Source organism: Acinetobacter sp. YH12068_T (assembly GCF_024606005.1).
In the GTDB taxonomy this organism is placed as follows: domain Bacteria; phylum Pseudomonadota; class Gammaproteobacteria; order Pseudomonadales; family Moraxellaceae; genus Acinetobacter; species Acinetobacter amyesii.
On sequence record NZ_CP094555.1, the window covers coordinates 115,344 to 173,014 of the forward strand.

The following is a 57,671-nucleotide window of genomic DNA, read 5'->3' on the forward strand; positions in this document are numbered from 1 at the left end:
GGTTTAGGGTGATATTGGGGGTATTCCAGTCTGAAAATTCCACCAATTTAACATTCAGCCCTTGCTGCTTGGCTTCATCTGCAGCGACTTGTAAGGGTTTAGCAAAAGATGGGCTAATCCCAATCACCAATTCACTTTGATGACTTTTCTTTTGTTGATTCCAAATAACTAAGCTAATCACCAAGATGGCTACGATCACACCAATCAGTGTGAATTTAGATTTTGCTGTTTGTGCCATGGCACACCTCTATATTTCGAAATAATTAAATTTTTTGTCTAACATGTTGTTTTATAAATGCAGCTTATGCTGTTTCAACGTTTTTAAGGGTTGCCTGAGAAGATGTTTCGGAAGTGGGACATCGGTAGCGATGAGCAGGATGTGTCATTGCTAAATGGTCACCTTGTTGAAACAATTTTTGCCGTAGACTACCGGTGTCATATGCAGTTTTATAGCGACCACGTTGCTGTAATTCAGGAATGACCAAACGGATAAAATCTTGATGTGACTCAGGTGCAACGGTGCGAGTCAGATTAAATCCATCGATGCCAGTTTCATCCAAATAATCAATCAACTGCTTTGCAACGTTGGCGCCACTCCCGACAAAGAGCGGATAACGCCCACCTAGAACGTGCTGAGCATGCAAATCTTGGCGAGTAATTTTTTGCTCTTTAAATTTTTGATTGACCGATGCGATGCTATTGGTCTGCTGATATGGAATGGCTTCATCTTCTGCAAAGTTGGCGAGGTTCATCCCAATCGAGCTGGAAAAGTGTGCCAGTCCCGCTTCAGGGTTGGCATAGCGAATGTATTCAGCCAATTTCTCTTGGGCGAGCTCATCGGTCTCTGCGGTCACTACCGTAATGCCAACAAAGAGTTTCACGGCTTGTGGGTCACGACCTTGCGCTGCGGTTTGGCTGCGAATTTTTTGTACCTGATTTTTGACTTTTTCAGCGCTGTCCGCACCGATAAACATGCCTTCCGCATGTTGTGTGGCAAAAGCTAAGCCACGTGGTGAAGCACCGGCCTGATACAACACAGGGGTGCGCTGAATCGATGGAGAAACTTGAAATACCCCTTGGCTTTGATAGAACTTGCCTTGGTGTTGAATGGCATGTACTTTTTTGGGGTCGCTAAAGATGCGATTTGCTTTATCTTTTTGAACCGCATCATTTTCCCAAGAGCCTTCCCAAAACTTATAGCAAAGCCGCAAAAACTCTTCAGCTTGTTCATAGCGTAGGTCATGATCTTTCAAGCCTTTTTGCCCAATGAGGCGTTCTGCACTGTCTAGATATCCAGTCACGATATTCCAACCGATTCGACCTTGGGTCAGGTGGTCTAGGCTGGCAAATCGACGTGCAAATTGATAAGGCGTTTCATAGCTCAAATTGACTGTTACACCAAAACCTAAGTTTTCAGTGACCGCAGCCATTGCAGAAATCAGGGTGCTGGGGTCATGGCTCGGCAGTTGGATCGACTCTTTAAGTGTGAGATCAATATTGCCTTCATAAACATCATAGACCCCAGTGATATCCGCAATAAATAGCCCGTCAAACAGCCCTTGCTCCAAGGTTTTGGCAAGATCGGTCCAATAGCTCAGTTCATTAAAGCGGTGTGACTCATCGCGCGGATGGGTCCATAAGCCATGATTGATATGGCCGACACAGTTCATGTCGAAGGCATTCAGTAAAATTTTCTTGGCTGTATGTGATTGGGTATCTGCTGTGGTGATTTCGCTCATTACAAGGTCCCTCGACGTGGGGGCAATACGCCATTTAGGAGGTAATTGGCAATGAAGAAATATTTCCAACGCCCTGCATCATGCAAGGTGTGGACACGTGCATTACGCCAAAATCGATCTAGGCCATCTTCACGCTGACTGCCACGGCTGCCTGCAAGCTCAATCAATTTTGAAGCCGTTTTCAGTGCAGTTTCAGTACTATGCGCACGCACTTTCGCTACATCTAATGAGGCTTTTGCGATGTTTTCGGCATTGGGCTGTGGGCGAGCAGTATCGATGGAGCGAGCAGCTTGTTTCAGCAAGACCTCACTGGCGCGGACATCTGCGGCAATACGACCGAGTTCGTATTTGGTTAAAGGATCTTCGCTTGCAAGATCAAGACCTGAATCAATCCATGGTCGAGCTTGGTGTACGCGGCTTAAACTTTCTTCAAAGGCTGCGCGGGCTATACCGACTTCAATCGCAGCATGCATAATTTGCGCAAATGGCCCAACCAATGTCGGCTCCGTAAATGCCCGATCAAAGGGAATGACATCTATGGCAGGAACTGCAACTTGGTGAAATTTTACAGAGCCGCTACCCGTGGTGCGCTGTCCAAACCCTGTCCAATCATCGATCAGCTCTAAACCTGTACTTTCACGTGCAATAAAGGCTAAATATTCACGACCATCTTGGTCTTTGACCAATGTGGGAATACGATGTGCAAATAAACTGCCGGTGCAATAAAACTTTTCACCATTCACCACAAAACCATCGTCATGAGGGCGAATCGACGTTTGTTTTTGCGCAGCGGTTTTGGTTTTAAACTCGGCTAAGGCATTGCCAAAACGAGCGCCAGCAAGCACTTCGGCATAAAGCTTTTGCTTTTGTTCAGTTGTGCCGGTGTTTCGTAATACTTCCAATGCATAAAAATGGTTTTGTGGAATTTGCCCAATTGAGCCATCTACACCACTCATAAGCGCAATCACTTGCGCCACGGTATAACTTGAAACTTCGGCACCGCCAAATGCCTTGGGAACTGTGATTGCCCAGAGACCAGATTGACTATAGGCCTCGATTTCATCAAACGGCAGTATGCGTTCGGCATCACGTTGCACGGCATTTTTTCTAAATTGTTCAGCTAATTGTTTTGCAATTTCAAGTGCTTCTGCATCGGACTGAATAATATGCGCAGGTGTTGTTGATGCGGCCTGTAGCGAATTAATATTTGGAAATGAGGTCATCAGAATTCTCCTTAAATCCACGCATGGCGTGCAGGTAATTTATGATTTAAGTAATAGTCGCCTAAGGTATGCAGCTTCCAGCGCACAGGATCATGTAAGGTGTGTACTCGGGCATTGCGCCAGTGTTGATCAAGGTTATGGGCACTCAAACTTGCACGGCTGCCGCCTAATTCAAGGAGTTTTTCAGAGATCTGTAAGGCTGCATCATTGGCATAGATTTTAGCTTCAGCGACACGAATCGAAGCTAGAGCGGCTTGTTGTTCACTCACCTGATCAAGCTGATCTAATTCATCGAGGTAATCTGCGGCTTCATCTAAAAGTAAAATCGCAGCATCCAATAAAACTGCAGATTTCCCCACTTCTTGTAGGGTGTAGGGCTCAAAACTGGCTTTCTCAACTTGTGCATCCACAATCGGACGGGCTTTTTGTACCGCAGAAAGGGTGTCTGCAAAGGCAGCTTCCGCAATCCCGACATCAATCGCGACTTGCATCAATTGTGAAAAGGCACCTCGATACGTTGGCCCTGCAGAAAGCTTACGTTCATCAAAAATTAATAGGGGGTCTACTGCCACATGGTTTAGTTTGACGGTGCCACTAGACGTTGTACGCTGACCAAAACCATTCCAGTTATCAATCACTTCTACGCCTGTAGCGTGTCGATCAATGATGGTCAGGACAACATGACCTTCAGGGTGAACGGCTTTAATCGCCAACCAATCTGCAAAACTACTGCCGGTTGAATAGAACTTTTCACCATTAACAACATACTTTCCATTTTCAATGCGCAGCGTTGTGTTTAAGGTTTTAGTGTCTTTAGTGTTGCGCTCTGGCCCACCATTAGCTAAACGTTTTCCCTGTAAAATTTCATTAAAAATAAAGGCTTTTTGTTCATCCGTTCCCATGAGGTCAATCATAGATAGCAAGGCAATTTGGTTTTGTGGAATTTGGCCCACGCTAGAATCTGCTTTGTTGATAATGCGAAAAACCTGCGCCAGCGTCTTGTTTGATACGTAGGCACCGCCAAATTTTTTGGGAATACGAATGCCGCCTAAACCTTTCTGACTGAATAAGTCGATTTCTGCAAAAGGCAGTAGGCGGTTCTGATCACGTTCATTTCGACCTTCCAAAGCAAAATCGGCAACGTGATACGCTGCATGAATTGCTTCTAAATCATTTTCAATAACATGAATATTTTCAGAGATTAAATGAGACATAATGACACCTTTAATAGATATCAAAACGCTACTCGTAAATGCGTGATTCTTTAAATGATGGATTATTCTTAACTTAGCAAAATGTCTTTTTAGCATTTAATCTGCATAAAAATTCTGCAAATTAGATAAAATAAGTGTTTGATTTAAAACAATAGATGTAGGGAAAACAACAAGAGGATTGATGATGAAAATCTGGTGTTAGCAACTTTGTAGATATTCAACTTTAAAAATAATATATCTAAGACAGGGGCTTAGCTGTTTTTTTTAATACTTTTTATTAATGGTGATCAATCAGCTTGAACTCCAATAGATGCTCAATATCATAGAGCTATGCAAAGATTAAAAAAGGGCTATAAATTGATTCAGATGTTTTTCAATCTGCAATAAAAAAGCCCCCATCTTTCGATGAGGGCTTTTTGAATTTGGAGCGGGAAAGGAGACTCGAACTCCCGACCCCAACCTTGGCAAGGTTATGCTCTACCAACTGAGCTATTCCCGCGGAGTCTATCCTGTTTTTTTACTAAAAAACTGAATCGAAAAAAATTTGGAGCGGGAAAGGAGACTCGAACTCCCGACCCCAACCTTGGCAAGGTTATGCTCTACCAACTGAGCTATTCCCGCGGAGTCTATCCAATTTTTTAAATAAAAAACCGAATGAAAAAATTTTGAGCGGGAAAGGAGACTCGAACTCCCGACCCCAACCTTGGCAAGGTTATGCTCTACCAACTGAGCTATTCCCGCATAGCCACGTATAATACATTAAGGATTTTTCAGGTCAATAACTTTATGAAAAACTGTGCATCGTTTGCATAAAATAAAAACAATTTGTTTGAAAATTGGAAGATTTTTGCAGGTCGAAGGCTTCCATTTTGATGAAATCATGCAATTCAGATGGTTTCAGCAACTTTGCGACACAAGAACTTGAACAAATACAGGCTATACTAAGACCAGTTGAACCTTTTTTTGAATTTGGGAGAGCCGTTTTGAGTTTAGAACAGCAATTAATTGAGCGTCTACAGACATTAGCGCCTACACATCTTGAAGTGGTGAATGAGTCCGCAGGTCATGGAGGTTATTTCCCAGGTAAAGAGTCGCATTTTAAAGCAGTGATCGTGAGTGAGGCATTTGCAGGTTTGCGTTTGGTGCAACGTCATCAAAAAGTCTATGCCGCAGCCGGTGATTTACTTAGTCCGGGGCAAATTCATGCCTTGGCCATTCATGCGTTTTTACCCGAAGAATGGAAAGGTCAAGACACCACTAGCCCTGAATGTGCGCATGCACCTAAGTCATCTTAAGGTGAGCCATGGAAACGCAATTAATCATTAAAATCATTCATATGTGTGGTGTGGCTTTAGGCTGTGCTGCCATTTTCATTCGTGCTTTTACGTTGTTTAAAGGGACGCAGGGCAATTTACCCAATCCGGCAGGGCGGAAGTTTTTTGTTGCTTTGCAACATGGCTCAATGACATTAATTGCCGTGACTGGAATTATCTTATTGTTTATGAAGAACTTTGATGTGCAGCCATGGTTCTATGCCAAAGTTGTGCTGTTTTTGGTGCTGCTGTCTTCTTTATCTAAAGCGTATAAAAAAGATGACAGTGTATTATTGGTTCAGCGCCGTGCGGGCTTATTTATTGCAGCTGTTGCACTTATTTTCATCATTACATTGGTTATAATCAAACCAGTTTTTGGATAAATGGCTTATCCACATGGCCGATTTCAAGGCTTGAGTAGAAAAACAAAGATTAGAGGGTTTTGAATGTGTACGCGTGTGGTATTTAACCAAAAAGGTGGTGTGGGGAAATCGAGTATTACGGTCAATTTAGCTGCGATAAGCGCGCACCAAGGTTTAAAAACTTTGGTGATTGACCTCGACCCTCAAGCCAATTCAAGTCAATATTTGTTGGGGGATGATGCGACGTACTCAGCAGATAAGCCCGCACTTGAACCCAATATTGAAAATTATTTTGAAGAAGTCTTGGGGACGCAACAAAGTAAAGGTTTGTTGGGAAATGCCATTGGTTCGATTTTAAAAAATCGTACTAAAGGTCTAGAAAGCTATGTACATCAATCACCGTTTAAAAATTTAGATGTGATTCCTGCCAGTCCAAATTTAGGCGCGTTGGCACATGCCTTAGAATCTAAGCATAAAATTTACAAACTGCGTGATGCTTTGCAGCAGATGAGCGGTCAATATGATCGAGTGTTTATTGATACACCGCCTGCCTTTAACTTTTTTACTTTATCTGCGTTGATTGCGGCAGATCGCGTGCTGATTCCATTTGACTGTGACGTGTTTTCAAAACGTGCCTTACAGACCCTGATCGAAAATGTGTTGGAAACGCAGGATGATCATAATGATCGTTTGGAAATTGAAGGCATTGTGGTCAATCAATTTCAAGCACAGGCGAAGTTACCACGTGAAGTTGTACAACAACTCAAAGATGAAGGTCTTCCTGTCTTGGAGAGCATGTTACCGCCTTCGGTGCTGATGAAAGAATCTCATCATAAAAATCAACCTTTAATCCATTTGGCTGCAGATCATAAATTGACGCAAGCCTATCAATCATTGTTCAATGAAATTGAGCAAAAGTAGTATCGAGAAAAGTATGAATGCACTTAAATGTGGTCTAGTTGCTTTCACTGCTGTTGTATTGGGTGCATGTGCAAGTACGCCTAAACCAAGCTATGTTTCACCTACACAGTATCAGTCTTTGAGTTGCCAACAATTGCAAAGTGAATACAACCGAATCCACGACTATATTCAAAATGGTGTAGAAACACCGAAGCGCACAGGCGTTGGTGTGGGTGTTGGCCTCGGTGGTGGCTGGGGCAGCCGTGGAGGTTGGGGAATTGGTCCGAGTATTTCGGTCAATATGGGACAATCTTCAAATACCAAACGTACCGAACTTTCACGCGTTCTAGGTGAGCAAGAAGCGATTGTACAGGCAGCAAAATTTAAGGGTTGTCCGATTATCGTTCGCACAAATTCGGCTACTGCAGCAAAATCATAAACGGATCATGAGCAGAGGCTTAGGCCTGTGCTATGAGAAAAGTGTAATAAAATTTGTCAGTAGGCGAGGCGTCTACTGGCATTTTTTTTGAGTCAAATAAACTGCACTATTTAGAGCCAATAAAATATTTAAATATATGAAAAAATTAAATTAAATATTATTCGTAAATTTTAATACCTCCTACTGGTCTTGAACATTCAGCGTGAGTGCATTGACTTGTACAAGGATAAAACTGACCTAGCGCGTACTTGTTTTTTTAAATTCATTTCGGCTAAGGTGTGCGCTTTGAAAAATTGTCTGGGTATTTATGATTGAGAGTTGGCTTTTTGTATTTGCAATGATTGCGGTGATGATGACGCCGGGACCTAGCAATGCACTAATGGCAAGCTCTGCACATCAACAAGGTATTGCAAAGACGTGCATGCTGATTCCTGCAGAATTATTGGGCTATTTCTATGCCATTAATTTGTGGGCGTTGATTATTCATTTAAGCGCTCCAGTGTGGCCGAATTTAATTCACTTACTGCATTTTCTCAGTATTGCCTATGTTTTATGGTTGGCTTTTCATTTGTGGAAATCGACGCATTTACATCAGTACAATCAAAAACATCCTTCAATTCAACCACGTGAATTATTCATTTCCTCGTTAAAAAATCCGAAAGCCTTGCTTTTTGCTGCAGGTATTTTCCCGATTGAAACTTGGGTAAGCCCATTAAATTTTATTTTGGTTTTCGCTGTATTTAGTGTGGTTTTGCTGCCTGTTGCGTTGTTTTGGATGTCATTTGGACGGACGATTTTGGCGGGTAAGACTCAAAAAATTAAGGCCGATCTTCTGTATAAAGGATCGGCCCTGATGCTGATTTTATGTATGTTCCCTGTGGTTTTGCGCTTTTTTGCTTAAAGGTGTTCACCACATCGGTTTATTTCTTTAATTTTGCTCGAATAAAACCAATCACACCCGGTAAAACACTAATAATAATGATGCCAAAGATCAGATGGGTGAAGTTATCTTTCACGATTGGCATATTGCCAAATAAATAACCTAAAGTGATAAATGAGCCAACCCAGCAAATCGCACCAATCATGTTAAAAGTCAGGAAGTACTTGTAGTTCATGCTGCCTGCACCTGCGACAAAAGGCGCGAAGGTTCGTGCAAAAGGAATAAAGCGGGCAAAAATAATGGTTTTACCACCATGTTTTTCAAAGAATTTTTGCGTATTCACCAAATGTTGACGGTTAATGAAGCGTGATTCAATTTCAAAGACACGTGGGCCAATATATTTACCAATATGGTAGTTCAGCGTGTCGCCCAAGACTGCCGCTATAAATAGCAAAATCACCAAAACCCACGGATCCATGGCACCTGTTGACGCAGCGAGCGCGCCTGCTGCAAACAGAAGACTGTCACCCGGTAAAAAGGGCATGACCACTAAACCGGTTTCAACAAAAATAATCAGGAACAGAATTGCATAAATCCATACGCCATAATTGGTAATGAACTCGAGTAAATGGTCATCAACATGTAGTATAAAATCAATCAGTTCCATGGGGCGTATATACGTAAAATAGTGGTCTGATGCTATCAGTCTGGGGCAGCAAAGTCAGTATTAAAACGTAATTAATTATCAATAAAATCGTTCTATATATGAAATGATGAGTATTATAAAAGCATATTTAAAGAGAATAAGAAACGACCTAATCTAAGCACATCTTTTGAACAGTATTAAAAATAGGTTTCAGTATGTTTAATCCAAATCTAGTGGTGAAAAATCTAAGTCAACAGCCTCAAATCAATGCAGTGATCAGTCTCGTTGCACGTATTTTGATGGCTTATATTTTTATTGTGGCAGGTTGGGGCAAAATTACGGCTTACACTGCAACCGCAGGTTATATGGAGTCAATGGGTGTACCGGCAGGGCTACTTCCAATCACCATTTTAGTTGAGTTGGGTGGTGGCTTAGCTTTATTGTTTGGTTTTCAAGCACGTTTTGCGGCATTAGGTCTAACCGTATTTAGTTTAATCACTGCATTTTTATTTCATGGCGGTGCAGAAGATGGCATTAACTTTATGAAAAACTTGGCGATGTCTGGCGGCTTATTATTTCTCATGCTGCATGGTGCTGGTCAATTTAGTTTTGATCATTGGATTGAAAAATCAAAATAAAGTTGTCATGAGTCCGAGCATCCATCAAAGCGGCCTTCTGCCGCTTTTTTCATGTCTACCGCTGATTGAAAGCGGATGGGTAAAGTCCTGAAATGTGTTGTAAAAAACACCGTTTGGCTTGGGATTTTTGCCCCTGTCCGAATAGTGTGCGAAAGTCCAAGAAAAATGTTAGAATACGGCGCTTATATTCGTTGCCTGCATAGTTGTTTGCCATGACTACCAATACCCAAATTACTGAAGACCGTATCCTGATTTTGGATTTCGGTTCTCAATATAGTCAGCTTATTGCACGTCGTGTACGTGAAGCTGGTGTTTATTCAGAAATGTACGCATTTGATATGTCTGAAGAAGACATTCGTGCATTTAACCCAAACGGGATCATTCTTTCAGGTGGTCCAGAAAGTGTTCATGAAGAAGGTAGTCCGCGCGCACCACAAGTTGTATTTGAACTTGGTGTACCTGTTTTAGGTATTTGCTATGGTCTACAAACCATGTCAGAACAGCTTGGCGGTAAAGTTGAGCCAGGTACTGTACATGAATTCGGTTATGCAGAAGTTGATATTAAAGTCCGTGATGCTTTAATTGGTGATCTTGAAGATACCAAAGACCAATTAAAAGTATGGATGAGTCATGGCGATAAAGTGACTCAAATTCCTGAAGGTTTCCAAATCACTGCCAGCACACCAAGCTGCCCAGTAGCGATGGTTTCTGATGAAAAACGTCGTTTCTACGGTATCCAATTCCACCCAGAAGTAACACACACTGCAAAAGGTGCTGAGTTATTGTCTAACTTCGTACATGGCGTATGTGGTTGCCGTAACTTGTGGAACTCAGAAAACATCATCGATCTTCGCGTAGAACAACTTCGTGAGCAAATTGGTGATCAAAAAGTTCTATTGGGTCTTTCAGGCGGTGTCGATTCATCGGTTGTAGCTGCACTTTTACACCGTGCGATTGGCGACCAATTGACTTGCGTATTTGTAGATAACGGTTTACTTCGTTTGAACGAAGGCGAGCAAGTGATGGATATGTTTGCGAAAAACATGGGTATCCGCGTGATTCGTGCCGACGCTGAAAATCGCTTCTTAACAGCACTTGCTGGTGAAGTTGATCCAGAGAAAAAACGTAAAATCATCGGTCGTGAATTCATTGAAGTGTTTGCTGAAGAAGCACGTAAGCTTGACGGTGTGAACTTCCTTGCTCAAGGTACCATTTACCCAGACGTAATTGAATCTGCGGCAAGCAAACAAGGTAAAGCGCACGTGATTAAATCACACCACAACGTGGGTGGTTTACCAGAAGATTTAGCATTCGAATTGGTTGAGCCAATCCGTGATTTGTTCAAAGATGAAGTTCGCCGTTTAGGTACAACACTTGGTCTTCCATTTGAAATGCTTTACCGTCATCCATTCCCAGGCCCAGGTCTAGGTGTACGTATCCTTGGTGAAGTGAAAAAAGAATATGCTGACATCCTTCGTCTAGCAGATGACATCTTCATGCAAGAACTTCGCGCAAGCGGCTGGTATGACAAAACTGCGCAAGCATTTGCTGTATTCCAACCTGTGAAATCTGTGGGTGTCGTAGGTGATGGCCGTCGTTATGCATGGGTGATCGCGCTTCGTGCTGTAGAAACGGTGGACTTTATGACTGCACGTTTTGCACACCTTCCTTATGATCTTGTAGACAAGATTTCTACACGTATCATGAACGAGATTGCAGAAGTTTCTCGTGTTGTTTATGACGTATCGTCTAAACCACCTGCTACGATTGAATGGGAGTAATTTAGGGATTTCAAGAAGCGAAGCTTCTTGCCTAAATTACGCCAAGAGCTACGCTCGCGGCAGTTTTGGATTTCAGGAAACAACGTTTCTTGCCTAAATTACACCGAGAGCTATGCTTGAGGTTATTTAGGGAAACCTAAATATTTCTAATAAAAAAAGGACGCTTCAGCGTCCTTTTTTTTGTTTATAATTATGAAAAATACTATTTTAAAAAGAGCAAGTTAAATGTCATTGCCTACATACGATCAGTTGATGCTTCCATTAATGAAACTTTTAGCAGAACAAAAAGAGGCAATAAAATTAAGTTCTGCCACAAAAATTTTAGCTGAAAGATCTGGGTTATCTGAAGCTGATTTAAATTTAAGGCTATCTAGTGGTACAAAAACAGTATTTTATGATCGTGTTGGCTGGGCGAAAACATATTTGGTTAAAGCAGGTTTGATACAACAACCATCACGTGGTCTTTGTGAATTAAGTACTTTAGGTTGGTCTATTGATTTGTCCAGCTTATCCAATATAACTAATCAGTATTTGATGCAGTTTGAAGGGTTTTCTGATTATAAAATTGGTTCTAACCATAATAAAAATATTCAAAATCTAGTTCTAATAGAAGAGCATGCTACATCTATTCAAACAGAACATTTGACGCCTGCAGAAATAATCGAACAATCATCAAAGGAGCTTAATCAAACAATTAAAGATGAGCTATTAAATAAAATTAAAAGTAATTCACCCAAATTCTTTGAGCAATTAGTTGTCGATTTGTTGGTAATAATGGGGTATGGCGGTTCACATCAAGACGCAGCCCAAGCAATAGGTAAAACCAGTGATGGCGGCATTGACGGTATTATCAGTGAAGATCGTTTAGGTTTAGATAAAATATATATTCAAGCTAAACGTTGGGAAAATACGGTGGGGCGCCCTGACATTCAACAGTTTAAGGGAGCTTTGGCTGATCAAGTGGCGAAAAAGGGCGTATTTATTACTACTTCTTGTTTTAGTAAAGAAGCAATTGAGTCAGCAAAGAAATCAGGCATTGTTTTAATTGATGGAGACAAGCTTACATCTCTCATGATTGAATTTGGCTTGGGTATTCAAATTGAAAGAAGTTTCCATATTTATAAAATAGATCAAGACCGTTTTGATGAAGATAGTTTTTAAATAAACTTAAAGGACGCCTCGGCGTCCTTTTTTATATCTCAACATTCTATTTATAAACAATTGACCAACTACTATCGCTTTTATTATTCGGTTCAGCTTTAGGCTTTGCTTTATGGGTAAAGCTTTGCCAAGACTTCGTTGATTTACGTTCGGGTTTCATGCTTGAATCATAGCGCTCTACACGGTTACGGCCATTTTCTTTTGCCTGATACAGGGCAATATCCGCTTGCTTAATCAGTTCAGTTAAATTTTGCTTATGTGATTTAAGCTGTGAAACACCAATGGAAACGGTAAATTGGATCGAGTGATTTGCGACATTCAGCAAAGATTGATTTTGAAGCGTTAAACGAATACGTTCCGCGATCAACATTGCATCTTGTATTTGCGTTTCAGACAGAAGCACAATAAATTCTTCACCACCAAAACGAGCCAAGACATCTTTTTGGCGCATTTCTTTTCGGGTGGTTTCAGCGATACATTGCAGTACTTGGTCACCAACATCATGCCCGTAATTATCATTAATATGTTTAAAATGATCGACATCAAACATCAATAAGCAAGTACTTGCAGGCGTTGGCCATTCATGAATACGGTGCTCAGCCAACTGAACAAACTGACGACGGTTGTATAACTGGGTGAGCTCATCTGTATGCGCTAAATTTTTCAGTGTATGCATATTCCAGTCATCAAGCAGGGTACGTAAAAAATGACGACGTGCATTGAGTGTATTGTTCCAACTCATATGCAGGCTGATCATCCAAACAGGAATAGACACCACCACAAAAATCAGTGCTTCTTGCCATGATAAAAGCTGACTCACCGCAAAAAATACCAATAGCGAAATGAGACCCGAACAATACAAGGCTGGCTTAAATTGTGTTTGTACGCAGACATTGGCAATTAAGATAAAGATCGCTGCACCATAGATATAGGACGAGACCATTGGGCTATCTGAAGCCAATAATAAGCCAATCCAAATCGCGGTGCTACAGACCGTCCCAATCGGTAAGATCATGTCGAGCACACGAATATCTTTTTTGTATTTAAACAGATAGAAGCTGACCAATAGGGCAGCAATAATCATGGCCACTCGAGAAAGACCTGACCAAAAGAACATGTCAGGGATAATAAAAATGTCAGCAAAGAAATAAAGAAGAAACGTAATCTGCGCCATGTAATTCACTTGACGTAAATAAGGTAACTGATGGGCATACTGATGTTGTAGAAAATAGTTTCTAAACTGCGTAGGAATACGTGCAAAAGGATCTGCAATGGCTTGTTCAATCTCGGCACGATTGGCAAGATCACACTCAGAAAGTTTCAAAGTATGATTATGATTTTTACGAACTTCCTGAGCAGACGAATTAGTCCGAGAACTCATTCGTACATCAACAGACATGTCCCTTCTCCATAAATGGCTTAGGAAAATTATGAATAAAAAATATACAAAAATATCTACCTGAAACTAGGGATTTTTCGAATGAATGATAAAAAATCGTCTGATGAATGTTACAAAATATATTATTAACTTGCTGTTTTATAAGTTGAAATTTGATTTCTTCCTGCAGATTTTGCTTGGTAAAGTGCCTGATCGGCCATGCGAATTACACTTTGTAAATCTCGGTTTTTTTGACCAAATTCGGCAACACCAATTGAAACGGTAAATTTAAGTTTTTGTAGTGTATCAAGTTCTAAATAATCATCGGCTATTGCCCGTCGTAGACGTTCCGCAATATCTTGAGCCTGACGCAAGTGTGTCTGCGGTAAAAGAATAATAAATTCTTCACCACCGAAGCGGGCAATGATGTCTTGGCTACGTAAAGTATGTCGGCACGTTTCGGCAATTTGTTGTAAAACATGATCACCAATATAGTGCCCAAACTGATCATTAATATTTTTAAATTTGTCGACATCAAAAATCAGTAATGAAAGCGGCTGTAACGGTTTGGACTGATGATGAATATGATAATTGGCAAGTTGAATAAATTGACGGCGATTGTTTAAGCCGGTCAGCACGTCGGTATGCGCCATAATATTGAGCGCTTCACGGTTCAACTGATCGAGTTTACTGTGTAAAAATACAATTCTGGATTTTTGCGTTGAATTCCAACTGATATACAAACTAAATAACAACACGGGCGAATAGATCAAGATAAACAGTTGCAGTTGATGGATATTGCCAGAAATGGCGAAATATACCCAATCAGTAAAATTAGACTGATACACAGAGAAATGAGCACAGCAGCCTTAAAGCGGATTTGCACACATAAATTGGCTAACACAATAAAAACCAAAGATGCATATAAATAGATCGGCACATCGGGGCTATTGGATAAATTGAGTAGGCTAAACCACAGCGCAGAAGCACCAACGATCGATAGGGGAAGCATCAAGTCAAAGAGTAAAATGCTCTTACTATATGTATAAATGCCCCATGTGATGCCCATCATCAGTAAGGTATAGGCCGTTTTTAAGCCTATCGCGAGCAAACCCACATCGGGCAACATAAACCAATCCGCTATGGCATAAGAGAGATAGGCCAATTGTGCAACAATGTTGACTTGCAAAAAGAATTTAAAAAGTTGATGACGATGATAGTGGAAAAATTCTTGACGAAATTGAGCAGGAACGCGAACAACGGTTCCTTTCAAGGCATTTTGGATCAGTGCACGTGATTCTTTCTTATACTCTTTGATCATGCAAGATTACCGACGGGTGAGCATGGTTTGTATGTAAGTTTGTGTAACTCAAATAATCTATATTATTTTTATTTAAAATTAAACACGTTATTTCAATGATTTGTGAATTATTTGGTATTGTTCGGTCAAAAGTGAGTGTTAATTTGTGTTACTTAAATTTACATTTCACGTGATCTGAACAAGTAATTTTGCATTGGGTATTGTCTAAATAAGCATCAATAACTGTTATGCTGTATGTCATATTAGGCAACAAAAAAACGATTGTCCTATCTCTGTGATTCAGCGTATTAATGACAGCTGAAGAAGATTGAGTTAATGCAGATATAATGGAAAAAATGCATAGCTCTAGCCGATAGTCCTTGCATCGGCTTAGCCAAATTTAGGGTAAGAATATGACCAATACCAATTACACAGAAATATCTCATTCCGACGATTGTGAAAAATACGTCAATCAGTTCATTCAAGAATTTCCACTGCGCCGTGCTGAAATTGGTCAAGGCACAGTGATAAAACGTGCTTTACCGAGTCGTCATAAACGAATGATTGGTGCATGGTGTTTCCTTGACCATGCCGGTCCAGTGCATTTTCCGCAAGGTGATGGCTTAGATGTTGGGCCGCATCCACATATTGGTTTGCAAACGTTTACCTGGATGATTGATGGCACCATGATGCATACCGACAGTTTGGGCACACATCAGTTAATTCAGCCCAAACAAGTCAATCTCATGACGGCGGGTTATGGTATTTCGCATACTGAGGTTGCTCCAGAATCTGAAACGCAAATGCATGCTGCGCAACTTTGGATTGCATTGCCAGATGACAAAATCAATATGGCGCCCCAGTTTGACCATTACCCAGAGTTGCCTGTGGTGACACAAGACGGGATTGAATTGACGGTATTGGTGGGTGAATTTTTACAGACTAAATCGCCGGTAAAAGTACATAGTGAATTATTGGGTGTCGATCTGCGTAGTTCGGAAAGTCAAAGTACCGTCCTGCCGCTCAATCCAAAATTTGAATATGGCTTTATGGCCCTCGAAGGGACTGCCAGTATCAATGGTCACGAGCTAAATGAAGACAATATGGTGGTACTTGAGCCGGGCTTAACCCAAGTCAAAATTGACCTACATGCAGGTGGCCGTGTTTTATTATTAGGAGGTGAACCTTTTGAATCACCGATTTTGCTGTGGTGGAATTTTGTGGGGCGCACACAAGAAGAATTGAATATTGCCCGTGAGCAGTGGATTAATCAGGACGAACGCTTTGGCTCTATTCCAGACTATGATGGTCCACGACTAGAAGCACCGGCTTTCCCTGATAAAATGCGTCCATCACGTTAACTTAAAAATAAAAATGAACAGCCGTACCTGTGGTGAAAATGGTGCGGCATAACCATGAGGGAGTCATTATGGGTATCGTCGCAACGGCAACAGTAAACACCTTACAAGCACCGTGGTCAGGTGAAATTCAGAGTGGAAAACATCAACTTATTACCGATAAGCCCGAATCATTTGGCGGCGGGGACTTAGGTTTAGCACCGTATGATTTACTGTGCGCATCTTTAATCTCATGCACCATGATTACCTTGCGCATGTATGCAGCACATAAACAAATCCAATTGGGTGAGTTTCGTGTCGAGGCAGACTTTTGTGCGAACCGTGAAGGAGCTGAATGGGTTGAGCGACGCCTGCATTTTCAAACGTCCTTGGATGCAGAATTAGAGCAAAAAATCTTGTCCATTTGTGAAAAAACCCCAGTGACAAAAACTTTATTGCGCAGTGTAGACATTAAAACTACTCTAGTTTAATTTAAAAGCAGGTCGCTGCTGTACTGTGCAAAATTTAGTTTTGATATAGCCCTAAGCAGTGATCTGACACTTTTTATGATTTAAGTACTTCAAAATAATAATGGCTTGCCAGAAATAAGAAAATTTTAGACTTCATATAGGAGATGAACCCATGCGGGTGCTACATCATCTAGAAAAATCTCGTTCATTTCGTATTTTATGGGCAATGCAGGAATTAGGACTGGATTATCAGGTTCAGTTTTATCTGCGCCAGCCAAATTTGTCTGCTCCCCCTGAGCTTAAAGCCATCCATCCTTTAGGGAAGTCGCCCATATTGCAGGATGATGGACTGGTCTTGGTAGAATCTGCAGCGATCTTGGAGTATTTACAAGAGAAGTATGATCGGCATGATTTTTTTGCAGCCAAGGCGGAACATTCAAAACAACAATATCGCTTTTGGATGCATTATGCCGAAGGTTCTCTAATGCCGTTGTTGGTGATGCAGTTGGTCATGAGCAATGTGCCACGCCATGTACCTTGGGTCATCAAACCCGTAGCTAATCGCATTTGTGATGGGGTCAAAAAAGGTTTTGTACGACCTCGCTTAAAAGAACATATCGAGTTTTTAGAAAAACATTTAGCGGAAAATGAATATTTTGCGGGACCGTTTAGCTTTGCGGATATTCAGATGACGTTTCCATTAGAAGCCGTCATGACCAGAACTCAAGGGCGATATCCACAAATTCAGGCTTTCTTACAACGGATGCAACAGCGTCCTGCATATCGCCGTGCCAAACAACAAGAACAACAGTTGGAAGCACAGCAAGACCGGCAGGATAATTCCGCTTAGCTCACATGATACAAGCGTTCTTTAGGGAAGACTACTTTAAACAGCGAACCACGGTTTTCTTTGGACTCAATTTCAAGGTGTGCCTGATGTTGCATCAAAACGTGTTTCACGATGGCAAGACCTAAACCTGTTCCTCCCGTTTGGCGACTACGTGCGCTATCCACACGGTAAAACCGTTCCGTTAAACGGGGTAAGTGTTTCGGGTCAATCCCGATACCCGTATCTTCAACGGTAAAATAACCATGCGTACCATCATCATGCCACCCAATGGTCACAGTACCGCCTTTGGGGGTGTATTTAATTGCATTGGTGATGAGGTTACTAAAGGCACTTGCCAATTCCATATCTGATCCGATCAGGTCACAGTGACTATCAATCTCGAGATTCAGTGTATGTCCATAATCCACATTGTAAGCATGTGCATCGTCATATAGTTGGTTCATTAGGCTGGGCATTTCAATGATTTGATTTTTAGCAACTTTTTTATCATTTTCCAGACGAGATAATAATAACAAGTCATTAACCAAAGCATTCATACGGCGGGTTTGAGACTGCATTTGATCGAATGCGCGTTTCCAGCGTGGATTTAAATCTTCCTGATCGGTAAAGGTTTCGATATAGCCACTTAAAACCGTAAGTGGTGTGCGTAGCTCATGTGAAATATTATCGACAAAGTCTTTACGCATTTGCTCAAGGTTATGCATGCGCGTGACGTCATAAGCCACCAATAAACGACTTTCGCGACCAAAACGGGTTAATTTGACTTGTACATAATGGTCTTCAAGTACCGATGATTTCATTTTTAAACCATCGGGGGCTAAATCGATATTGGTAAAGTATTCGATAAAACTAGGCTGTCTTAAAATACTTAAAATATTGCGCCCTTGATCAAGCTGTTGAATCCCTAAAAGCTTTTCTGCGGCAGGGTTCCACCATTCGATTTGGTGTAATTCATCAATCAATACCACAGCTTCAGCAAGCGCCACCAAGGAAGATTGAGCGCGGTCAATTAGGCCGACCATTTCAGCTTGTACGATGCGTTCTTGACGCTGCGCACGGTATACATTAAAGAGTAAAGCCCCCCAAATACCGTCTAAATTTGGCGGGACATCATAGGGACGATTTGAAATCCATTCGTTAACCAAGTACAGCGAACGCATTTGCAATGCAAAGAACACTGCAAAGGCAACTAAGATGCAGATCCATAAGTACCCTATACCAAAGCCGATGAGTGCAGCAATGAGCAGGAAAAATGCCAGCAGTCTTAAATCCTGCTTGGCAAAAGTCCATAAACTGCTGTAACGGAATTTTTTATGTTCACTGGCAAGTTCAGGGACGGGATACGGTTCGTACATAGAAAATTAAAGACCTAAAATGACTAACCCATCACAGCGTCTGCACGGGTAGAGAAACGGTAACCTGTACCACGAACAGTTTGCACATAACGATCGGCTTGGAAAGGTTCAAGAACTTTACGCAAACGACGAATATGCACGTCAATGGTACGGTCCTCAATATACACGTTTCCACCCCAAACCTGATCTAATAATTGAGCACGGGTATAGGCACGTTCAGGATGAGTCATGAAGAAGGCCAGTAGACGATATTCAGTCGGTCCCATATCTAAAATGGTGTTGCCAAAGCTGACACGTTGGCTGACTGGATCGAGGATTAAACCATTGGCATCAATGGTTTTTTCACCACCCAATGCATTTGAGCGACGCAGCACAGCTTTAATGCGTGACACTAACTCACGGGTGGAAAAGGGTTTGGTCATATAGTCATCTGCACCCGCGTCCAGACCTTGGACTTTATGGTCTTCTTCGCCGCGCGCAGTGAGCATGATGACTGGAATTTCTGACAAATTTTCATCGCGTTTTAAACGACGACATAGGTCTACACCACTCACGCCGCCAGGCATCATCCAATCTAATAAAATCAGTGCAGGACGCTGATCCACAATCATTTGGTGCGCTTGTTTGGCATCTTCAGCTTGCTGACATTGAAAACCAGCCATATCCAGTGAAGTATGGATCATTTCCCGAATCGGGAGTTCGTCGTCGACGATTAAAATATAGTCATCTTTCACAGCGCAATACCCTATTTTATGTAAACGGTAGACCGTTTTATATTTATGACAGGCTTATTACAAAGATTAATTATGACAGTATCATTGCAAAAATGATCTTTCATTGGGGTTTAGAAAGAAATTGTGACAATTTAAATCCTGAAATATTCAACAACATGGGCTTTGCATCATGTTGTTGTCATAAAAAAATCATTCAAAAAATTGTAAAGATCAGTGTTGAGCTCAGAATTTATTTCCTGGGTTTTTCAGAAAAAGCATCCAACAAGGCCAAAAAGACCACGCTACATGACGATAAAACTTCATCAATCGGCTGTTTATAACCACTCATGACCCAGCGAATCGCGATTTGGGTGACATAACCATTGAGACCGGTTGCGACCATTGAAATTTCGCGTTCTGAACGATCAATATTCGGCATCATGAGCATGACAAAGGCATGAATCATACGGTCAAAGCGCATCATGGTTTCATGAATTGTGGCTTGGTTATGTAGCTCTTGTACCAACATGGCATCGATGTAAATGATGCGCGCCATACGGGGATTATTTTTTAAAGTTAACAATAGGGCGGTTAAACCCGCTTCAATCATTTTTTTAGAATCGGTAGATGCTTGCATGATGGCTTGCATCACATTTTGTTGCAGTTCATCGATTAATTTTAAAAAGATGGTCTGGAACAGTTGCTCACTTTTCTTAAATGATTCATAAAAATAGCGTTCGGTCAGCTTGGCTTCCAAACAAATATCTTTCACAGTCACTGAAAAAAAGCCATGTGTTCCATAGGCTTCTATACCGGCTTCAATCAGTTTTTCACGTCGCGCTTGCTTACGTTCACTGAGAGAAAGCCCTTTAAATTGACGTTCCTTCACATTTTTTGCCTGTTGTTGTTCTGTGTGATTTGTTGCATCTGTCATGAAAATATACGCTGAACTAAAGCAGAATTTTGTCTTATTTTAGCAATAATTTCAGTTTAAACCTATGTTTAAGCATTGGCGATTTCAACAGCTTAGCACGTCCCAAGATGACATTGACAATATGTATTGTCAAAACTATATTAAGTCGACAAACTGCACACATTGGCAAATGAGATCACTCTGTGATAAAGCCAAGCGGCAGCATAAAGGAATAAGGAATCACAATGAAAAACTTCAAAAATAAAGTGGCTGCCATTACAGGTGCAGGTTCAGGTATTGGTCAGCAATTGGCAGTGCTTTTGGCGAAACAAGGGTGTCATCTGTCTTTAAGTGATGTGAATGAACAGGGGCTTGCGGCAACCGTTGAATTGGTTAAAGCCAGCAATGTACGTGTAACGACGCAAAAACTCGATGTGTCAGACCTTGCAGCAATGAAAGCATGGGCAGCACAGACTGTTAAAGATCATGGTTCGGTGAATATGATTTTTAACAATGCGGGTGTGGCATTGGGTACGACCGTTGAAGGGGCAAGCTACGAAGAGCTGGAGTGGATTGTCAATATTAACTTCTGGGGTGTGGTTTATGGCACCAAAGAATTTTTACCGTATATCAAGCAAAGTGGTGAAGGTCATATCATCAATATTTCCAGCTTGTTTGGCTTAACAGCACAGCCAACACAGTCGGCATATAATGCCACTAAATTTGCAGTACGTGGTTTTACCGAATCTTTACGCCAAGAATTGGATATTGAAAACTGTGGCGTGAGTGCGCTATGTGTACATCCGGGCGGGATTCGTACCAATATTGCCAATGCCGCAAAAATGAATGACAGCTTGAAAAGTTTAGGCATGAACCCACAAAAATCGGCACAATCGTTTAATAAATTCTTGCGTTGTCCACCTGAAGAAGCGGCTCGTCAAATCATTGAAGCAGTACAAAAAGATAAGCGCCGTTTATTGATTGGTAATGATGCAAAAGCGATTGATTTAATTCAACGTTTGCTACCGACGGGTTATCAAAAATTAACTGCCATGGCGACTAAATTTGGTCAATAAGCGGTAATTAAAATCAATTGAAAAGAGCCCACGTCAGTGGGTTTTTTTATGCTCTAGTAATATCAGAAGCACAATTTGATCCAAATAAAAGAACGATACGAGGTAGTGTCATCCGCAATTGTTTGAGACAAGACGACTTTTAATCAAAAATGTTTTTGCGATCCTTTGAATCATTTGATGGTATTGAACGAGTTTTGTCGGTGAGGTGTATTGCACCGCAAGATGGTTTCCTTGCGAAGCACGCTTCTCATTTTGTCGAATGAGAAACAACGTTTCGTAAGAGTACCTCCAGCCGAAGGCTAATCCCGTTATTCAATCCCTAGATGTAAGACTGCATCGAATAGATTTAAAAATCATTTTAAAAATCCAAAATTACTTTTACAGGCGTAACATCAGTTATTAAAAGCCCAAAGCGTATTTCTTATTTCATAAAATGAGATATAAAAATGGAAATAACTGATGATTTGAAATAATCAACTGTTGAATAACCAACAGTTTTTTGGTGTTAAAACCAACAGAATTTATCAGATTTAAATAATAAAACTTTAAAAAATAATTACTTAAAATGTTGGCACAGTTGTTGCCATATTAGAGTGAACAAAACTCACCACTGTATGGAACATTTATGAGTACTTTTACGCATCGATATCTTTCTGCTTTTCGTGTCCTACAACAGGCATGTTGTTGTGCTATGACACTCGCGATGATGCGCGCTTAAATTCTAAAAGCTGTCTTCGAGTTTTGGTCGTGCATAAGTTGAATAAAACCTACGACCACTCAGATTAATTTTTAAAAAACCCACGCAGTACATTCACTTCATGCACCTTGCATGGGGTTGGGGGATTTTGCGCTTTGGGAAAAATGTTAGTGAAACCAAATCATGAAAAAAACCACATTAACCGTTGCGGTCGGACTGATTTTATCCGCAACCAGTCAGCTGAGTTTTGCATCGGATGAAGCACTTCAGCAAGAACTGAGCAGCTTAAAACAACAAATTGAGAGTTTGCAAAAACGCTTAAATGCAGTGGAATCTGGTGCGACGAAAAGTAAAGTCGTCGAAACGGCCGCGGTGACGATAGACGATACGACCAACGTCGCTGATGTTGAAGGTGAAACGCAGGTTTCAGAAGTAACCACAGCAACATCCGAAGATATCGACGGCTTACGTGCAGATATTGAAAACTATAAGTACGATCAGTCACGTCAATATGAACGTCAAACCACCAAATCGACCCGTGACACAACCCTGTATGGCACGGTTCAACTACGTGCCAGTGCGCTCGATGAAACGGGTGTGTTGGGTGCAACCAAATCAACATTTGATATTGGGACTGCGCTGATCGGTGTGCGCGGGAATTTATTTCGTGATTATAACGAAGGCAAAAACCTCGATTATCAATTGTCCTTTGGTTATGGCAAACGCAATGATGGCACTAATAACAGTAACTTTAATTTACTGGATGCCTTTGTTCGCTATAACGCTTTTGCCACCAATGCGGGCCCCGAAACAGCCAAACTCAACTTTACGCTCGGTCAGCAGTTATTGCCCTTTGGTCTAGATGTGCAGTCTCCTGAAGATTTGCGTCCAACCATTAGTACCGCTGCAGCTTCGACCTTTTTAGGACTGTTTAATCGTCAAAATGGATTTATCGTCCGTGGAGATGCCAAACCTTTTGTCGACTTTGCATCGAACTACCGTGCGCCGCTGTTTGAGTATGCCTTAGGGGTAACCAATGGGAATGCCAGTAATAAGGCGGATGACAACAACGGCAAAGATTATATCGGTCGTGTGGCTTTTACCTTGCCAGTGGACTACGCCAGCATTTTCCGTGAGTTGAAGTTTGGGGCCTCTTATATCAAAGGCGAATCGAAAATTTCAGCCGGCGGAATCACTGATAATGCTGCAAAACGCGATCGTTTGGGTTTCGATATTTATTATAACCACGCCCCATTTGGCGTGACCTATGAATATCTGCAAGGCAAGACCGATTATGTCGACACCGTAGCCCAAGACATCAAAGAAGCCAAAGCGGAAGGGCATACTTTTACCGCTTTTTACACCTTGGGCGATCAGTTCTACAACAGTATTAAATCCAATGCCAAATTTGATGATTTCTGGCCAAAGTCAGTCCAAGGCTATTACCGTTTTGACCGCTATAACCCGAATAGAAACAACGCAAGCTATCTCGATACCGCGAGCGGTCGTATTGGTGAATATGACATTCACTCTTTGGGTTTAAACCTATTTTTTGCGCAAACCACAAAATTCCAATTACAGCTGAATCACTACCTGTTTGATGTCGAAACGGCAAATCAAAAAGACACCAATGAGCTGCAAGCTCAAGTTCAGTACACCTTTTAATTCAAAAATTTAAATCATTAAGGACATTCGATATGAATAACTTTTCTAAAAAAATCGCAGCCACATTCTTGGCACTTTCAGCACTTGGTTTAAGTGTTCAATTGCATGCTGCCAATCCCAAAGAAATTCGTATTTCTGTATCAGGCGCGGGTGAGGGGGGTAAACCCAAAGTGGGCGGTAGTTTTGTAGCTACAGCACATTTACGAGGTGTGCTCGAACAAGAATTTAAAAAAGATGGCATTAAGGTGAATTGGCTGTTCTTCCCCGGGGCTGGACCTGCAACTAACGAAGCTTTAGCTAATGGCAAAGTTGACTTTGCATTGCATGGCGATTTGCCCTCATTGGTTGGACGTTCGACGGGATTAAAAACAAAAGTGTTGTTTTCAACAGGGCGTTTTGGCCCAACTTATGTGGTGGTGCCTGCCGGCTCTAATGCCAAATCCTTTGCAGATCTCAAAGGCAAAAAATTCTCCGTCTTTAAAGGCACCAATGGTCAGATCGTCTTTAACCGTGTGTTAGCGAAATACAATTTAACAGAGCGTGATTTACGAGTGATTTCGCAAGATGCATATTCGGCACGTACGGCCTTAGCGACAGGTGATATTGATGCCACGATTACTTCACCATTTAGTTTGCAAGCGCGTGGAGTGGCGAAAACTTTAGTTGAAATTAAAGATCCCAAAGTTGCACCGATTGCGCACTTTTGGGTGACAGAAAGTTTTGAAAAACAATATCCAGAGGTAGTGCAACGTGTCGTGACGACACTGATTAAACAGGCGCAGTGGAGTTCTCAAGAAGCCAACCGTAGTGCGCAATATAAACTCTGGGCTCAAAGTGGCATTCCGTTGGTGGATTATCAAAAAACGTGGGATGGCTGGAATTTAAAAGACCGTACTACACCATTACTCGATGAATTCCATCGTTCACAAATTGACAGTGCTTTAAAAATTGCCAAAGACGCTCGTTTAATCCGTCGTGATGTGGATACCAAAACATGGTATGAGCCGAAGTATCTAAATAATGCCTTGAAAGAGCTGAAGTTAGAGGGTTACTGGCGCCAATTTAATGCTCAAGGTCAACCGAAGTAAGTCGCAGCCATGAGTCGTCCGATTGAAAGCAATGTAATTGCCAGTCCATTAACCACCAAATTTATGAGCAGTTTTGTGCTGCTCACGATTTTGGCTGGACTGGGTGTGGGTGTCGCACGGGTATTAATTTCCTTGTATGCCGTGCATTTAGAAGCCACCGAATTGCAATTGGGGTTAATTTCAGCAGCGCAAAATTTTGGCATTTTGATCATGGCATTGCCGATTGGCGTGTTGGTACAGCGCTTTGGGTCTTTGAAAATATTCTGCATCGGCAGTGTGTTGGGCGCTGTGGTCTATAGCTTAACGCCACTCAAAGCTGGTGCATGGTACCTCTTTGCGGTGACAGCCTTGGTGAGTTTTGTCTTACCTATGCGTTTTGTTTCGATCAATACCGTTTTTCTGAGCAATTTAAAGCGTTTAGGTCCAGCCCGTGCGGGTTGGTTTCGCGGTTCGCACATGATGGGATATTTCCTGATTGCACCTGCATTGAGCGTGTTGTTGATCGAGCATTTCGGCTATGGCGGAAGTTTTTATGTGGTGTCTTTGCTTTTTTTAGGCACCTTGCTGTTGGCTCCGTGGTGCTTTCAACGTAGTACTCCGCAAGCGACGAATCGCCCGCATTTTCAATGGCGGGATATTGTGGCGCCTTTGGCACTCATCAAAACCCATGCCTCATTACGGATTGTTTGCATATTGGAATTTTTGAGCAGCGTGGCAAATAACTACTTTGGCTTTTTCATTGTGGTGATTGCTATCCAAAGTTTTGCACTTTCGGAGCCAATGGCAGTGATGCTGCTGACAGTACAAGGCATTGTCTTTGTGGGATCGCTATTTAGCATGGGCGGTTTGGCTGAGCTGATGGGATATCAAAAATTTTATTTGATTGGCCTAAGCCTGATGGCAACGGCATTACTGATCTTAGCCCTAACCAAGATCACGCTGTTGATGTGGCCTGCTTCGGTCATGTTTGGACTTGGACTCGGTATGTTGCATATCGCCAATTTTATGTCTTTCGCCCGAGTGGGTGAGCAAACCGCGATGGCTAAGATTTCTCCAATTTTAGCCCTCGTCGGACCTTCGGGTGGACTGTTGGGTGGCTTGATAGGCGCCGTATTTGGCGCACAGGTTGGACTACAAAACTTATTTTTACCAATCGGGCTGGTGTTTATTGGTCTGATTATTTTGATCAGCAAAGATCAGGAATTTATTCAATTTTTAAAACCTGATGTCTCAGAACAGAGCGTAAAAGGACAAGAATTATGAGCCTTACGGATGTATCTGCACATTCGGTTCCCTTGCAAAGTGACCGAAGTGCGTTGGATTTTTTTAAGACCTATTTAAAACTAACTTTGCAAGTGGCGTGTGGACTCCTGATGCCAGTTTTGTTGTTCGGTCTATGGTATGTGGCAACACTTAAACAGTGGTTGCCTGAGCAGATTTTACCTGCACCGAGTCTGGTGTGGCAAAGCACAGTCGAATTATGGCAAAGCGGTGAATTGAGTTTTCATTTTGCCATCAGTGCCAAACGTATTTTATGGAGTGTCTTGCTTGGTGCCAGTGTCGGGATTTTGCTTGGTACTGTGTTGGGATTAGCAAAGCGTAGTCGGGACTTTATTTTTCCAACGGTGAATCTTGTTGCGCAATTTCCCATAGTTGGCTGGATTCCATTATTGACGATTTTCTTAGGCATCGATGAGGCTTTGAAGATTGCCGCTATTTCATTGGCTGTTTTACCACCGGTGTTGATTGCAACCTATAAGGGCATTACTCATGTGCCGAATAGTTTGATGGAAGTGGCAGAGGTTTACCAATACAGCAATTGGCAGAAACTCAAAGAGGTGATTTTCCCAGCTGCACTACCTAGTGTGATCAGTGGTTTACGTCAAGGCATTATGCAGGCGTGGTTGGCATTGGTTTTTGTCGAGTTATTAGCAAGTAGTGAAGGGATTGGTTATCTCATGGTGTGGGGACGTCAGCTGATGCAGATGGATTTGATCTTCATGGCGATCATTTTGATTGGTATTACGGGCTATGTCTTAGATACCTTGCTGGCTTGGTTAGAAAAAACGGCGCGCTTTCACGCAACCCGAGTAGGAGGGAACTCATGAGCATTCTTTCATTACACGGGGCAGCGCGCCAAGTCTTAGTTAAAGCAGCAAAGGCACTCGTTCTACCTGTGGCATTTATCGCACTGTGGGCAGTAGCCTCACAGCAAAATTGGGTTGATCCAAAGTTGATTCCTAGTCCATGGCTCGTGCTGCAAAAAGCAGTAACCGTGCTCCAACAACCGAGCTTTTTGACAGGCTTTGGCGAAAGTTTGGCGCGAAATTTTATCGGCTATGGCATAGGTGCGATAGCAGGTGTGTTATTTGGCATCTTAATCGCGAGTTCACGCCTTTCGAATTGGTTATTTGCACCGAGCTTTCATATATTGCGTCAAATTTCACTGTTTGCATGGTTGCCACTAATTTCGACTTTTTTAGGTGAGGGACATGGCGCCAAAGTGCTGTTTATTACTTTGTCGGTGTTTTACCCCGTGGCGCTACATACCTTTGAAGGTGTGAGCAGTATTTCGCATAAATATCGTGAAGTGGCCGAAGCCTACCAATTTCCCAAGACATACGCGTTTCGTAAATTGATATTACCCGGTGCTTCTGCGCAGATTTTTGTCGGTTTACAACTTGGGCTGATTTTCGCATGGCTTGCCACCATCGGCTCTGAATTTTTATTGGCGAACTATGGCAATGGTCTAGGCAATATCGTGATTCAAGGGCGTCAGGCTTTTGATGTCGAACTGATTATTTTTGGCATGTTGCTGATAGGCATTGTGGGCGTGTTACTCAATACGGTACTGACTTGGGTTGAGCGTAAAGTTTTAGCTTGGCAGCAGGTTGGATAGGAGAACATAACAATGAAAAAAATGACAATCCATAACATTCCTCAACTCTGGCGCAATATGTTCCTTGCAGCATTGGTCGGTGGCACAGCCTTGGTTGGTTGCAGCACACAGCGAGTGGATGAACCTCAGCAAGTGGCTTTAAAAGAACTACGCTATCAAAGCTATCCGGGACTGGTGTCATTACCTGAATTGGCACAAGACTTGGGCTATTTAGGCGACGTTAAACTCAGTTATGTCGGCACGGTACAAGGTGGGCCACAAGATTTACTCACTTTGGTGGCCGGTGATGTTGATTTTGCTGGCGCCTTTAATGGTGCTGTGGTGAAAGTCATCGCTGCGGGTCTAGATGTCGTTCCCGTAGTGGCTTCTTATGGCAGTGATGCTGAACAAAACGTGGGTTTTTATGTGCTAGAAAATAGTCCTATTCGTAGCCCACGAGACTTTATTGGCAAGAAAGTCGCAGTGAATGCCTACGGGGCGCATTATGATTTTGTGGTGAAAGATTATTTGGCTCGCCATGGATTAACCGATGATGAAATCCGTCAAGTTGAGCTGATTATGTTGCCACCGGTGAGCTCAGAACAAGCCTTAAGGAATGGGCAAATTGATATTGCAGTGTTCTCTGGCATTTTGGAAAAACGGGCCTTAAAAAATGGTGGTGTACGCAGCATCTTTAAAGATATTGATTTATACGGCCCCTTTACCGCAGGTAGTTTTTCGATGCGAGGAGAGTTTATTCAAGCGCATCCCGAGTTGGCTCGTACTTTTGTCAGTGGCGTAGCTAAAGCACAGGAATGGTTACACAACACGCCGAAAGAGCAAATCATTGCTCGTATGGAAAGTATTATCGAAAAACGTCAACGCAATGAAAATACAGCACTGATTCCATATTACACAGGCACAGGTGTCCACGAAGTGGGTGGTGTGCAAAAAGATCAGGATTTTGCCCCATGGGTGAGTGCCTTAGAAAAAGAACACAAATTAAAACCAAATCAAATTGAGGTCAGTCGCATCTATAGCAATGAATTTAATCCCTATGCGCAAGACCAAAAATCAAAAGGAATATAACAATGACCAGTGCATTACATTTAGATCACGTGCGTAAGGTATTTCCTGCACAAAACCATGTCGGCAGTAAAAATTATAAGCCTGAATTTGTTGCCGTAGAAAATGTCACTTTGGATATTCAGCCGGGTGAATTTGTTTCAATCGTGGGGCCAAGTGGCTGCGGAAAATCTACATTATTAGACTTAATTGCGGGTTTAACCAAACCGTCGGCAGGGCAGATTTTACTGAGTGGCAAGCAGATTACTCAACCGGGTTTAGACCGTGGCATTGTGTTTCAGCAATATGCGCTCTATCCATGGTTAACCGCACTGGAAAATATCGAATTTGGTCTAGAAGCCAAAGGCGTAGCAAAAAAAGAACGCCGTGAAAAAGCCGAATACTATTTACAGCTTGTGGGTCTCAGTGGCTTTGAAAAGCATTATCCGAATGAGCTTTCCGGCGGGATGAAACAGCGGGTTGCGATTGCCCGAAGTTTGGCTTATGAACCAGAAATTTTATTAATGGATGAGCCCTTTGCTGCCCTAGATGCGCAAACCCGAGAAACCTTACAAGCCGAGCTGATCAATATCTGGAAAAGCTCGAAAAAAACCATTGTTTTTATTACTCACAGTATTGATGAAGCAATTTATCTGAGTCAGCGAGTGGCGATTATGACCTCAAGACCGGGGCGAATTAAGGAAGTGATTGAAATTCCTCAAAGCTTGCGCAGCTCCAGTGAAGATGTCCGTTCATTGCCTGAATATGGCCGAATTCGCCATAAAATTTGGTCATTGCTCAGTGAAGAAGTGATTAAAGCGCAAGCCCTTGAAAAACATAAACAGCTTGCACATAACTAAAATATTCAGAGGATTTATTTATGTCATCGACTAAACAAGCCATCAGTTATACGCAATCGTATAACGACATTAAACCCAGACTACAATTCACTTGGTTAAACACGGTCTTTAAACGCACCATTGCCATTGTGGCTTTTTTCTTGCTGTGGGAGATTCTGCCGCGGAGTGGTGTGGTCAATCCGGCTTTTTTACCGCCGTTATCTGTGGTATTGGAAACTACATGGCAGCTATATCAAAGCGGTCAATTAGGCATCCATTTCTTGGCCAGTATAAAGCGTTCCATTATTGGTTTCATTTTGGCCCTAGCGATCGCCATTCCTTTAGGTCTCATCATTGGTTGGTACAAGCTCGTGGCTGAAACCTTAAATCCCTTGTTAGAATTGTTTCGAAATACCACAGCATTGGCGTTGATGCCGCTGTTTATCTTATTTTTAGGCATTGGTGAAACCTCAAAAATCAGTCTGTTGGTCTACGCGTGCACATGGCCGATTTTATTGAACACTATTACAGGCGTACAAACGGTCGATCCTTTACTGATTAAATCGGCACGAACCATGGGCCTAAAACCCTATCAATTGTTCCGAAAAGTGATTCTGCCTGCGTCGGTTCCGACGATTTTTGTCGGTATCCGTCTAGCAGGGGCAATTTCTATTTTGGCCTTAGTTGCAGTAGAAATGTTTGGTGCCAAAGCAGGTCTGGGATATCTGATTATTTATTCGCAATTTAGCTTTGAAATTCCACAAATGTTTGTAGGCATATTAGTCATTACCCTCGTAGGCTTATCCTTTAACTATTTCTTGATTGGACTAGAAAAATACTTTACAGCGTGGAAACGAAACCCCGTGGAATAATCTAGAAAAAATGTAAAAATAAATAACAACCTCGGGATATGCTGAGGTTTTTTATTACTGATTTTTTATATTTAAAATAATGCAATGAATAAAGAATAATGTAGATGAATATTTATGTATCAGTTTTTGGGATTATTATTTTAATGTGGAGTAAATAAAAATATGACTTATTTATAATAAGCCATATTTAATTAGGCGAGTGCGAATCACGTTCCTTGTCACTCCAAGCAAACGAGCCGTATGCACTTGATTGTATTGACAGTGCTGATACGCACTTCGGATAAATTTTTCTTCAATCAGCTCATTAATATTGTCATGCTTAAGTTGATTTTCGGCTTGAAAAATTTGTAAAAAGGTCTGCTCAAGTAACTGTCCAGCATCTTGAATATCCTTGATATAGGCTACAGCCGAGGTGGAATTTTGTAAGTTAAAAGGTTCTGCACGCAAAAACGACGATGCACTTTGAATACTCGAAAAACTAATATCTTCTGGTTCAATCACACCTTTTTTACTGACTAAAATCGCATGTTGAATGGTATTTTCTAATTCGCGAATATTTCCCGGCCAGCTATGTAAATGGAGTTTCTTGAGCGCCAATGGGCTGAGGCGTAATGGTGTGTCATGTGGGTTGGTTTGATAGACCTGAATGAAGTGTTTAACCAAAGGCAAAATGTCACCACGACGCTCTGAGAGACGTGGAATGCGTAGCAACGCCACATGTAAGCGGTAGAATAAATCTTCCCTGAAACGCCCGTCCTGTACGGCATGCTCTAAATCGACATTGGTTGCGGCTATGATTCGGACATTAATTGGAATGGATTTGAGTGAGCCGACTCGAACGATCTCTCTTTCTTGTAAAACACGGAGTAATTTGACTTGCATAGGCAAGGACAGGTCACCAATTTCATCTAAAAATAAGGTGCCATTATGGGCTGCTTCAAACCAACCGACACGGCTATTAATTGCCCCTGTAAAGGCTCCTTTTTCATGTCCAAATAATTCGCTTTCGACCAAGGATTCGGTAAAGGCACCACAGTTCACTGCGATAAATGGACCTTTGGCACGATGGCTTAATTGGTGGATTTGGCGTGCAACCAACTCTTTACCTGTGCCCGTATCACCAATGATGAGTGCATTGGCCTCACTTGGTGCAATTTGTTCAATTCGAGACAACAACGCTTGCGATAAAGGGTCTGCAAAGACCGTCGCTGTTGCCCGTTTATGTTTCAGTGCAGAGGGCACTGCAGGGTGGGTCAAAATAGACATATCGTTTCTTATAGTTGTTGAAAATGCAGATCATGATGAAAGATTTAAAAATAAAAGATAAATAATAATTCGATATTTAAATATCAGTTTCACCGATAAATTCATGCGTGGATTATTTATCTGATTTTAAGATAAATAAAATCGGGATAACTAAAGGATAAATCAAGATATAGCAAGTGATTGAACTGTTTTATAGTAAAGCTCTCTTAATAACAAAAGGCATAATTAAAATGGCGATTACTTCAGTAAATGTGCGAAACCAATTCAAAGGCGTGATTAATGAAATCGTAGAAGGTCCTGTGGTTTCAGAAATTGATGTGGAAACCAAAGCGGGCTTTTTTACGTCCGTGATCACGACACGTTCGGTGAAGGATTTAGGCTTAAAAGTAGGTTCAGAGGTGGTGGTGTTAATTAAATCGACGGAAGTGTCACTGGCTAAACTCTAAGGTTTAGTCCAGCAAAGTTTGTCAGCACAAATAGAGAATAATGATATGAGCGTAGAACAAGCTGGTTCGGTTTCTATTCAGCAGCTAACGAAACATTATCCCACACAAAAGCAAGAAGACTTAACCGTACTTAAGGACATTAACTTGAATATTCAGCCGGGTGAGTTCATTAGTATTGTGGGAAGTAGTGGCTGCGGAAAATCCACATTATTACGGTTGTTGGTTGGTCTAGAGCGTCAGTTTCAGGGCCAGATTTTGGTTGATGGTCAGCCTATACAGGGCACGAGTTTGGAACGTGGTATCGTGTTTCAAGATCATCGCCTGTTTCCATGGTTGACGGTACGGGAAAATGTACGGATTGCATTGCATAAAAGCCAGTTTAGCCGTGCAGAAGAAGATGTATTGATTGATGAACATTTAGAGTTGGTCAAATTAACCCAATTTAAAGATGCTTATCCTTCGCAGTTGTCTGGTGGGATGAATCAACGTGTGGCGATTGCCCGTAGTTTGGTGAATCGACCACAGATTTTACTGCTCGATGAACCCTTTGGCGCACTTGATGCGTTGACGCGTCAAAATTTACAGGATGAATTACAGCGAATCTGGCAAAGTGAAAAAATCACCATGATCATTGTCACCCATGATGTCGAAGAGGCTGTCTTTTTGGGCGATCGAGTGGTGGTCATGCAGCCGCATCCGGGACGAATTAAACGTATTGTAGATATTCATTTAGCCCATCCGCGTAAACGCGAAGATGTCCGTCTGACCAATATTAAAAATGACATTTTGACTGACTTTAGTGATCCAGTAAAAGATCAGTTGCTTGAACCTTTATCTCACCGATTTGCCGATTATAAATTTGCATGGTAAGTCTGAATTGACCATCACCTAGACAATGTCAAAGCCCTGAATTCAGGGCTTTTTTTAGGCTTATCAAATATAGGTCAGTATGATCATCGCTTAAGTTGGATTAATATCAGTCCATAAAAATGCCCCAGTTGGGGCATTTGTTTTTCAGTTTTATTAAACGTTGGTTTATGAGGCTTGGGAGGTATGTCTTTTTTCTAAAACATATTGGTTTTCAGGTCGTTTTAAACCTAAGTTTTCTCGTAAGGTCTTGCCTTCGTATGCCGTTCGGAATAGACCGCGACGTTGTAGTTCAGGAACGATGAGATCGACAAAGTCATTTAACCCTGCAGGTGTTGTTGGCGGCAGTACATTAAAACCATCGGCAGCGTCATTCTCAAACCATTCTTGCAGTTGGTCTACGACTTGTTCAGGCGTGCCGATCAAGGTCCAATGTCCACGGGCTGAAGCGATATATTGATAGAGCTGACGAATACTAAAATTGTGCTTCCGGGCAATATCAATCATCATCTGCTGACGACTGGAGAAATTAATGTCTGCATCTTCTATTTTCGGGAAAGGGGCATCTAGATCAAATTTGGCCAGATTAATGCCACCTGCCAAAGCAGACAATAAACTTAAACCCACTTCTGGGTGAATTAAACTATTTAAAAAGTCATATTTTTCTTGGGCTTCTTGCTCTGTCTTGGCAACAAAAATCGAAACCCCCGGCATAATTTTCAGGTCATCTGCATGGCGGCCATATTTCACTAAGCGGTTTTTGACATCACGATAAAAGGCTTGCGCATCTGCTAAGTTCTGCTGTGCTGTAAAAATCACTTCGGCATATTTACCGGCTAGTTCACGACCATCTTCAGATTGCCCAGCTTGAACAATCACCGGATAGCCTTGCGGTGGGCGAGAGACGTTGAGAGCACCCAGTACCTGATAGTATTGGCCCTGATGATTGGGCTGATGTTGTTTTCGGGCATCAAAAAATTGCCCAGTTTCTTTGTTGTAATGGAAGGTATCATCCTCCCATGAGTCCCAAAGTTTTTGAGTCACCTCAATAAATTCATCGGCACGTTCGTAACGCTCTTTGGGTTCAGGGTGCTGCTGAATGTTAAAGTTTTTTGCGGCATCGGCAGAGGCTGTCGTTACCACATTCCACGCAGCACGACCTTTAGAAATATGATCTAAAGAAGCAAATTTACGCGCCAAAATGTAAGGGTCTTCATAAGTCGTGGATGCTGTGGCAATAAAGCCTATATTTTGCGTCACAGCCGACAGTGCAGCAAACAATGTAACAGGTTCAAAGCCGACGCCTTTATCGCCCAAACCTTTCTCACCTTCGACAGCAGAACTCCAACGGACAGACAGACCATCGGCAAGAAAGTAGGCATCGAATAGACCGCGTTCTGCGGTTTTTGCCAGTTCAATTGCATAATCAATATTGAGATGATCTTGTGGGCGAGATTCAGGATGACGCCAACCCGCGACATGCTGTGAGGTGGTTGGAATAAAAGCCCCAAGCTTTATTTGACGTTTAGACATAAAAAATTTCTCATCCCAATTATTCTTAAAAGATAAAAGGGATAAGAACAAAATCTATGCCAAACCGTAATTGTTTGAAAATATGCAATTTTTAATTTTAATTGGTTCTAGGTGTAGATAAATCAACAGGATATAAAACCAAATGTTGAAAAATAAACAGCAGTTTAACAGCAAACTTTATGCATGAATCTGTACAAAATTCCCCATATTGAGATGCAAAGCTGCGGATTGGATTGAACGCTATTAGCAAACTTTATAGCAATACTTTGATGGCTTTTCGTCTCCATACCAGTTGGTAATACAGCCCTTGTAAAATACATAAGCTGACAAAAGCCAAAGCATAGGCATACCAAATGCCTTTTAAGCCCCACCATTCACTGAATAGGTAGGCACACGGCACTTCAATGCAAATAATCGCCATAATATTAATAATCATCGGCACGGTCACCGTTCCGCTAGCCCGCATAATGGAAGCAAAAATAGCACTGGCACCAAAAAATAAAATCGACCAAAGCACAATGAACAGCAATTCTTGACCGAGAACCACAACTTCAGGATCTGTAATAAATAGCGCCATTAAATATTTAGAGAATAAATAGCCCAATGCCACCAAGATGCCAGTAATAATGAAATTCATCCCGATGGCCGTACGTTTCACGCGATTAATTAGTTCAGATTGACCCGAACCGATGGCTTGCGCGGCAAAAATAGAAGCTGCAATCGCGATGGACAAGGCCGGGAATTGGATATAGTTCAAAACCTGATTGACCGCGCCATATGCAGCAGTGGCATCAGCACCATGGCGGTTAACTAAACCGACAATCACGAGACCGGCCACAGAGGTCGTGACCATCTGTATACCCGTAGGAATGCCTAGTTTTAAGATAATTTTGCTGAGATCATGTTGATGGCGAATATGACGAATCAACTCGAAGTCGAGTTTGAGCGGGTGATCTTTCTTTTTTAAATAGAAATATAAAAATACCAAGGCAATTAAAAAGCCGATATGACTGGCAATGGCAGGGGCAATAATACCTAAACTTGGAAATCCAAATTTTCCGGCAATCAGCACGGGTGTAATGATCAGCCCTGAACCAATGGTCATACCTGACGCAATCAGCGGTGTTGTACTGTCACCGACCCCACGCAAAATCGAGGTGTAAATAATATAAATAAAGAGTAGTGGACTACCCGCAAGCATCCATTGCACATAAGGCAAAGATAAATGCATCACGTCAGGGGCTGTGCCTAAGGCCAATAAAATGGGCTTGGCAAATATAACCCCTAAAAAGGCAATAATGCTGCCACCAATCAAGGTCATAAAAAGGGTGGAACCCACCACAGTACGAACTTTTTCAAGATTCTGCGCGCCCCAAGCTTGCCCCACCAACACGGTTGCACCTGCCGAGAGCCCGATCACAAAAGCCATTAAACAGAACAAGATCGGGAAAAATACCGCAACGGCTGCAATGGCATGCACCCCAAGCATCTGACCGACAAAAACGGTGTTAATGGTCCCAGATAAATTCTGCAAAATATTGGTGGCGATCAAAGGCACCAGAAAAACTAAAAACGTTTTCCATAAATTTTGCTGAGTAACGAGGGACTGTTGTTTTGACATGCTCAGGTCCTAGACGCGGCTTTTTATGATTTTAAGTTACTGATAACACTATCATGTTGGCATTCAAAAAAGCCTTAGTTTTTGAGTAACCAAGGCTTCATTATTTCTACATGTCTGTTTTAAAAAAACGTTTGGGCAGATACGGCTTTAAACCGCGGAGAGAATCTCTGCAGCTTGATCTAAGGTGGCATCTTGTTTGGCAAAACAGAAGCGTAATAATCGTAAATTTTCCGGCGGTTTTTGATAGAACACTGAGACAGGAATCGCCACGATTTTATGTTGCTCTGCCAACAACTGACACATTTCCACATCGCTTAAATCTGGGCGTATGGCACTGTAATCAAGGTTTTGGAAATAGGTACCTGCGGACGGAATCAACTCAAATTTAGAGTGGCTTAAGCCCGCATTGAAACGGTCACGCTTGGCTTGGTAAAAATCGGCCAATTCAGCAATGTGCTCAGGATGTTCTGCCATAAAGTTAGCCAATGCCATTTGTACGGGCGTAACACCGCAGAAATTTGCAAATTGATAGATTTGGCGAAACACTTGCATCAAGGCTGGCGCTGCAATGCAATAACCAGTTTTCCACCCTGTGACATGAAAAGTTTTACCAAATGAACCCACGACAAAACTACGTTCACGCAGCTCAGGAAATGACAAAGCAGATAGATGCTGACGACCATCAAAAATTAAATGCTCATAGACCTCATCCGACAGCACAATAATATTTTTATCTCGAATCAGTTCGATCAAGTTGAGCCAGTCCTCACGATCCCAAATAGCACCTGTTGGATTATGCGGTGTATTGACAATAATCATCCGGGTTTTGTCGTTAATCGCAGCGGCAACACGATTCCAATCCACAGTAAAATGGGGCGTCTCTAAGGCAATGTGAATGGGATGAGCCCCAACCAATTTTACACTGGGCGCATAACTGTCATAGCTCGGATCAAAAATAATCACTTCGTCACCCGCATGAACCACGGCTTGAATGGCACTAAAAATACCAATGGTTGCACCCGGGGTAATGGTCACTTCGGTGTGAGGGTCAATATTTAATTGGTCTCGATGGGCAAACAGTTGGACCAATTGCTCACGTAAATGCATCAGTCCATCGCCGGGTGCATATTGGTTAAAACCCTGTTGCGTCGCATCACTTAGCGCATTTAACAGCGCTGGAGGTGCAGGAAAATCAGGAAAACCTTGAGATAAATTCAGTGCATTTAGACGCTGCGCCATTGCGCTCATGACGCTAAAAATAGTCACACCTTGTGCAGGCAGTTTGGATTCAATTGTGATCATGGAGCTTAAAATTTTTAATAGGTTGCATTTTGAGTGTAGCAGCATCTCAGCGGCTGCGAAAAGTTAGATCAGCAAAATTGATCCAGTATTGACGTTCCTATTCTCTTGAATCCTAAAGTGATGCAAAAGCCAAAAAGAAGAATTCAACAATTTACTTACAAAACAAGGTGGACGAAAAAATAATCATTTTCTAAAATACGAAGTTTATAAAAAATATTTTCCTTATAACAATGCTTAAAAATATTCACGCCATGGTGGAAAACTTTGGCTTTAGCGTACAGAAACGTGCGCTACATATTCATTTTTCAAATGAATCATTAAACACAGAAGTTTTTATTCAACGGATTGAGGGTCAACACCGTATCAATCAAGGCTTTCGTGCGGAAATTATTTGTCTCTCGACCAATGCTCATCTGGCTTTAAAGCAGTTTATCGGTGGCCGAGTGGCTGTCGATCAAGTGACAGATTTGGGACAACTCAGTCGCCTGACTGGTGTAATTACGGGGGCTAGCCAAGGTCAAAGTGATGGTGCACTGACCGTTTATAAACTGGTGATTGAGGATGCCACAGCGCTCTGGCATAAGCGTCGTAACAGCCGTGTCTTTATGAATAAATCGGTACGGGAGATGACCGAGATTATTTTTAGTGAATGGCAGAAAAAAAGTGCGCTGTTTGCTGCCAGTTTAAGTCTGAACTTAGAGGGGTTGGCACGTACTTATGATGTGCGTCCATTCACCATGCAGGCGAATGAAAGTGATTATGCATTTTTAACCCGCCTTTGGCGCAGTGAAGGGATCAATTGGTTAATTGATGAAGCGGAGTTATTTGTCGCATTTTCGGCTGCACCGATGCAAGCACAGAGGCTGCGTTTAATTGATACGAATCAGGCTTATAGTGCTTTAGAGCGGAAAAAAATTCGCTTTCATCGGAGTCATGCCACGGAACGTTTAGACACGATCACCAGTTTTGTGGCAGAACGCTTTTTACAATCGACCACGATTCAAACGCAGCGTTGGCAAGCTCAACAATTGGCACAAGACCAAAGTAATCCGCTCTTAAGTGCCCATGCACAGAGTGAGCAACAGCATAATGAAACCTTAAGTTTAGAGCAGGCGTGGACCGTAAGTTCGGCTTGGACAACTGACCTTAAAGGTGCAGATCAGGCGACCACTTCAAATACACAGCAATTGGATCAGTTGAATCGGCAACTCAATCAATATCAGGAATTACAAGCCAAATATTTTACCGCCAGCAGTAGCGTAAGGGATGCACAAGTTGGGTATTGGTTTGAATTAGAAAATCATCCTGAAATCGATCAACATCAAACGACAGATCGTGAATTTCTCATATTGGGCAAAGCATTTTATAACCAAAATAATTTACCCAAAGATATTTTGGTTCAATTAGAAAAGTTACTTGCGGCGAGCCGTTGGCTATCTTTAGGGGATGAACGGCAGGCCAATGAGTTGTATGTGGTCCGTCGGCAAATTTCCGTGGTGCCTGAATATGATCCTTTATTACACCGGCCACCTGCGTTTCCACAGCGGGCTAAAGTGGTCGGTCCAGAAGGTGAAAGTATTTATGTCGATGCTTGGGGGCGTATCAAAGTTCGTTTTACGTTTACCCGTAGCGATGACCACAGTCATGATGGCGGAGCAGGGAGTAATGATAATGACAGTGACTCGGCTTGGGTTGATGTACTGACCCCATGGGCAGGTGAAGGTTATGGCGCACGTTTTCATCCTCGTATTGGCGAGATCGTGGTCATCGACTTTTTTGAGGGTAATGTGGATCGTCCCTTTGTAGTAGGACGAATACATGAGGCTGAGCGCTCTCAGACCATGTTTGATCTCAAAGGTCAGCTTCCTGAAACCAAAAAGCTCAGTGGTATCCGTTCGCAGGAAGTTGCGGGAGCAGGCTTTAACCAACTACGCTTTGATGACACGACGGGGCAGATCAGTACCCAATTACAGAGTAGTCATGGAAATAGCCAGTTAAATTTAGGAAACCTTAGTCACTCAAAAGAAAACGATACAAGTGAAGGTAGAGGCGCTGGGTTTGAATTAAGGAGTGATTTAGCTGGTGCAATACGCAGTAAAGGGCTATATATATCTACATATGAACAACCCAAAGCTGAAAAAAATCAATTAGAAATTAAAGATGCAATTGATCAACTTTCTGAAAGTTTATCAGAGATGCAAATACTTTCTGAGTATGCTGAAAAGCAAAAGGCTGAGCCTGCTGATATGCTTCAAAATATTGAAATTTATATAAAAAAAATTGAAGAGCAATGGCTTGAATTAAATGCAATGAAAGAAGCTTTTATGTTGATAGCTTCACCTGAAAGTATAGGAATGCTTGCAGGGAAAAATATTCATCTAAATGCATTAGATAGTTTAACAATCGGTAGCGGAAAATCAATAAACTTAAGTAGTAGTGAAAATCTTATTTTAAATGCTAAAAAGAAAGCTAGTTTTTTTGTTGGTGAAGATGATTTAAAAGTTTATACAGCCAAAGGAAAGATGGATGTACAAGTCCAAGATAATACGATGGATTTATCCTCAAGGTTGGACTTAACCATTACATCTTCTGAAGGGAAAGTGGAAATAAACAGCCCAAATGAAATAGTTTTGAAGGCAAAAAACAGTGCTATTAAAATTGATGGTAATGGAGTCACTATTATTACTCCTCAAACATTTACATCAAAAGCAAGTCAACATATTTTCACAACGGGTGTATCTGTAACTCCTAAATTGCCAATTTTTCCAAATAATATTTGTTGGGAATGTCTTGCTCGTAGATCCTCTCAAAGAGGTGCATTTGTAAATAAAGGGGACGGGTTGTAAATGATAGATAATCAAATTAATATTTTATTTAAGACATTTGAAAAATATCCTTTAGAAGATATAGGGTTAAATATATATGCACTTGCAGATGCAGCACAAGACAAGAAGTTTTTAACTAAATTAAATAATTTAAGAATGAAATGTTTATTAAAGGAAGCAAGTGGTGATAAAGCGCGAGAAATCTCTCCTCATTTAATTACATTACCAAAAGACTTTGAAAGTATAGAGTGGAGTTGGATTTCAAAAAATATTTCAGGTACTCCTAAAATGACAATTATAATTAGTAAACTTTCTTTTGAGGAGTTATATGATCATTTACGTAGTTTCCTGGAGGTTAAATTTGAAGGTGGGCTTGAAATGATACTAGCTTTTTGGGATCCATTAATACTGGCAACATTAATTGGTAATGAGAAAGATAAAACTTTATATGTTAATGGACCAGTATTTGATTGTGAGCAAGCTTCAGTTTTATTGGAACCTATTCAAAGTTGGTGGTACTGGGATAGATTAGGCAAGTTACAGGTTTTATTTGGTTTAAATAATGTTTATAACGATTTTAAAGAAAACAAAACCCCCCCATTAGTTTTTACCTCTGATCAGGAAGAATTAATGGTTGAAGCAACCTTTCCTGATAATATAATCTATTATCTGAAATTAAATAACTCTTTCTTAATAAAAGATATCCCTGAAATTGAATTATATGATTTTGTTACTTGTTCAATTCCTGAGGCTAGATTGTATGGATTAAGTGGTACAAGAGATATTTTAAACTTTATTTGTATGAAAATAATTTATGGAAATGATTACTTAAATAATTTAAAAGTTAATGAGGTTCTAAATCTATTAAAAGATAAAAAAATAGATATGGATGAAGCAATGAAATTGTTAGTTATTAAGGCTAGTTAGTATAAATATTTAGGAGAGAATAGTGAATATTTTTAAAATAATAATTTTACCTGTTAGTTTGGCTTTAAGCACTATAGGGTGTGCTGGAGTAAAGACTTCTTATATGATGGCCACTACTTCATTTAATTATAGTCCTCATTATTCCGATTATATGTTGAAAGTAAATGGAGAGGAAATAGGAGGAGGGTTTGGTAAGGCAATTTCTACAAATAAAATTCATGTTGGTAAACAAGAAATAGTATGGGGTGAGACTAATAGTGAAAATATCCACTTTTCTAAAAATGAAATTTTTCTTAATAAAGCTGAATTAAGGAATAAAAAATATCTTGCTGCTCATATTTACCCAGATGATACTGTTGAAATAATTACATCTAATAATTTACCAGTACCGACAGAAAAAGGCTTGAAATGGTTAAATAAACTAAAAAATAATAATTAAGCGAGATTTAAAATGTCTGAAATAAATCGTGTAATTGAAACAAATAGTGATGTTCCAAATAATGAACCTACTGCTAAACAAGATTGTAGCGATGTAGTACATATTTCAGTTTTCTTCGACGGGACTGGAAATAACAAGGACAAGGACAGTGATAAAAAGAAATGGTCTAATCCAGCACGACTATGGCGAAATGCTCGTACATTCATTGATAGTCAAAAGGGAGATTGCTCGAATTATGCGATTTATGCTTCTGGTGTTGGTACTCGTTTTAACGCCGACTTAAATTTTTTTCAACGTGCTATTTCGGTACTTCAAGATCATTTGGGTTTAGGTGCAGGTTTAGGGTTAGGTGGGGCTAGGCGTTTAGATTATAGCGAAGAGCAGTTAAACGATGCACTTAAGCAAGTCATGATTTTTAATGCACAGAAAGCTGAGATTGATGTTAGTAAATATGTTAATGAGAAAAAAGATTATAGTTTTGCTGAAATAGCTAAAAGTTTGGATGAGCATCGTTTAATAAAAAAAATTAATATTTCCACCTTTGGATTTTCTCGAGGAGCTGCTTTAGCAAGGGCATTTACAAATCAGTTTATGTGGCAGTGCGAATCCAGTTGTGATGGTTTAACCTATGGAACAGGTAAATATCCCATTGAGTTTAAATTTATGGGTATATTCGATACTGTTGCATCTTTTGGTTTGCCTGCAGCAAATTTAAACAATAATATTACATTTAAAGGCCGTGATATGGTAATTGATGAGCGCGTAAAAATGTGTGTTCATCATGTGGCTGGTAATGAATTGCGTTTTGCATTTCCTGTTGATTTAATACATAAAAAAAATGGTGAAATATCTAACTCTAATTGGAAAGAGTTGGTATACCCAGGTATGCATTCTGATGTGGGTGGTGGCTATACGCCAGGTAGCCAAAATGTAAATGATAACTTTGCTAGAATTCCGTTAAAAGACATGCTTCAAGAGGCAACAAATGCTGGTGTAAGAATGCTGAGTTATGAGGAGTTAGAGAAAGATCATAGCCAACTTTTTGAACAGCAATTTGAAATTAAAGAAGAAACGCAAAGATTATATAATGCAGTAAAAGATAAAATATCTAATGCTGGAAGTATTGAAGAGCAGATTATTTCATTTATGAAAGTTTATTACAGTGCTTATGGCACCTTATCTAGAAATAATGTGGATTCAGTTAGTGAAAATGCGAGAAAAGGCATAGGTAATAAAGTAAAAGATACTTTGATGTTTTGGAGTCCTCGAGACATGGCTACAGAAATGGACCGGTTGCAGGCATTAAGAAATGGTGCTGGAATATTTAAGGTGACCTCACCCGTATCTGAAAGTTATGAATATCTAATTAATATGGAAAACTGGATTTTAGAGAGTTGGAATGAACCTGCTCATGAAGATGTAACAAAATTTTATTCTGACTTTGTGCATGATTCTAAATATGGTTTTTTATTCAATGCTGAACCATTTAGTTATTTTAGACAAAGAACTGTATATGAATCACGTAGAAGTGATCAAGGTAAAGAAATAGATAAAAAGCTTAGTGAAGAAAAAGCCGTTTGTGAAATTAATGCTGATGATATTCCTCAAGAGGAATTTATTGATTCATATGAATCTGCTGTTGCTAGTAATTATGAAATAGCGTCATGAATGTATAAACATATAATAAATGAAGCCGACTCTCGTCGGCTTTATTTATTTAACCTTCTAAAACTTCTTCCAACAGCTCTTCACTTGGTGCAAAGTAATACGCTCCGTCCATTGGCGTAACAAAGTGAAGTAAGCGGTCGTGAATACCGTCACCGCTCGTACCGAACATGCGAACCAGCATGCTGTCGATAATGCTGAGATCTTTGGTATAAGCAATAAAGAACAAACCTTGGTCACCGCGGCCATCGCCATAAGGCAATGAATGACGCAAAATTGCTAGTTCTTCACCCTCACCATCTTCAACAACGGTACGTGATATATGTGAGTTTTCAGGTTGTTCGTCTTCATCCAACTCAATCGATTCAAGTTTGGTACGCCCAATGACATGTTCCTGAGCATCTACCTTTAACTTTTTCCACTTATCTAAATTGTGTGCATAACGCTGTGCAAACACAAAAGAACCATCAGCAAAAATACCCGCATCTTCTGCTAATAATGCTGTTTCAGCACGGTCATCTGGAAATTGAGGGTTTTCAGTACCATCAATAAAGCCAGTTAAGTCACGGCCATCGAAATTACGGAAGCAAACACGCTCATCTAAAACCTCAACTTTATCTTGAATGCCATCAAAGAAAGCTTGGCTTAAAGCAAAGCAAATATCTGTACGCTGTGCCGCAATGTGAATCAGCACATCTGCTGGCACTACAGGCATGTTAAATGAACCTTGAATTGGATCAAGTTGTTTAAAGCCTGCTGGAGATTGAATATAAAGTTGTGCCCAAAGTTCAGGTCCAAAAGCTACAGCTGTTTTAATCTGTGCATTAGGATGTTGGGTAATCAGACGATCACGAGTATTAAATAAGTCTTCAAGTTGTTCTTTTAATTCGCTAATCGTTAAATCTTTTAAACGTAAAACAATAAAACGAGCATGATCTGAGGGTAATGGCAAAATTACAGATTGAGCAGACATTCATGGCTCCTAAAAATTATAATTTCTGAGTGGCTGTGTATATTGTGCCTTAAGCAGCGCTGAGAGTGTAGCCTTCATTTGGCCTTTTAGCTTGCATTATTGTCATGAAAATAGAGTAAATGTCATATAATACAGACCCATTTCAAACTTGAGCTAATGATGTCCTATCAAATCTGGATTGCATATATGTTGGCATGTTGGGTGATTAGTGTTTCCCCTGGTGCAGGTGCAATTGCGTCTATGTCGAGTGGTTTGAATTATGGGTTTAAGCATGGGTATTGGAATGCCATCGGCCTGCAATTGGCACTTTTGGTTCAGATTGCCATTGTTGCAGCTGGGGCAGGGGTCTTATTTGCGACGACACCATGGGCTTTTCTGATCGTGAAATGGTTTGGAGTGGGATATTTATTGTATCTGGCTTATTTACAGTGGACAGCGCCAACTGAGTCAATTGAAATCCAACAAGATTTACCAAATAAATCACGTTTAAAATTAGTTGTACATGGCTTTTTGGTCAATATGAGCAACCCTAAAGCGATTGTATTTTTGTTGGCGGTTTTGCCGCAGTTTTTAGATTTATCCAAACCCCAATGGATTCAATATGTCATCATGGCTGCAACAATGATTAGCATTGATCTGATTGTCATGGCGGGGTATACCGGTCTCGCTGCAAAAGTACTGCGATTATTAAAATCACCCAAACAACAAAAATATTTGAATCGTACCTTTGCAGTTCTATTTGCTTGTGCGGCGAGTTTATTGAGTTTGGTGCATCAATAAATCCAGTGAGATGATTCTGAGCATCGTATTTGACGTGCAAAAAAAAGCCATGCAACTGCATGGCTTTTTTATTTTGATATGTGGCGAATTGAGCAATGAACGTTGCTACTTAAGCCACTTTCTTAAATTTTTGCATAATAAAAATCAGGGCAAAGAGCAGCGCCATGGTTAATACAATAGTCAGTCCTGTAGAGGTGTTTAAACCAGCACTTGACCATAACCCCACGGTCACACCGACTTGGGCAATGATGAAAGACCACAGCACCATTTGTTTCGGGGAATTTGCCAATAAACGAGCGGTTAATGCAGGAATCACTAACAATGCACCCATCAGCAATGAGCCGACAGCACGTAAAGCCAATACGGTAAATAATGCCAGTAATAACATGAAAATCAGACGTTGCCATTTAGCGCTGACACCTTCACTGACCGCAATATCGGGGTCAATGGCAATCTGAATCTGCGATTGCCAACTTTTATACAGCACGGTCAGTGCCACAATGATTACCATTGCAAAGACAGGCAAATCTGACCAAGAAATGGTGAGTAAATCACCAAATAAATAGCTGAGTAATTCAGGTTTTAAGCTGGGCAAACGTTGTATGAAGAGTAAGCCAGAGCACAGGAGTGTTGCTGAACATAGCGCGAGCAAGGCGTCATTGGGCAAGCGAGGGTCGTGTAACACCCATAAGATTGCAACCAATAAGAGCGCAATCAATGTAACGCCTGTCCAAAGCGGTAAACTCATCGCACCGGCAATGGCGACACCGAGTAAAGTGCCATGTGCCATGGTGTCCGCAAAAAATGACATGCGACGCCATAACATTAAACAGCCAAGCGGCGCAGTCAGGAACACCAGCAAAGTGCCCATGATCCATGCTGGCAAAAGGAGTTGTAGCCATTCCATCATGGATTATGCTTCCGGTTCAGGGTGAATATGGGGACGAGAGTCATGCTGGCAAGGCGTTGCACTATCGCCATGCGCACAGTGATCGTGATGGTGTTGATAGAACACACGATTTGTTCCAAAGATCGCTTGATATTCAGGATGTTGCTGTACATTTTCAGGCAAGCCACTGCAACAAATATGTTTGTTCAGGCAAACCACACGGTGCGTGCCTTGCATGACCCACTGTAAATCATGAGAAACCATCAAAACTGCACAGCCATATTTTTCTGGCAAGCTACGCACGTAGTCATACAGTTCCGCTTCAGACTGGATATCTAGACCTTGCATAGGTTCATCTAGAACCAATATATTCGGTTGACGTAATAAAGCCCGTGCAATCAGAACGCGTTGACGTTCGCCGCCCGACAATTGCTGAACTTTAGATTGTTGTAACTTGGCAATGCCTGTATCACGAATAATTTCTTGCTTAATGCTGGCATCACATTTTTCTAAGGCCAATAAATCACACACACGTAGCGGTAAGCTGTGTGATGGATTAAATTTTTGTGGCACATATGAGAATTTTAATTTTTGTGTGCTGATCACTTTGCCAGATACAGGTTTTACAATACCCAACAACACTTTGATTAGCGTGGATTTGCCTGCACCATTGGGACCAATCAATGTGACAATTTCTTTTTCGTGTAAGGCGAAATCTACATTTTTTAAAATGTCACGTTCATCGATTCGGACATGAACATGCTCTAAAGCCACAATGGGCTTCATATTTAGTGTTTGCTGCGGCACTGCTGACAGATCCCTGAAATTTCAATAATACTGTGATGTGCAGTAAAGCCATCGGATGCAGACAATTCATCGAGTTGCGCCATCAAGCCTTGAGCAGATGCTTCTTTGACTATTTTACAGTCTGTGCAAATCAGAAATGCTGCTTGATGTCCTTCGCGCGGATGGCAACACGGGATGTACGCATTAATCGAAGTCAGACGGTGAATCAAACCTTTTTCAAGCAGAAAATCCAGCGTACGGTACACTGTCGGCGGCGCTGCAGGTCGGTCAGACTCACTTTTGATTTTAGCCAAAAGGTCATAAGCGCCCATTGGTCCTGTTGCATTTAAGATCAGTTCTAATACTTCTTTACGCAAGGGCGTAAGCCGAGCACCCGTCGCACTACAGAGACTCTCAGCTTCAGCAAGGCGCTGTTCGACATTATGATGATCGTGTACACCATGCAAAGCATTATGATGTTCGTGTGAACATGCGCTCATAGCCAACCTCGAGTACGAAAGTGTATAAAGAAAAAGACTTTAAATCTTAACATGAAGCGTAAGGACTTACGAACAGACGTAGGTTTTTTTACGATTTTGTTATATTATAACACTATTCATTTTATGGTGCTCTCTCCCCATGTCCCGTGTAATTCTTTTTTGTAGTTTGGCTTTATTTAGTGTGATGAGCTGGGCGCAAGGCCTCGTTGTTTCTACACAACCGATTTATCTAATCGCAAAGGATGTACTCAAGGGTGTAGAGCAGCCAAAACTATTGCTTGACCATCAATCTGGACATGATGTGAGTTTGACGCCTGCGCACCGTAAAACCGTGCAAGATGCCAATCTCGTTTTATGGCTAGGCCAAGCGCATGAAGCGCCATTGGCAAAAATGTTGGGTGAAAGTGGTAAAAGTATCGCTATTTTAGACTCAGGCATTATCAGTGCGTTGCCTTTGCGGGATGTTCGTGGCAATGCATTAAAAGGCACAATCGATACACATGTCTGGCTTGAACCAAACAATGCGGTTCGAATCGGCTTTTTTATTGCTGCTTTACGTTCACAACAGTTTCCAGAACATCGTGAAAAATATTGGGCTAATGCGCGTGCATTTGCGCAGAAACTCTTGATCACAGCCCAAAAAACAGATGTGTCGAGCCGTGCTCAGCCTTACTGGTCTTACCACGATGCCTATCAATATCTTGAGCGCTCACTGAATTTGAAATTTACCGGTGCGTTGACCGATGATCCACATGTCGCACCGACATTGGCACAAATCAAATACCTGAAAGACCATCGCGCGCAGCCAAAAATATGCTTACTTGCAGAAGCACATGCCAGCCAAAATCAGTATCAAAAGCTCGGTGGCATCGTCTTTCAGCCGGTGGACGAAACCATGAGTGGGGCAGGGGATTTTGTAACAGCATGGAAGATGTTGGCTGATAAAACCCTTAAGTGCACACTAAATGCGCGAAAGTAATGTAAAAAACAAACAACTATTGATTAGTTTGAAAGCAGTTTACCAATTTAAAAAAACACGACTAAGGTCGGGAAAAGATTGCAAGTTAAGGGGTGTAACTCTATAATGCCTGCGATTAAAAATAATCATCAGTTAAACTTGTCAAGCAGAATTGCTGTGAGTGAACAAAAATGAGTCGAACTAGTCGCATGATTGATCGACGATTAGCGAAAGCTTTAGTCATCTTACAAGCAGTAATGATTCCTGTTTCAGCCCTGATTGGTTGGGTCCTTAAAGACACAATCACAGCATATAGTGCAGCTTTGGGTGCGTTGGTATGCTGGCTAGCAAGTAGCTACTTTTCATGGCAGTCGTTTCGTGCGGCTGGTGCCCGCGCCTCTAAACAGGTGCTGTCAAACATGTATCGTGGCTTAATGGGCAAGTTTGCAATCGTGATTGTTGGATTCATTTTGATTTTGATCAATGTCAAACCGTTGTCAGCGGTGGCATTGTTTTGTGGTTTTATGCTCGTACAAAGTATGTCGTGGGTCGCTCCTTTTTGGGCAACACGCTTAAAAAAACGAGTATAAGCACAACAGAAAATTGAAAAGTTTTTTGGAGAGTAACGAGATATCAGGCAGCACGCGATATTCGTTTTCTCTATTAGTTTTGACATTGACCAGGTGTGATTTATGGCTGCTGAAGAACATGCCCTTACTTCGACCGAGTACATTCAGCATCACTTGACTAACATGACCTATGGCAAAATGCCAGATGGTACTTGGAAGTTAGCTGAGACTGCTAAAGAAGCTCAAGAGATGGGGTTCACTGCTATTCACTTGGATTCAATGGGTTGGTCTATCGGCCTTGGTATTGTTTTCTGTTTGTTGTTCTGGGTTGTGGCGAAAGCTGCAAACTCTGGTGTTCCGACCAAGTTCCAGTCTGCAATCGAAATGATTATCGAGTTCGTTGACTCAAGTGTCCGTGACACTTTCCATGGCAAATCGCGCTTAATCGCGCCGTTAGCGTTGACCATCTTCGTGTGGATTTTCCTCATGAACTTGATGGACTTGATCCCTGTTGACTGGATTCCTTATACAGCTCAATTGATCGGTGCTAACGTGTTTGGTATGGATCCTCACCACGTTTACTTCAAAATCGTTCCATCTACTGATCCTAACATTACCCTTGGTATGGCATTGTCAGTATTTGCGTTAACTATTTTCTATAGTATCCGTGAGAAAGGTCTTGTCGGATTCGGTGCAGAATTTGCACTTAACCCATTTAACCCAAGTAACCCAGTTTTAAAAGCATTACTTATTCCAGTAAACATTATTCTTGAATTAGTAACTTTTATTGCACGTCCAATCTCATTGGCTCTACGACTGTTCGGTAACATGTATGCGGGTGAGTTGATCTTCATCTTGATCGCATTATTGCCGTTCTGGATCCAGTGGGCGTTGTCTGTGCCTTGGGCGATCTTCCATATTCTTGTTATTACGTTACAAGCATTCATTTTCATGATGTTGACTATCGTATATATGAGTATGGCTAGCGAAAAGCATTAATGGTATTGCTCAACTGTCAAAGGGTGGTTGGGCACACAATTTTTTAACTTAATTTGGTATAAACCTAACCTCTGAGGAATTATCATGGAACTCACTTTAGGTCTAGTTGCAATTGCATCTGCTATCTTGATCGCTTTTGGTGCTTTAGGTACTGCGATTGGCTTTGGTCTTCTAGGCGGCCGTTTCTTAGAAGCTGTTGCTCGTCAACCAGAATTGGCTCCACAACTTCAAACTCGTATGTTCTTAATCGCAGGTCTTCTTGATGCTGTGCCTATGATCGGTGTTGGTATTGGCTTGTTCTTCATCTTCGCTAATCCATTTGTAGGTTAATCAGCTTAATTCCTAAATTAAACTATTGAGGAATAGCAATGAATATCAACCTCACATTGATTGGCCAAGCGATTGCTTTTGCGATTTTTGTCGCATTCTGCATGAAATTTGTTTGGCCACCACTAATCAATGCGATTAGTGAGCGTCAGCGTAAAATCGCTGATGGCTTAAACGCTGCTGAAAAAGCGAAAGCTGACCTTGCGGATGCGCAAGCACAAGTGAAAGCTGAATTAGATGCGGCTAAAGCACAAGCGGCTCAATTGATCGAACAAGCGAACCGTCGTGGTGCGCAATTGGTAGAAGAAGCGCGTACTCAAGCTGCGGCTGAAGGTGAGCGTATTCGTCAACAAGCTAAAGAAGCTGTTGATACTGAAATCAATGCTGCTCGCGAAGAATTACGTCAACAAGTTGCTGCTCTTGCAGTTACTGGCGCAGAAAAAATTCTGAACCAGCAAGTTGACGCAGAAGCTCACAATGCCATGCTGACTCAGCTGGCTGCTAAACTTTAAGAGAGGCGGATTATGGCTGAACTCTTGACGTTGGCACGCCCATACGCTAAAGCAGCATTTGCTTACGCTTCTGAGCAAAATGCAACTGACGCTTGGTCAAATGCATTAAACTTGCTCAGTGCTGCGGTGCAAGACGAAGCATTTTCAGCTTATCTAAATCGCCCTGAGCTTACTCCTGCTGAGCAGGTAAGTGTTTTCGCAAAAGTTTTAGGTGAAGACCAGACTGCAGCAGTGTCAAACTTTTTGACATTGCTTGCTGATAATGACCGTCTGGCACTTCTTCCTGAAATTTCAGAAGAATACGAACAGCTCAAATCACAGAATAACAATACTGTGGATGTAGTGATTGAATCTGCATTCCCATTGACTTCTGTACAAGAACAATTACTTGCGCATGCATTAGAGAAAAAATTCGAAGCTGCCGTAAATGTTTCAGTAGAAGTTAACCCAGCGTTAATCGCGGGTGTAGTTATTCGTGCAGGCGACCAAGTGATAGATGATTCTGCGCTTAACAAGCTTGAAAAAATGCGGACTCGTCTTCTTGCTTAACAGCTTGAAGACTGAACTTTAAAAAGATTGAGGTATAGCGCAATGCAACAACTGAATCCATCCGAGATCAGTGCGCTCATTAAACAGCGTATCGGCGATCTGGACACCAGCGCGACCGCTAAGAACGAAGGGACCATTGTTATGGTTTCCGACGGTATTGTGCGCATTCACGGCCTTGCTGATGCAATGTACGGTGAAATGATCGAATTCGACGGCGGCTTATTTGGTATGGCACTGAACCTAGAACAGGATTCAGTGGGTGCCGTTGTCTTAGGTAACTACTTAAGCCTTCAAGAAGGTCAAAAAGCTCGTTGCACAGGTCGTGTATTAGAAGTTCCGGTTGGTCCAGAACTTTTAGGCCGTGTAGTAGATGCTTTGGGTAACCCAATTGATGGTAAAGGCCCTATTGACGCAAAACTTACTGATGCTGTTGAAAAAGTAGCACCAGGCGTAATTTGGCGTCAATCAGTGGATCAACCTGTACAAACTGGTTATAAATCAGTAGATACAATGATCCCTGTTGGTCGTGGTCAACGTGAGTTGATCATCGGTGACCGTCAAACTGGTAAAACAGCTATGGCGATCGATGCGATCATCGCTCAGAAAAACTCTGGCATTAAATGTATCTACGTAGCAATTGGTCAAAAACAATCGACTATCGCTAACGTTGTGCGCAAGCTAGAAGAAACTGGCGCTATGGCGTACACAACTGTTGTAGCAGCTGCTGCAGCTGATCCTGCAGCGATGCAGTATCTTGCTCCGTATGCTGGTTGTACAATGGGTGAGTACTTCCGTGACCGCGGTGAAGACGCGCTTATCATTTATGATGACTTGTCTAAACAAGCTGTTGCTTACCGTCAAATTTCATTGCTTCTACGTCGTCCACCAGGTCGTGAAGCATATCCTGGTGACGTATTCTATCTACACTCACGTTTACTTGAACGTGCTTCACGTGTATCTGCTGACTACGTTGAGAAATTCACTAACGGTGAAGTTAAAGGCCAAACTGGTTCATTAACTGCATTACCGATTATTGAAACTCAAGCCGGTGACGTATCTGCATTCGTACCTACAAACGTAATTTCGATTACTGACGGTCAGATCTTCTTAGAAACATCATTATTCAACGCAGGTATTCGTCCTGCTGTGAACGCGGGTATCTCTGTATCACGTGTTGGTGGTTCTGCTCAGACTAAGATCATCAAAAAATTGTCAGGTGGTATCCGTACCGCTCTTGCGCAATACCGTGAATTAGCTGCGTTTGCTCAGTTCGCTTCTGACCTTGACGAAGCAACTCGTAAACAGCTTGAACATGGTCAACGTGTAACTGAGCTTATGAAGCAAAAACAATATGCTCCATACTCAATTGCTGACCAAGCTGTTTCAATTTATGCATCTAACGAAGGCTATATGGCTGACGTAGAAGTGAAGAAAATCGTTGCATTTGATGCTGCGTTGATCTCTTACTTCCGTTCAGAACATGCTGCGTTAATGCAAAAAATTGACGAGACTGGTGCTTACGATAAAGAAATCGAAGCAGCAATCAAAGCAGGTATTGAAAGCTTTAAAGCGACTCAAACTTACTAAGATTCAACAATGTTGAATCTGGTTCTGGTTTGGTTCACGGATCAACCTTCGAAAGCTCGAAAGGGCTTTCGAATACTAGGTTAAGCGTATGGCAAATTTAAAAGAAATTCGCGCCAAAGTAGCTAGTATCAAAAGCACGCAGAAAATTACTCGCGCGATGCAGATGGTAGCAGCTTCTAAGATGCGTCGTGCGCAAGAGCGCATGGCTCAAGGCCGTCCGTATGCCGAAAATATGCACCGTGTAATTGCTCATTTGGTACAAGCGAACCCTGAATACAAACACCGTTATATGGTTGAACGTCCTGTAAAGCGCGTTGGCTATATCATTGTTTCTTCAGATCGCGGCCTTGCTGGTGGTTTGAACATTAACTTGTTCAAAAAAGTGGTCAAACACGTACAACAGCAACAAGAGCAGTCAATTGAAGTTCAATTTGCTTTAATTGGTCAAAAAGCGGTTTCGTTTTTTAAAAACTACGGCGGTAAAGTTCTTGGTGCAACTACAAACGTAGGTGATGCTCCGAGTCTTGAACAGTTAACTGGTTCTGTACAGGTGATGTTAGACGCGTTTGATAAAGGCGAGTTAGATCGTATTTATCTAGTGTCAAACGGCTTTGTCAACGCCATGACTCAAAACCAAAAAATCGAACAGCTTGTTCCTTTAGCAGCTGCTGAGGAAAGCGAAGGCCTAAATCGTCAATACGGTTGGGACTATATCTATGAACCAGAAGCTGAAGAGCTTCTAAATGGTTTATTGGTTCGTTACATTGAGTCTATGGTTTATCAAGGTGTGATTGAAAACATCGCATGTGAACAGTCTGCTCGTATGGTTGCAATGAAAGCTGCAACTGATAACGCGGGTGAATTGATCAAGAGCCTACAACTTATTTATAACAAGCTGCGTCAAGCCGCGATTACTCAGGAAATCTCTGAGATCGTTGGTGGTGCCGCTGCCGTTTAACATTATTAGTTTGAATTGAGGAGACAGCAATGAGTAGCGGTCGTATCATTCAGATCATCGGCGCGGTTATCGACGTCGAGTTTGAACGTAACAGCGTTCCTAAGATCTATGACGCTCTCCATGTTGATGGTACTGAAACTACATTAGAAGTTCAGCAGCAACTTGGTGATGGCGTAGTTCGTACTATTGCAATGGGTTCTACTGAAGGCCTGAAGCGTGGTCTTACTGTAACTAACACTGGCGCGCCTATCTCTGTACCTGTAGGTACTGCATGTTTAGGTCGTATCATGGACGTTCTTGGTCGCCCTATCGACGAAGCTGGTCCTGTTGGTACTGAAGCTCGTTTACCAATTCACCGTCAAGCGCCTTCTTATGCAGAACAAGCGGCTTCTACTGACCTTTTAGAAACTGGTATTAAAGTCATTGACTTACTTTGCCCGTTCGCTAAAGGTGGTAAAGTTGGTCTGTTCGGTGGTGCCGGTGTTGGTAAAACTGTAAACATGATGGAGTTGATCAACAACATCGCGAAAGCTCACTCAGGTTTATCTGTGTTTGCTGGTGTTGGTGAACGTACTCGTGAAGGTAATGACTTCTATCACGAAATGAAAGACTCAAACGTTCTAGACAAAGTAGCAATGGTCTACGGTCAGATGAATGAGCCACCAGGTAACCGTTTACGTGTAGCGTTGACTGGTTTGACTATGGCTGAGTACTTCCGTGACGAAAAAGACGAAAACGGTAAAGGCCGTGACGTTCTATTGTTCGTCGACAACATCTATCGTTATACACTAGCGGGTACTGAAGTATCAGCACTTCTAGGTCGTATGCCATCTGCAGTAGGTTACCAACCGACTCTTGCAGAAGAAATGGGTGTTCTTCAAGAACGTATTACGTCTACTAAGTCTGGTTCTATTACGTCAATCCAAGCGGTATACGTACCTGCCGATGACTTAACAGATCCATCGCCTGCGACTACCTTCGCTCACTTGGACGCGACTGTTGTATTGAGCCGTGACATCGCATCTTCTGGTATTTACCCAGCGATCGATCCACTTGACTCTACTTCACGTCAGTTAGATCCACTTGTAGTGGGTACTGAGCATTACGAAATCGCTCGTTCAGTTCAAAACGTTCTTCAACGTTACAAAGAATTGAAAGACATTATCGCAATTCTTGGTATGGACGAATTGGCAGAAGAAGACAAACTTACTGTATACCGTGCACGTAAGATCCAACGTTTCTTCTCTCAACCGTTCCACGTAGCTGAAGTGTTTACTGGTGCTCCTGGTAAACTTGTACCGCTTAAAGAAACAATTCGTGGCTTTAAAGGTCTTCTAGCTGGTGAATACGACCACATTCCAGAACAAGCGTTCTACATGGTTGGTGGTATTGACGAAGTTATTGCTAAAGCTGAGAAACTTTAATTAGTTCCCTAATTTAGGAGATTCTCATGGCGACTATGCAATGTGACGTTGTAAGTGTTAAAGAGTCTTTGTACTCTGGCGCTGTAACTATGCTAATTGCTAAAGGTGCTGGTGGTGAGTTAGGTATTATGCCTGGCCATGCGCCACTAGTAACTTTGCTTAAGCCGGGCGCAATCCGCGTTCTGCTTGAAAATGGTACAGAAGAATTAATCTATGTATCAGGTGGTGTACTAGAAGTTCAACCGCACGTTGTTACTGTACTTGCAGATACTGCAGTACGTGCTGACAACCTTGATGAAGCAGCAATTATTGAAGCTCGTAAACAAGCTGAACAATTGTTAGCAAATCAAAAGAGCGACTTGGACTCAGCTGCTGCTTTGGCTGCTCTTGCAGAAACTGCTGCTCAGTTGGAAACCATCCGCAAAATCAAAAACCGCGCTCAATAAGACGCAGTTTGAGATTGAAAGAGCCACCCGAGAGGGTGGTTTTTTTATGGCTGAATAATAAATAAATTTGATTATATTTTGATTAATTGTTATTTTTCATATGCTTAAAAATATATCAATGGAATTAATGATGTCTAATAAAATCTTTTGTACATTACTATTATCTTTGGGATTTGTTGGGTGTGCATCCGTACCTAAAGCAGATCAAAATGCTTCAACAGCAGTAAAACAATTTAATGCCCCACAAGAAGGCAATGCAGGAATTTATGTATATCGTTCAGCTTCTGTGAAAGGCGCTGCCTTAAAGAAAGATGTATGGGTAGATGGGGAATGTTTAGGTGAAACCTCTCGTGGAGTATTTTTTTATAAAGAAGTAATGGGTAATCAAAAACATACAATATCGACTGAATCAGAATTTTCACCTAACCATTTGGATATTGAAACTGAAGCAGGTAAACAATATTTTGTTCAGCAATTTATTAAAATGGGCGCATTTGTAGGTGGGGCAAATTTAAAACTGGTTGATGAGCAAACAGGAAAAAAGGCCATTAGCGAATATGCATTTGCACAAGGCGGTAATTGCAGCAAAGCCACCATCGCATTGAAATAAAGGTTCATATGTAGATAAGAAGCTACTCGAAAGGGTAGTTTTTTATCCCTAAATTATTTGAAATTGATCAATCTAAAGTTGAATATATTTTATTCAATACAATCTTTATAGTGATTAAATTCAATCAGCTAGCATTGCACTATGAACCTTATTGCCTATGAGCCGCATTTTTGGGAACTTTATCAAGACTTTGATCAATATTATTTGAGCATTGCGGTTGATCTCAGTTCTGTAGTGTCATGTTGGGATGTTGAACTCACCCATGAAGAAGTTCAACAATATGAACACCGTGGGCGTATGAGTATTCAAGAGTTGGCTAAATCGATAGTTGCTGCTGCTTATAAAGGTGATTTTGCTTCATTAGAAAGTCGTTTAGTGAAACCATATGAACGTCAGGCCATGCAATCAGCTTTTAAAAAATGGCAAGATAGCCAAAAAGCAGGTTAATGCTCGTTATTCATACATGGGTAAAATTGAAAATTCGCCGTGACTGATAATTTTAATTTTAAAAATTTGATCAAAGCCTTCATCCCGTGACGGAACTTGAAGCTTGCGATAAGTCGCACACACGCCAACTTCTGGAATATGGGCTTTGCCTTCACGAAAACTGTTGCGCTTTAAGGTACTGTCCAAATCTGTTTCAAAATAATAAGCAATGACTTCAAACCCTGCATCTACTGCGCGTTTTATATAGCGAGCACGAGCTTCCCGATCTGGATTTGTATTATCAATCACCATTTTTGTTTTGGATGCCAAACCTGCTTCAAAGATCATATTTTCCCGATGTCGGGTTTTCAACATATCCAAATTAATACGTAAATGGCTATGATATAAATTCAACATGTAAAAGGTTGATTTGCCAGAGGCTTGAACGCCTGTAAAAATAATCAGCTGCATAGTATTTGCAATGAAAGCACGGAATGAATAGTAGAGTATTAAATCAGCAACCCAGTTTTGCTACAATCTCTGCAAAATAAATAAGAACAAGTTGCAAAGGTCCGTATGCACAAATTTTTCAACAGTTTATCGCTGTGTCTTTGTTATAGTTTGCTCGTTGCATGTCAAAGCCAATACGTCACGACACCCAATCTTCCCACTGAAGCTGCACTTGTCGCTGAATC

At 41.5% G+C, this 57,671-nt stretch carries 60 protein-coding genes and 3 tRNA genes (2 of these 63 cut by a window edge); 40 read left to right on the forward strand and 23 right to left on the reverse strand.

Features of this window, described 5'->3' with window-relative positions; translation table 11 throughout:
- The 7 genes from MST18_RS00505 to MST18_RS00535 form a co-directional block, all read right to left on the reverse strand.
- Positions 1-238, reverse strand: the beginning of a protein-coding gene (locus MST18_RS00505; protein WP_180133314.1) for a MetQ/NlpA family ABC transporter substrate-binding protein. The gene continues 593 nt to the left of window position 1, outside the view; only the first 238 of its 831 coding nucleotides appear in the window; its start codon is at positions 236-238; its stop codon lies beyond the left edge, outside the window.
- Between the two features lie 64 nt (positions 239-302).
- On the reverse strand, positions 303-1,739 hold the full coding sequence (locus tag MST18_RS00510; protein ID WP_180133313.1) for an LLM class flavin-dependent oxidoreductase: 1,437 nt from the start codon (positions 1,737-1,739) through the stop codon (positions 303-305).
- Entirely contained in the window at positions 1,739-2,962 is a 1,224-nt protein-coding gene (locus tag MST18_RS00515) for an SfnB family sulfur acquisition oxidoreductase (RefSeq protein ID WP_180133312.1), read from the reverse strand. Before MST18_RS00515 ends, MST18_RS00510 begins: the two co-directional genes overlap by 1 nt.
- 11 nt (positions 2,963-2,973) lie before the next feature.
- Positions 2,974-4,200 carry an SfnB family sulfur acquisition oxidoreductase gene (locus tag MST18_RS00520; RefSeq protein ID WP_180133311.1) on the reverse strand — a complete coding sequence of 409 codons (1,227 nt, stop codon included), beginning with the start codon at positions 4,198-4,200 and terminating at the stop codon, positions 2,974-2,976.
- Between the two features lie 399 nt (positions 4,201-4,599).
- A tRNA-Gly gene (locus MST18_RS00525) sits at positions 4,600-4,675 on the reverse strand.
- Positions 4,676-4,721: 46 nt separating this feature from the next.
- Positions 4,722-4,797, reverse strand: a tRNA-Gly gene (locus tag MST18_RS00530).
- A 47-nt stretch (positions 4,798-4,844) separates the two neighbouring features.
- Positions 4,845-4,917 (reverse strand) — tRNA-Gly (locus MST18_RS00535).
- 242 nt (positions 4,918-5,159) lie between these two features.
- Between MST18_RS00535 and MST18_RS00540 the strand changes: the two genes are divergently transcribed.
- The 5 genes from MST18_RS00540 to MST18_RS00560 all read left to right on the forward strand — a co-directional run bounded on the left by MST18_RS00540 (position 5,160) and on the right by MST18_RS00560 (position 8,091).
- Positions 5,160-5,471 carry a BolA family transcriptional regulator gene (locus tag MST18_RS00540; RefSeq protein ID WP_078191519.1) on the forward strand — a complete coding sequence of 104 codons (312 nt, stop codon included), beginning with the start codon at positions 5,160-5,162 and terminating at the stop codon, positions 5,469-5,471.
- A gap of 8 nt (positions 5,472-5,479) precedes the next feature.
- Entirely contained in the window at positions 5,480-5,872 is a 393-nt protein-coding gene (locus MST18_RS00545) for a SirB2 family protein (protein ID WP_180133310.1), read from the forward strand.
- A 63-nt stretch (positions 5,873-5,935) separates the two neighbouring features.
- Positions 5,936-6,772 (forward strand): ParA family protein, encoded by an 837-nt coding sequence (locus MST18_RS00550; RefSeq protein ID WP_180133309.1) that lies wholly within the window; start codon positions 5,936-5,938, stop codon positions 6,770-6,772.
- Positions 6,773-6,785: 13 nt separating this feature from the next.
- Positions 6,786-7,190, forward strand: a complete 405-nt coding sequence (locus MST18_RS00555; RefSeq protein ID WP_180026158.1) for a hypothetical protein — start codon at positions 6,786-6,788, stop codon at positions 7,188-7,190.
- A 307-nt stretch (positions 7,191-7,497) separates the two neighbouring features.
- Positions 7,498-8,091 carry a LysE family translocator gene (locus MST18_RS00560; protein WP_180133308.1) on the forward strand — a complete coding sequence of 198 codons (594 nt, stop codon included), beginning with the start codon at positions 7,498-7,500 and terminating at the stop codon, positions 8,089-8,091.
- Positions 8,092-8,110: 19 nt separating this feature from the next.
- Here the strand turns inward: MST18_RS00560 and MST18_RS00565 are convergent, their stop codons facing one another.
- Complete coding sequence (locus MST18_RS00565; protein ID WP_078191514.1) at positions 8,111-8,737, reverse strand: DedA family protein; 627 nt, start codon at positions 8,735-8,737, stop codon at positions 8,111-8,113.
- Between the two features lie 194 nt (positions 8,738-8,931).
- Here MST18_RS00565 and MST18_RS00570 point away from each other — a divergent pair, with 194 nt between their 5' ends.
- The 3 genes from MST18_RS00570 (at position 8,932) to MST18_RS00580 (ending at position 12,296) form a co-directional block, all read left to right on the forward strand.
- On the forward strand, positions 8,932-9,354 hold the full coding sequence (locus tag MST18_RS00570; RefSeq protein ID WP_078194057.1) for a DoxX family protein: 423 nt from the start codon (positions 8,932-8,934) through the stop codon (positions 9,352-9,354).
- A 212-nt stretch (positions 9,355-9,566) separates the two neighbouring features.
- Positions 9,567-11,135: a glutamine-hydrolyzing GMP synthase gene (guaA, locus tag MST18_RS00575; RefSeq protein ID WP_078194056.1), complete on the forward strand. Its 1,569-nt coding sequence runs from the start codon at positions 9,567-9,569 to the stop codon at positions 11,133-11,135.
- A gap of 225 nt (positions 11,136-11,360) precedes the next feature.
- Positions 11,361-12,296 carry a restriction endonuclease gene (locus MST18_RS00580; RefSeq protein WP_078191511.1) on the forward strand — a complete coding sequence of 312 codons (936 nt, stop codon included), beginning with the start codon at positions 11,361-11,363 and terminating at the stop codon, positions 12,294-12,296.
- A 46-nt stretch (positions 12,297-12,342) separates the two neighbouring features.
- Here the strand turns inward: MST18_RS00580 and MST18_RS00585 are convergent, their stop codons facing one another.
- The 3 genes from MST18_RS00585 to MST18_RS00595 all read right to left on the reverse strand — a co-directional run bounded on the left by MST18_RS00585 (position 12,343) and on the right by MST18_RS00595 (position 14,995).
- Entirely contained in the window at positions 12,343-13,677 is a 1,335-nt protein-coding gene (locus MST18_RS00585) for a GGDEF domain-containing protein (protein ID WP_257227522.1), read from the reverse strand.
- 143 nt (positions 13,678-13,820) lie between these two features.
- Positions 13,821-14,447: a GGDEF domain-containing protein gene (locus MST18_RS00590; RefSeq protein WP_180133306.1), complete on the reverse strand. Its 627-nt coding sequence runs from the start codon at positions 14,445-14,447 to the stop codon at positions 13,821-13,823.
- A complete protein-coding gene (locus MST18_RS00595) occupies positions 14,444-14,995 on the reverse strand; it encodes a hypothetical protein (protein WP_180133305.1) in 552 nt (183 codons plus the stop codon). Before MST18_RS00595 ends, MST18_RS00590 begins: the two co-directional genes overlap by 4 nt.
- Positions 14,996-15,387: 392 nt before the next feature.
- On the opposite strand from MST18_RS00595, the gene MST18_RS00600 reads away from it, so the two are divergent.
- From MST18_RS00600 to MST18_RS00610, 3 genes are all read left to right on the forward strand, one after another.
- Positions 15,388-16,335 carry a pirin family protein gene (locus MST18_RS00600; protein WP_078194052.1) on the forward strand — a complete coding sequence of 316 codons (948 nt, stop codon included), beginning with the start codon at positions 15,388-15,390 and terminating at the stop codon, positions 16,333-16,335.
- A 68-nt stretch (positions 16,336-16,403) separates the two neighbouring features.
- Positions 16,404-16,802 carry an OsmC family protein gene (locus MST18_RS00605; protein WP_180133304.1) on the forward strand — a complete coding sequence of 133 codons (399 nt, stop codon included), beginning with the start codon at positions 16,404-16,406 and terminating at the stop codon, positions 16,800-16,802.
- A gap of 151 nt (positions 16,803-16,953) precedes the next feature.
- Complete coding sequence (locus MST18_RS00610; RefSeq protein WP_180133303.1) at positions 16,954-17,631, forward strand: glutathione S-transferase family protein; 678 nt, start codon at positions 16,954-16,956, stop codon at positions 17,629-17,631.
- Here the strand turns inward: MST18_RS00610 and phoR are convergent.
- The 3 genes from phoR to MST18_RS00625 all read right to left on the reverse strand — a co-directional run bounded on the left by phoR (position 17,628) and on the right by MST18_RS00625 (position 20,633).
- Positions 17,628-18,986 carry a phosphate regulon sensor histidine kinase PhoR gene (phoR, locus tag MST18_RS00615; protein WP_180130820.1) on the reverse strand — a complete coding sequence of 453 codons (1,359 nt, stop codon included), beginning with the start codon at positions 18,984-18,986 and terminating at the stop codon, positions 17,628-17,630. The genes MST18_RS00610 and phoR overlap by 4 nt on opposite strands.
- A gap of 23 nt (positions 18,987-19,009) precedes the next feature.
- Positions 19,010-19,720, reverse strand: a complete 711-nt coding sequence (gene phoB / locus MST18_RS00620) for a phosphate regulon transcriptional regulator PhoB (protein ID WP_078194048.1) — start codon at positions 19,718-19,720, stop codon at positions 19,010-19,012.
- Between the two features lie 229 nt (positions 19,721-19,949).
- A complete protein-coding gene (locus tag MST18_RS00625) occupies positions 19,950-20,633 on the reverse strand; it encodes a TetR/AcrR family transcriptional regulator (protein WP_111885789.1) in 684 nt (227 codons plus the stop codon).
- A 224-nt stretch (positions 20,634-20,857) separates the two neighbouring features.
- On the opposite strand from MST18_RS00625, the gene MST18_RS00630 reads away from it, so the two are divergent.
- The 9 genes from MST18_RS00630 to MST18_RS00670 all read left to right on the forward strand — a co-directional run bounded on the left by MST18_RS00630 (position 20,858) and on the right by MST18_RS00670 (position 30,792).
- Positions 20,858-21,688: an SDR family oxidoreductase gene (locus MST18_RS00630; protein ID WP_078194047.1), complete on the forward strand. Its 831-nt coding sequence runs from the start codon at positions 20,858-20,860 to the stop codon at positions 21,686-21,688.
- Positions 21,689-22,568: 880 nt separating this feature from the next.
- Positions 22,569-24,050, forward strand: a complete 1,482-nt coding sequence (locus MST18_RS00635; RefSeq protein ID WP_180133302.1) for a carbohydrate porin — start codon at positions 22,569-22,571, stop codon at positions 24,048-24,050.
- A gap of 32 nt (positions 24,051-24,082) precedes the next feature.
- Positions 24,083-25,138, forward strand: a complete 1,056-nt coding sequence (locus MST18_RS00640; protein WP_180133301.1) for an ABC transporter substrate-binding protein — start codon at positions 24,083-24,085, stop codon at positions 25,136-25,138.
- 9 nt (positions 25,139-25,147) lie between these two features.
- Positions 25,148-26,401, forward strand: coding sequence for an MFS transporter (locus MST18_RS00645; protein WP_180113243.1), 1,254 nt, complete (start codon positions 25,148-25,150; stop codon positions 26,399-26,401).
- Positions 26,398-27,246: an ABC transporter permease gene (locus MST18_RS00650; RefSeq protein WP_180133300.1), complete on the forward strand. Its 849-nt coding sequence runs from the start codon at positions 26,398-26,400 to the stop codon at positions 27,244-27,246. The genes MST18_RS00645 and MST18_RS00650 overlap by 4 nt, the downstream gene beginning before the upstream one ends.
- Positions 27,243-28,037, forward strand: coding sequence for an ABC transporter permease (locus MST18_RS00655; protein WP_180133299.1), 795 nt, complete (start codon positions 27,243-27,245; stop codon positions 28,035-28,037). Before MST18_RS00650 ends, MST18_RS00655 begins: the two co-directional genes overlap by 4 nt.
- 12 nt (positions 28,038-28,049) lie before the next feature.
- Entirely contained in the window at positions 28,050-29,105 is a 1,056-nt protein-coding gene (locus tag MST18_RS00660; protein ID WP_257227518.1) for an ABC transporter substrate-binding protein, read from the forward strand.
- Positions 29,106-29,107: 2 nt separating this feature from the next.
- Positions 29,108-29,941 (forward strand): ABC transporter ATP-binding protein, encoded by an 834-nt coding sequence (locus MST18_RS00665; protein ID WP_078191496.1) that lies wholly within the window; start codon positions 29,108-29,110, stop codon positions 29,939-29,941.
- 20 nt (positions 29,942-29,961) lie between these two features.
- Positions 29,962-30,792: an ABC transporter permease gene (locus MST18_RS00670; protein ID WP_078194039.1), complete on the forward strand. Its 831-nt coding sequence runs from the start codon at positions 29,962-29,964 to the stop codon at positions 30,790-30,792.
- A gap of 171 nt (positions 30,793-30,963) precedes the next feature.
- Here MST18_RS00670 and MST18_RS00675 read toward each other — a convergent pair whose 3' ends face one another.
- On the reverse strand, positions 30,964-32,058 hold the full coding sequence (locus tag MST18_RS00675) for a sigma-54-dependent Fis family transcriptional regulator (protein WP_180133298.1): 1,095 nt from the start codon (positions 32,056-32,058) through the stop codon (positions 30,964-30,966).
- A gap of 230 nt (positions 32,059-32,288) precedes the next feature.
- Here MST18_RS00675 and MST18_RS00680 point away from each other — a divergent pair, with 230 nt between their 5' ends.
- Positions 32,289-32,504 carry a molybdopterin-binding protein gene (locus MST18_RS00680; protein ID WP_180133297.1) on the forward strand — a complete coding sequence of 72 codons (216 nt, stop codon included), beginning with the start codon at positions 32,289-32,291 and terminating at the stop codon, positions 32,502-32,504.
- Between the two features lie 45 nt (positions 32,505-32,549).
- Positions 32,550-33,374 carry an ABC transporter ATP-binding protein gene (locus MST18_RS00685; RefSeq protein WP_078194037.1) on the forward strand — a complete coding sequence of 275 codons (825 nt, stop codon included), beginning with the start codon at positions 32,550-32,552 and terminating at the stop codon, positions 33,372-33,374.
- Positions 33,375-33,539: 165 nt separating this feature from the next.
- Here MST18_RS00685 and MST18_RS00690 read toward each other — a convergent pair whose 3' ends face one another.
- The 3 genes from MST18_RS00690 to MST18_RS00700 form a co-directional block, all read right to left on the reverse strand.
- Positions 33,540-34,904 carry an LLM class flavin-dependent oxidoreductase gene (locus tag MST18_RS00690; RefSeq protein ID WP_180110235.1) on the reverse strand — a complete coding sequence of 455 codons (1,365 nt, stop codon included), beginning with the start codon at positions 34,902-34,904 and terminating at the stop codon, positions 33,540-33,542.
- 253 nt (positions 34,905-35,157) lie between these two features.
- The gene (locus tag MST18_RS00695) at positions 35,158-36,525 is read right to left on the reverse strand and encodes an MATE family efflux transporter (protein ID WP_180035133.1); all 1,368 of its coding nucleotides are present in this window, start codon (positions 36,523-36,525) and stop codon (positions 35,158-35,160) included.
- A 147-nt stretch (positions 36,526-36,672) separates the two neighbouring features.
- Positions 36,673-37,827 carry a methionine aminotransferase gene (locus MST18_RS00700; protein WP_180133296.1) on the reverse strand — a complete coding sequence of 385 codons (1,155 nt, stop codon included), beginning with the start codon at positions 37,825-37,827 and terminating at the stop codon, positions 36,673-36,675.
- Positions 37,828-38,057: 230 nt separating this feature from the next.
- Between MST18_RS00700 and MST18_RS00705 the strand changes: the two genes are divergently transcribed.
- Genes MST18_RS00705 through MST18_RS00720 form a run of 4 tightly spaced genes read left to right on the forward strand, consistent with a single transcriptional unit; the run spans position 38,058 to position 43,686 of the window.
- On the forward strand, positions 38,058-40,673 hold the full coding sequence (locus tag MST18_RS00705; RefSeq protein ID WP_180133295.1) for a type VI secretion system Vgr family protein: 2,616 nt from the start codon (positions 38,058-38,060) through the stop codon (positions 40,671-40,673).
- Positions 40,674-41,579 carry a DUF4123 domain-containing protein gene (locus MST18_RS00710; protein ID WP_180039770.1) on the forward strand — a complete coding sequence of 302 codons (906 nt, stop codon included), beginning with the start codon at positions 40,674-40,676 and terminating at the stop codon, positions 41,577-41,579.
- Between the two features lie 22 nt (positions 41,580-41,601).
- The gene (locus tag MST18_RS00715; RefSeq protein ID WP_180039768.1) at positions 41,602-42,018 is read left to right on the forward strand and encodes a hypothetical protein; all 417 of its coding nucleotides are present in this window, start codon (positions 41,602-41,604) and stop codon (positions 42,016-42,018) included.
- 12 nt (positions 42,019-42,030) lie between these two features.
- Positions 42,031-43,686 (forward strand): DUF2235 domain-containing protein, encoded by a 1,656-nt coding sequence (locus MST18_RS00720; RefSeq protein ID WP_180039766.1) that lies wholly within the window; start codon positions 42,031-42,033, stop codon positions 43,684-43,686.
- A gap of 49 nt (positions 43,687-43,735) precedes the next feature.
- Here MST18_RS00720 and MST18_RS00725 read toward each other — a convergent pair whose 3' ends face one another.
- Entirely contained in the window at positions 43,736-44,656 is a 921-nt protein-coding gene (locus MST18_RS00725) for a Dyp-type peroxidase (RefSeq protein ID WP_180133294.1), read from the reverse strand.
- Between the two features lie 159 nt (positions 44,657-44,815).
- Between MST18_RS00725 and MST18_RS00730 the strand changes: the two genes are divergently transcribed.
- A complete protein-coding gene (locus MST18_RS00730) occupies positions 44,816-45,436 on the forward strand; it encodes a LysE family transporter (protein ID WP_180039762.1) in 621 nt (206 codons plus the stop codon).
- A gap of 109 nt (positions 45,437-45,545) precedes the next feature.
- On the opposite strand, the gene znuB is transcribed toward MST18_RS00730, so the two are convergent.
- The 3 genes from znuB to MST18_RS00745 are packed head-to-tail and all read right to left on the reverse strand — an operon-like array spanning position 45,546 to position 47,611.
- Entirely contained in the window at positions 45,546-46,346 is an 801-nt protein-coding gene (gene znuB, locus MST18_RS00735; protein ID WP_078194028.1) for a zinc ABC transporter permease subunit ZnuB, read from the reverse strand.
- A 3-nt stretch (positions 46,347-46,349) separates the two neighbouring features.
- The gene (znuC, locus tag MST18_RS00740) at positions 46,350-47,111 is read right to left on the reverse strand and encodes a zinc ABC transporter ATP-binding protein ZnuC (RefSeq protein ID WP_373686668.1); all 762 of its coding nucleotides are present in this window, start codon (positions 47,109-47,111) and stop codon (positions 46,350-46,352) included.
- A gap of 2 nt (positions 47,112-47,113) precedes the next feature.
- Positions 47,114-47,611, reverse strand: coding sequence for a transcriptional repressor (locus tag MST18_RS00745; protein WP_078191481.1), 498 nt, complete (start codon positions 47,609-47,611; stop codon positions 47,114-47,116).
- Positions 47,612-47,750: 139 nt separating this feature from the next.
- On the opposite strand from MST18_RS00745, the gene MST18_RS00750 reads away from it, so the two are divergent.
- From MST18_RS00750 to MST18_RS00805, 12 genes are all read left to right on the forward strand, one after another.
- Positions 47,751-48,590, forward strand: coding sequence for a metal ABC transporter solute-binding protein, Zn/Mn family (locus tag MST18_RS00750; RefSeq protein WP_180079245.1), 840 nt, complete (start codon positions 47,751-47,753; stop codon positions 48,588-48,590).
- Positions 48,591-48,760: 170 nt separating this feature from the next.
- Positions 48,761-49,159, forward strand: a complete 399-nt coding sequence (locus MST18_RS00755; protein ID WP_078194025.1) for an ATP synthase subunit I — start codon at positions 48,761-48,763, stop codon at positions 49,157-49,159.
- 102 nt (positions 49,160-49,261) lie between these two features.
- Positions 49,262-50,137, forward strand: a complete 876-nt coding sequence (gene atpB, locus MST18_RS00760) for a F0F1 ATP synthase subunit A (protein WP_078194024.1) — start codon at positions 49,262-49,264, stop codon at positions 50,135-50,137.
- Between the two features lie 84 nt (positions 50,138-50,221).
- Positions 50,222-50,467, forward strand: a complete 246-nt coding sequence (gene atpE, locus MST18_RS00765; RefSeq protein ID WP_000424060.1) for a F0F1 ATP synthase subunit C — start codon at positions 50,222-50,224, stop codon at positions 50,465-50,467.
- 38 nt (positions 50,468-50,505) lie between these two features.
- Entirely contained in the window at positions 50,506-50,976 is a 471-nt protein-coding gene (locus tag MST18_RS00770) for a F0F1 ATP synthase subunit B (RefSeq protein WP_078191477.1), read from the forward strand.
- Between the two features lie 12 nt (positions 50,977-50,988).
- Entirely contained in the window at positions 50,989-51,525 is a 537-nt protein-coding gene (locus tag MST18_RS00775; RefSeq protein WP_078191476.1) for a F0F1 ATP synthase subunit delta, read from the forward strand.
- Positions 51,526-51,567: 42 nt separating this feature from the next.
- On the forward strand, positions 51,568-53,112 hold the full coding sequence (gene atpA, locus MST18_RS00780; RefSeq protein ID WP_078194023.1) for a F0F1 ATP synthase subunit alpha: 1,545 nt from the start codon (positions 51,568-51,570) through the stop codon (positions 53,110-53,112).
- An 88-nt stretch (positions 53,113-53,200) separates the two neighbouring features.
- On the forward strand, positions 53,201-54,070 hold the full coding sequence (atpG, locus tag MST18_RS00785; RefSeq protein ID WP_078191474.1) for a F0F1 ATP synthase subunit gamma: 870 nt from the start codon (positions 53,201-53,203) through the stop codon (positions 54,068-54,070).
- Between the two features lie 29 nt (positions 54,071-54,099).
- Positions 54,100-55,494, forward strand: coding sequence for a F0F1 ATP synthase subunit beta (gene atpD, locus MST18_RS00790; protein ID WP_078191473.1), 1,395 nt, complete (start codon positions 54,100-54,102; stop codon positions 55,492-55,494).
- Positions 55,495-55,520: 26 nt separating this feature from the next.
- Positions 55,521-55,940 carry a F0F1 ATP synthase subunit epsilon gene (locus MST18_RS00795; RefSeq protein WP_078194022.1) on the forward strand — a complete coding sequence of 140 codons (420 nt, stop codon included), beginning with the start codon at positions 55,521-55,523 and terminating at the stop codon, positions 55,938-55,940.
- Between the two features lie 130 nt (positions 55,941-56,070).
- Positions 56,071-56,550, forward strand: a complete 480-nt coding sequence (locus MST18_RS00800) for a DUF2846 domain-containing protein (RefSeq protein ID WP_180079248.1) — start codon at positions 56,071-56,073, stop codon at positions 56,548-56,550.
- Positions 56,551-56,691: 141 nt separating this feature from the next.
- Positions 56,692-56,997, forward strand: a complete 306-nt coding sequence (locus MST18_RS00805) for a hypothetical protein (protein ID WP_180133293.1) — start codon at positions 56,692-56,694, stop codon at positions 56,995-56,997.
- A 6-nt stretch (positions 56,998-57,003) separates the two neighbouring features.
- Here MST18_RS00805 and MST18_RS00810 read toward each other — a convergent pair whose 3' ends face one another.
- Positions 57,004-57,447 (reverse strand): AAA family ATPase, encoded by a 444-nt coding sequence (locus tag MST18_RS00810; protein ID WP_180133292.1) that lies wholly within the window; start codon positions 57,445-57,447, stop codon positions 57,004-57,006.
- Between the two features lie 105 nt (positions 57,448-57,552).
- Here MST18_RS00810 and MST18_RS00815 point away from each other — a divergent pair, with 105 nt between their 5' ends.
- Positions 57,553-57,671, forward strand: the 5' end (the start) of a protein-coding gene (locus MST18_RS00815) for a hypothetical protein (RefSeq protein ID WP_180105979.1). 349 nt of this gene lie beyond the right edge of the window; only the first 119 of its 468 coding nucleotides appear in the window; the start codon lies at positions 57,553-57,555; its stop codon lies off the right edge, out of view.

Coding starts and splice junctions, on each gene's coding strand:
- MST18_RS00670 (WP_078194039.1), top strand. CDS start 29,962: ATGTCATCGACTAAACAAGCCATCAGTTATACGCAATCGTATAACGAC.
- MST18_RS00510 (WP_180133313.1), bottom strand. CDS start 1,739: ATGAGCGAAATCACCACAGCAGATACCCAATCACATACAGCCAAGAAA.
- MST18_RS00610 (WP_180133303.1), top strand. CDS start 16,954: ATGCGGGTGCTACATCATCTAGAAAAATCTCGTTCATTTCGTATTTTA.
- MST18_RS00635 (WP_180133302.1), top strand. CDS start 22,569: ATGAAAAAAACCACATTAACCGTTGCGGTCGGACTGATTTTATCCGCA.
- MST18_RS00580 (WP_078191511.1), top strand. CDS start 11,361: ATGTCATTGCCTACATACGATCAGTTGATGCTTCCATTAATGAAACTT.
- MST18_RS00720 (WP_180039766.1), top strand. CDS start 42,031: ATGTCTGAAATAAATCGTGTAATTGAAACAAATAGTGATGTTCCAAAT.
- MST18_RS00645 (WP_180113243.1), top strand. CDS start 25,148: ATGAGTCGTCCGATTGAAAGCAATGTAATTGCCAGTCCATTAACCACC.
- MST18_RS00625 (WP_111885789.1), bottom strand. CDS start 20,633: ATGACAGATGCAACAAATCACACAGAACAACAACAGGCAAAAAATGTG.
- MST18_RS00695 (WP_180035133.1), bottom strand. CDS start 36,525: ATGTCAAAACAACAGTCCCTCGTTACTCAGCAAAATTTATGGAAAACG.
- MST18_RS00755 (WP_078194025.1), top strand. CDS start 48,761: ATGAGTCGAACTAGTCGCATGATTGATCGACGATTAGCGAAAGCTTTA.
- MST18_RS00800 (WP_180079248.1), top strand. CDS start 56,071: ATGTCTAATAAAATCTTTTGTACATTACTATTATCTTTGGGATTTGTT.
- atpB (WP_078194024.1), top strand. CDS start 49,262: ATGGCTGCTGAAGAACATGCCCTTACTTCGACCGAGTACATTCAGCAT.
- MST18_RS00675 (WP_180133298.1), bottom strand. CDS start 32,058: ATGTCTATTTTGACCCACCCTGCAGTGCCCTCTGCACTGAAACATAAA.
- MST18_RS00810 (WP_180133292.1), bottom strand. CDS start 57,447: ATGCAGCTGATTATTTTTACAGGCGTTCAAGCCTCTGGCAAATCAACC.
- MST18_RS00555 (WP_180026158.1), top strand. CDS start 6,786: ATGAATGCACTTAAATGTGGTCTAGTTGCTTTCACTGCTGTTGTATTG.
- MST18_RS00680 (WP_180133297.1), top strand. CDS start 32,289: ATGGCGATTACTTCAGTAAATGTGCGAAACCAATTCAAAGGCGTGATT.
- MST18_RS00660 (WP_257227518.1), top strand. CDS start 28,050: ATGAAAAAAATGACAATCCATAACATTCCTCAACTCTGGCGCAATATG.
- MST18_RS00795 (WP_078194022.1), top strand. CDS start 55,521: ATGGCGACTATGCAATGTGACGTTGTAAGTGTTAAAGAGTCTTTGTAC.
- MST18_RS00665 (WP_078191496.1), top strand. CDS start 29,108: ATGACCAGTGCATTACATTTAGATCACGTGCGTAAGGTATTTCCTGCA.
- MST18_RS00770 (WP_078191477.1), top strand. CDS start 50,506: ATGAATATCAACCTCACATTGATTGGCCAAGCGATTGCTTTTGCGATT.
- MST18_RS00750 (WP_180079245.1), top strand. CDS start 47,751: ATGTCCCGTGTAATTCTTTTTTGTAGTTTGGCTTTATTTAGTGTGATG.
- guaA (WP_078194056.1), top strand. CDS start 9,567: ATGACTACCAATACCCAAATTACTGAAGACCGTATCCTGATTTTGGAT.
- MST18_RS00725 (WP_180133294.1), bottom strand. CDS start 44,656: ATGTCTGCTCAATCTGTAATTTTGCCATTACCCTCAGATCATGCTCGT.
- MST18_RS00705 (WP_180133295.1), top strand. CDS start 38,058: ATGCTTAAAAATATTCACGCCATGGTGGAAAACTTTGGCTTTAGCGTA.
- atpA (WP_078194023.1), top strand. CDS start 51,568: ATGCAACAACTGAATCCATCCGAGATCAGTGCGCTCATTAAACAGCGT.
- znuC (WP_373686668.1), bottom strand. CDS start 47,111: ATGAAGCCCATTGTGGCTTTAGAGCATGTTCATGTCCGAATCGATGAA.
- MST18_RS00515 (WP_180133312.1), bottom strand. CDS start 2,962: ATGACCTCATTTCCAAATATTAATTCGCTACAGGCCGCATCAACAACA.
- MST18_RS00605 (WP_180133304.1), top strand. CDS start 16,404: ATGGGTATCGTCGCAACGGCAACAGTAAACACCTTACAAGCACCGTGG.
- MST18_RS00600 (WP_078194052.1), top strand. CDS start 15,388: ATGACCAATACCAATTACACAGAAATATCTCATTCCGACGATTGTGAA.
- MST18_RS00745 (WP_078191481.1), bottom strand. CDS start 47,611: ATGAGCGCATGTTCACACGAACATCATAATGCTTTGCATGGTGTACAC.
- MST18_RS00595 (WP_180133305.1), bottom strand. CDS start 14,995: ATGATCAAAGAGTATAAGAAAGAATCACGTGCACTGATCCAAAATGCC.
- atpE (WP_000424060.1), top strand. CDS start 50,222: ATGGAACTCACTTTAGGTCTAGTTGCAATTGCATCTGCTATCTTGATC.
- MST18_RS00775 (WP_078191476.1), top strand. CDS start 50,989: ATGGCTGAACTCTTGACGTTGGCACGCCCATACGCTAAAGCAGCATTT.
- phoR (WP_180130820.1), bottom strand. CDS start 18,986: ATGTACGAACCGTATCCCGTCCCTGAACTTGCCAGTGAACATAAAAAA.
- MST18_RS00700 (WP_180133296.1), bottom strand. CDS start 37,827: ATGATCACAATTGAATCCAAACTGCCTGCACAAGGTGTGACTATTTTT.
- atpD (WP_078191473.1), top strand. CDS start 54,100: ATGAGTAGCGGTCGTATCATTCAGATCATCGGCGCGGTTATCGACGTC.
- MST18_RS00655 (WP_180133299.1), top strand. CDS start 27,243: ATGAGCATTCTTTCATTACACGGGGCAGCGCGCCAAGTCTTAGTTAAA.
- MST18_RS00585 (WP_257227522.1), bottom strand. CDS start 13,677: ATGAGTTCTCGGACTAATTCGTCTGCTCAGGAAGTTCGTAAAAATCAT.
- MST18_RS00805 (WP_180133293.1), top strand. CDS start 56,692: ATGAACCTTATTGCCTATGAGCCGCATTTTTGGGAACTTTATCAAGAC.
- MST18_RS00560 (WP_180133308.1), top strand. CDS start 7,498: ATGATTGAGAGTTGGCTTTTTGTATTTGCAATGATTGCGGTGATGATG.
- MST18_RS00640 (WP_180133301.1), top strand. CDS start 24,083: ATGAATAACTTTTCTAAAAAAATCGCAGCCACATTCTTGGCACTTTCA.
- MST18_RS00630 (WP_078194047.1), top strand. CDS start 20,858: ATGAAAAACTTCAAAAATAAAGTGGCTGCCATTACAGGTGCAGGTTCA.
- MST18_RS00545 (WP_180133310.1), top strand. CDS start 5,480: ATGGAAACGCAATTAATCATTAAAATCATTCATATGTGTGGTGTGGCT.
- atpG (WP_078191474.1), top strand. CDS start 53,201: ATGGCAAATTTAAAAGAAATTCGCGCCAAAGTAGCTAGTATCAAAAGC.
- MST18_RS00710 (WP_180039770.1), top strand. CDS start 40,674: ATGATAGATAATCAAATTAATATTTTATTTAAGACATTTGAAAAATAT.
- MST18_RS00650 (WP_180133300.1), top strand. CDS start 26,398: ATGAGCCTTACGGATGTATCTGCACATTCGGTTCCCTTGCAAAGTGAC.
- MST18_RS00570 (WP_078194057.1), top strand. CDS start 8,932: ATGTTTAATCCAAATCTAGTGGTGAAAAATCTAAGTCAACAGCCTCAA.
- MST18_RS00690 (WP_180110235.1), bottom strand. CDS start 34,904: ATGTCTAAACGTCAAATAAAGCTTGGGGCTTTTATTCCAACCACCTCA.
- MST18_RS00565 (WP_078191514.1), bottom strand. CDS start 8,737: ATGGAACTGATTGATTTTATACTACATGTTGATGACCATTTACTCGAG.
- MST18_RS00550 (WP_180133309.1), top strand. CDS start 5,936: ATGTGTACGCGTGTGGTATTTAACCAAAAAGGTGGTGTGGGGAAATCG.
- MST18_RS00730 (WP_180039762.1), top strand. CDS start 44,816: ATGTCCTATCAAATCTGGATTGCATATATGTTGGCATGTTGGGTGATT.
- znuB (WP_078194028.1), bottom strand. CDS start 46,346: ATGATGGAATGGCTACAACTCCTTTTGCCAGCATGGATCATGGGCACT.
- MST18_RS00685 (WP_078194037.1), top strand. CDS start 32,550: ATGAGCGTAGAACAAGCTGGTTCGGTTTCTATTCAGCAGCTAACGAAA.